The sequence below is a fragment of the Bacillus sp. JJ783 genome, from assembly GCF_036963225.1.
GTDB lineage: Bacteria > Bacillota > Bacilli > Bacillales > Bacillaceae_G > Bacillus_A > Bacillus_A cereus_U.
Map to the genome: position 1 here is coordinate 1 of NZ_JBALMG010000107.1, position 41,289 is coordinate 41,289.

Sequence of the window (41,289 nt, forward strand, 5' to 3'; positions counted from 1 at the left end):
ATATGAATTTACCGAAACTACAACAGTTCCTATCAAAAACCCAGTTTATAAACAATACAAAAACGGTACAGGTACACATAATTTCCCAATAACAAAACATTACAAAGAAAAAGTTCTATATACTGAAAAAATTAATAATAACAAAAATAAATAATTCTATAGAGCATCATTGTGACCATGCACAGTTACGTTTTAAGTAGTGTCTAAATCTTGATTTTTCAGCTCACACACCCTTTAAAAAGGAGAGTTTACTAGAAAACTTTCCTTTTTAAAAGTGCTGATATAGCACGCTTTTTTCATTCTTAGTAGGATTTGATAACAGGATAAAGTAACCATAGCCAAGAAATTAATTCCTTCAAAAATGAATAAATACTAAAAACAAAATACCTTTATAACCTCTTAAATACTCTTTCCAATTCTTATTTCAAAACTAAACTGCTTCACACTCATTGAACAATAACAAATCTACATAAAAAAGAGAGCAACTAATTACTGTTGCTCCCTTTGCAATCTAACTTTATCTTTATTAAATCCAAAACATTTTAGAAGAAAACAACTTCCCCTACATAACCCTCTTAAACATCTTCTCCAATTCATAAGTAGAATGATGCACCAGAATCGGTCTTCCATGCGGACATGTATACGGGTTTGTCGTCGTACGAAGTTCTTCAAGTAAAGCAAATATTTGATCGTTCGTTAAATATTGATTTGCTTTTATGGAAGCTTTACAGCTCATCATGATGGCTGCTTCTTCTCGTAGTTTTTTAATATCTACTTTTTTTAGTTTGACAACTTGCTCCATCATTTCATCGATGATTTCTGTTTCTTGTCCTTTCGGGAACCACGTTGGGTGCGAACGGACGATAAAGGATTGATGGCCGAATTGCTCCAAAAATAGTCCAACTTTTTTTAGTTCTTCTAACTGCTCTTCGACACGTAAAAATTCGGTAAGAGATAAATCAATACGGTACGGTACAAGTAATTCTTGTACTTCTTGCGTAACTCGTCCCACTTTATCACGGAAATATTCATAATTGATGCGTTCCTGCGCTGCGTGCTGGTCGATCATGTATAACCCTTTATCATTTTGAGCAAAAATATATGTTCCGTGCATTTGTCCAATTGGATAAAGCGGTGGTAAGTCATTACCGTTCATTTCAATCTCTTTTATTTCTCCAACTTCTTCTTCCAATTCCTCTAATTCAAAATCCTCTTCATTACTGTTCCATGATTTTCCTTCTCGAATCGGTTCTTCGATTATCGATTTAGTAGTAGTTGGTTGCCAGCCTTCTTCTTCTCTTACGAGCGACTGTGGTGGCTGCCATTCCTGCTTCGGTGGTTGCCAAAGTTGCGCTGGCTGTTTCACAGCCGTCGTTGTTTCTTCTTGTTTCTCATCCATTCCAGTCGGTAAAACAATATTATGCATAGATGGTTCTTTCGGTTTTGTATGCTCAAACTGGAACTGCCCTTGCACACTTTCATCTTTTTCTTTTTTCTTCATTGTCACACCGGCATCTGGAATGAGTTGTATTTTTTTGAATGCAGCTTGCAATGTTTCTTCGATAAGTTTTAGCAATTCTTGTTCTTTACTAAAGCGAACTTCTAATTTTGCTGGATGTACGTTGACATCAACAAGCATTGGATCCATTTCAATTGATAAGAAGCCGATTGGGTATCGTCCGATTGGCAGTAACGTATGATATCCTTGCTGAATTGCTTTCATTAATACGAAATTTCGAACGTAACGGCCATTTACAATCGTTGACATATAGTTACGAGACGCTCTCGTTACTTCGGGCAATGTTACATAACCTTTAATGGTAAAGTCTAGAGACTCAGCTTCAATCGGAATCAGCTTCTTCGCAACTTGAATGCTGTAAATCGATGCAAGTACTTGTCTTACATCACCGTTTCCTGATGTATGAAGCAATTTCTTTTCATTATGAAACAGTTTTAACGATACTTCTGGATGAGACATTGCAATCCGATACACGATATCTGTAATGTTCCCAAGCTCTGTATGAATAGTTTTCATATATTTAAGGCGCGCTGGTGTATTAAAGAATAAGTTTTGTACTGTAATATCTGTTCCTTTTCGGCTCGCCGTTTTCTCTTGTTTTATAATGTCTCCACCTTTAATAATAAGGTGTGTACCAGGCGCATCACCTGTGCTTGTGATTAATTCTAATTCACTTACAGAAGCAATACTCGGCAGGGCCTCTCCGCGGAAACCGAGCGTTCTTATACGAAATAAATCATTTTCATCTTTAATTTTGCTCGTTGCGTGGCGTTCAAATGCAACGATACAATCTTCTTCTGCAATGCCATCTCCATTATCAATGATGCGAATTTTCGATAACCCAGCTTCTTCTAAGTGGATTTCAATAGATGTACTATTCGCATCGATGGAATTTTCCACGAGTTCTTTTACAACTGAGGCAGGGCGCTCTACTACTTCCCCTGCCGCAATTAAATTAGAGAGTTGATCATCGAGTTTGCGAATTTTCCCCATCTACTTACTCATCCTTTCTTTAACTTTTTCTGTAAACGATACAGTTCGTTCATCGCTTCTAAAGGCGTCATATCGAGTAAATCAATCTTTTTAATTTGTACAAGTACTGCCGTTTCTTTTTGATCGAGCACAGGCTTGTCTTGTTTTTTCGAAGACTGTTCTCCTCCAAAGAAAGATAGTTGTGATTCTTCGTCTGTCTCTTCTTGTATTTTTGCCGGTTCTTCTTTTACAACAACTGGTTCTGGAGCAACTTCTTGTGCTTTCACTTCTACTCGTTTCGGAATAATAATTTCTTCCTGTCCTTCTAGTTGTGCTAACACTTCTTTCGCGCGAGCGATTAAGCTATCTGGAAGCTCAGCAAGTTGAGCAACGTGAATTCCGTAACTTTTATCAGCCGCTCCATCTTGAATTTTATGAAGGAAAACTACTTTTCCATTCTCTTCAATTGCTGAAACATGTACATTCTTTAGTTGGTCTAAATTTTCTTCTAACACTGTTAATTCATGATAATGTGTAGAGAATAATGTTTTCGCACCAATTTGGTCATGAATATGTTCAATGATTGCTTGTGCAAGTGCCATACCATCATACGTAGATGTACCGCGTCCAATTTCATCGAATAAAATTAAACTTCTTTCTGATGCATTTGCAATTGCATTTTTCGCTTCTAACATTTCAACCATAAATGTACTTTGACCTGAGATTAAATCATCCGCTGCACCAATTCTCGTAAAGATTTGATCGAAGACAGGTAATACTGCTTCTGTCGCTGGTACGAAGCAACCAATTTGTGACATAACAGTAACAAGTGCTAATTGTCTCATATACGTACTTTTACCAGACATGTTCGGTCCTGTAATTAAAAAGACATCCATCTTCTCCGGCATAATACAATCATTCGGTACATACAATTTCCCGTTCAATACTTTTTCAACGACAGGATGACGACCATCTTTAATAAAGATTTCGCGTTTAGTTGTTAAAACAGGTTTTACAAATTGCTCTTCTTCACTAACTGTCGCAAAACTTTGCAGTACGTCTAGTTCACTAATTACTTTCGCTAAGTGTTGCAATTTCGGTATGAATACTTTTACTTCTTCGCGAAGTGCTGTAAATAAATCGTATTCTAATTGTACAATTTTCTCTTCTGCTTCTAAGATTAATGTTTCTTTTTCTTTTAGTTCATCTGTTATGAAACGCTCTGCATTTGCAAGTGTTTGTTTACGCTCATAGCGCCCTTCTGGAAGTGCTGCAAGATTCGCCTTTGTCACTTCAATGTAGTAGCCAAAAATACGGTTGTACCCAATTTTTAATGATTTAATCCCTGTAATATCACGCTCTCGTTTTTCAAGCTCAGCGATCCACGTTTTTCCGTTTTTACTAACATAACGATATTGATCAAGCTTGTCATTATAACCATCTTTAATAATATCTCCATCTTTAATAGAAAGCGGTGGGTTCTCTTGAATACTTCTTCCTAGTAATTCAGTTAAGCTCTCACATGGATCCGCACCTTGAATTAACCTTGCTGCATAAGCATTATCTAAAAGACTAATCGCTTCTAAAATAGCTGGTACTTGCAGTAAAGAACGTCTTAACTGTAATAAGTCCCGTGCATTTACATTACCAAATGCAACTTTCCCTGCTAAACGCTCTAAATCATATACTTCTTTTAGCTTTTCTTTTAAATCTTCACGTAAGAAGTAATCATTTACAAACGTTTCAACCATTTCTAAACGCTCTTCAACTTTTTCTTTCTGGATAAGTGGACGTTCCATCCACTGTTTTAACATACGCCCACCCATAGCCGTTTTTGTTTTGTCTAATAGCCATAATAATGAGCCTGTCTTTTCCTTCGTGCGAAGAGTCTCTGTTAACTCTAAATTGCGTTTTGAATGCACATCAATTTTCATAAATTGATTCGTGTAATAAATTTCTACTGGTTGCAAGTGATCTAACGAACGTTTTTGTGTTCTTATCACATAGTTAAATAAGCGTCCAATTGCTTTAATTAATTTTGCTTGGGAAACATTTTTCACAAGATGTTCTAATCCTTCTGGAATAGTTGTTGCATCTTCATACGAAATCGTCATTTTTAATGTTTCAGTTAATTTATTTAACTCATCTTTTGAAAATGTAGAATCTACAACAATTTCTTTTGAACCAGTTGCATACACTTCTAATAAAATATCTTCTACTGAACCTGTTAACAACGTCACTGTATTTTGTCCAGTCGTTAAGTCATTGCAAGCTAGCGCATAAGATCCATCTTCAAAATGTGTTAATGCTGCTAAGAAGTTATTCTCTTTCTCGTCTATTGTACGCCCTTCCATCATCGTTCCTGGCGTAATTAGTTGTACTACTTCACGGCGCACTACACCTTTAGCTGTTTTTGGATCTTCCACTTGCTCACAAACAGCTACTTTATATCCTTTTTCAACAAGTTGTTCAATATAATTTTTAGCTGCATGATGCGGTACACCGCACATCGGTATACGTTCACTACTACCACCATCTCGGCTCGTTAATGTAATTTCAAGTTCATGAGCTGCTTTAACCGCATCTTCAAAGAACATTTCATAAAAATCACCTAATCGGAAAAATAAAAAGGCATCTTGATAGTCTGCCTTAACCTTTAAGTATTGCTGTATCATAGGCGTATATTGCGTCATGTCTTTCCTCCATAATTCTTACATAATAATCTATATTCATCCCGCATTAACGGGCAGTAAGATTCCCACCTCAAAAATCGGCTGGAACAAAGAAGTTAGGTGGGAGATCCACTGCCCGTAAAAGCCCGATTGGTTCAACTAATAATCAGTGGGGATGATCCCCCACTGATTAAAGTTTCACTTTATATATGTCACACTTCACGGACACCCTATCTCCTATTCCAGGAGTCTTTCCTCATTATAGCACATTTCATAAGGAATCATGGTCATTCAGCACCACTTATGTACTGTAAAAAGCTAGGAAGAACTTCTCCCTAGCTTTCTCTTACTCTTCTTCTGCGTCAACGATAAAGTTCGGATCTAATTCTTCAAACTCATCATCATCGACTTGGAAATCCTCGTCTGATTCTACGCAACCTTCAGGATTTACACTTACACAAATTTTCGTTTCTCCAACTACTTCTGTTACAAATTCACGTTCTACCGTCACAACAATTTTATTACCATTTGGCGATACAAGAGCTTCTAAACAATTTGGCGGCTGAATTACACGAGCGATAATTTCTAAATCGTCACCAGAGAAGTTTTTATCACGATACCCAATGCTTACTTCATCAGTGTAGTTAACACGTTCTGTTACAACTTCAGTCTTTGTGTTTCCATCAAATGAATACCAAGTGTTTACATCATAGAAACCTTCAATTTCCACATGTTTCCCATTCTTTCTCGCTTCGTACGAATGGTTAATTACCCAGCACCCTAAAATACTTGTTGGCTCATTATTCGATTCACATGTATGCGTTGACTTTGTATACTTACGTCCTTTTCCAACCACTGCTTTTGTAATAATCTCTCTAAATTCGGACATTTGTAACCCTCCTCAATCACTATTCACTTAATCATATGCGTGACAATAGCGGAATGTGTCATTCTTTTTTTTGAGAAGAATTTACGATATAACCCACTAAAAAAAGAGATGTCAATAAGACACCTCTTTAACAACCACAATTTCCTTTTTTACTTTCTACCGCCGCACCAGTTTCACCCTTCAACACATCGCCACCAGTTGAAACTAATATTTCATCTGTTACATTGTTAGAAATGGTACTAGCAACTAGCTGTAGTAAGTCATTTACATATGTTTGTGAAGATTTAAACTCCTGTACAACTGGGATATTATCTAACTTATCTTGAAGCGCATCAATTTCAGCTTCTACTTTTTTCAAAGCTTCCCATTTCCCATAATGTTGCAAGTTTACTGCTTGTTTTTGCAAAGCTTTTATTTCTTCAATTGCTCGCTTTACATTTTCATTTTTATGAATTTGTGCTTCTGCTCGCTTAAAGAAATCGACTTCTTCTGTTTCAGAGATCATTTTTGCTAATTCTTTCGCTTGCTCAACAATTTCATCTTTCGTATATACTTTCATCTATTATTTCACCTCAATCGGTTCCTTAACCAATTCCCCGTTAAGAGACCAAGTTTTTGCTTCCGTTACTTTTACTTTCACAAGCTGACCAATTAAAGATTTTGAAGCAACAAAGTTTACAAGTTTATTCGTACGTGTGTATCCTGCAAGTACTTCAGGGTTATTCTTACTTTCTCCATCAACTAATACTTCTACAATTTGTCCTATATAGCGCTTATTCTTATTAACTGCATATTCATTCACTAGTGTATTTAAGCGTTGTAATCGCTCTTTCTTCACTTCCATCGGCACATTATCCTGCATTTTTGCAGCTGGTGTACCTTCACGCGGAGAATAAATAAATGTAAATGCCGTATCAAATCCTACTTCACGATATAACGACATCGTCTCTTCAAACTGCTCATCCGTTTCATTTGGGAAACCAACGATAATATCAGTCGTTAGTACTGCATTCGGAATGGTTTCTTTAATTTTTCGTACAAGCTCTAAATAGTGTTCTCGTGAATATTTACGCGCCATAATTTTAAGCATATCTGTACTACCAGATTGAACTGGTAAGTGGATATGTTCTACTAGGTTACCACCTTTTCCAAGAACATCAATTAAATGATCATCAAAATCACGTGGATGGCTTGTTGTAAAACGAATACGTGCGATATCGATTTTACGAAGTTCATCCATTAAATCGCCAAGACCATATTGTATATCTTCAAAGTCTTTACCGTATGCGTTTACGTTTTGTCCAAGTAACGTAATTTCTTTATAACCGTTCGCAGCTAAATGGCGAATTTCTTTAATAATATCTTCTGGACGTCTGCTGCGCTCTTTTCCGCGTGTATACGGTACAATACAATATGTACAGAACTTATCACAGCCATACATAATATTTACCCAAGCTTTAATATCACCACGACGTACTTTCGGAAGGTTTTCAATTACATCCCCTTCTTTTGACCAAACTTCAACTACCGTCTCTTTTGAGAACATTGCGTCCTTTAAGATATACGGTAATCTATGAATATTATGTGTACCAAACACCATATCTACATGCTGATTTTTTTGCATAATTTTATTTACAACAGATTCTTCTTGAGACATACAACCACATACACCAATTAAAAGATCCGGATTTCTTCGCTTTAATGATTTTAAATGACCAAGTTCACCGAACACTTTATTTTCAGCATTTTCACGAATTGCACAAGTATTTAATAAAATCACATCTGCCTCTTCAGTTGAAAAAGTTGGCTCATATCCAAGTGTTGTAAAAATCCCAGCCATTACTTCTGTATCATGTTCATTCATTTGACAGCCATATGTACGAATGTAAAACTTTCTTCCTGCGCCAAAATTGCGGAACTCTTCAGGTAAGCCAAAATCTCGTTCAATTTTAACTTCTTCTTTCCCACGCTTTTTCGCCAATTTCAAGGAAGGTGGTTGGTATACACTTTCAAAGTATTTACTATAATCTTTCTCTTCTTTTTTCGTAGAGGAATTTGCTTGTCGACTTGCTAATCGTTGTTGCTCGTTCATCGGTAATCTCCTTTCACCCTTAACTATACACACTCTGTAGTCCATTTTAATGCGCTTAGACCCATCTCAATGATGTTAGATAGCTTGAGAGATAACTTGCCCTTTGAAACTTGAGTAATCGATCTAATCATCCGTAAGAATGAAGTCTTCCCCACACAAATAGACATTCCCTTTTTATTATTTCATCTTGTCCTATTGAAAAGCATATTGCTTTATCCCTATACACATTATCATAGTATAGAGCGTTTAGCCAACTTTAACGAAGAGGAAGCCTTATCCTATATTACATTTCACAGTTAATGAACATGCTATTTTTATACAACGATTTATATATTATTTTATCATTCTGAATTTTCTAAGTAAACAAATCTATTAATTATTTTTATTCACTCAAAAAGAAGGTTGCCAAGTGGCAACCTTCTCTCCGATCATTACATAAATTCAGCAACAAGCTCATCAAACATTTTCTGATCCATATTTAAATCAGCTTGCACTAAAGGCTTTTCACTATAGTCTTTTACAAGCTCTTGGTAAGAAGGCTGCTTTGTATTTTGATAAATTAAACCTGTTACTAACCCGTTCTTTTCCATTAATGTTTGCATAGCCATCATGCGGTTAGATGGATCATATCCTTCTACTGTACTTAGTTTCGTTAAATTCTCTTTAAACCAATCATAAGTATTTACTTTATTGTAAGTAACACATGGACTAAATACATTAATTAATGAAAAGCCTTTATGGTTAATACCAGCTTCAATAATTTGCGTCAATTCTTTTAAATCACTTGAAAAGCTTTGCGCCACAAATGTCGCACCAGCTGTTAAAGCCATTTCCATAACATTTAGTGATGGTTCAATTGAACCTTGTGGTGTACTTTTCGTTTTAAATCCAGCTTCACTACGTGGTGAAGTTTGACCTTTTGTTAATCCGTAAATTTGGTTATCCATTACGATGTACGTAATATCAATGTTACGACGAATAGAATGGATCGTATGTCCCATACCAATCGCAAAACCATCACCGTCACCACCGGATGCAATAACTGTTAAATCACGATTTGCCATTTTCACACCTTGTGCAATCGGAAGAGCACGTCCGTGAATACTATGCAAACCATATGAATTAATATACCCTGAAATACGACCTGAACAGCCGATACCAGAAATAACAGCTAGCTCATCTGGATTTAAACCAACGTTAGCTGCCGCACGCTGAATCGCAGCCTGCACCGAGAAGTCTCCGCAACCTGGGCACCAGTTTGGTTTTACACTGTTACGAAAGTCCTTAAATGTTGCCATTTAATACAACCCCTTTTTTACATTCGTTGTAAATCTCTTTCGGCAAGAATGGATTTCCATCGTATTTTAAAAGACTAGAAATTTTCTCACCATTGCCAAGATTCATTTTCATAATGTTAGCAAGCTGACCAGTTGCATTGTTTTCTACTACTACAACACGCTTCGCTTTTTTCACAAGTGGATCGATTTCAGCTGTTGGGAACGGATGAATTAAACGTACATGGGCATGGTTTACTTTCATTCCTTCTTGTTCCAAACGCTGCATTGCCTCTTCGATCGCACCACGAGTTGAGTTAAAGCCAACTAACAATACGTCTGCGTCATCATGCTTAGCATTTTTGTAAATAGGGGTATTAAACTGCAAGTTCGCCATTTTACGGAAACGTTTGTCCATTTGATCTTTACGATTTAACGCTGATTCAGATGGTTTACCCGTTTCATCATGTTCTACACCTGTAACATGGTGAATACCATTTTTCATACCAGGTAAAACACGTGGTGAAACTCCATCTTCTGTTACTTCATAACGCTTGAAGTATGCTTTATTTTCACGTTCTGGTAATTCTATTTCTAAATCAAGCTTACCGCGACGAATTTCAACTTTATCTAACTTAAGTGGTTCTACTGTTTGCTTTCCTAAAGAAAGCTGTAGATCTGTTAAGAAGATAACAGGCACTTGATATTCTTCTGCTAAGTTAAACGCTTCTACAATATCATAGAAAGCTTCTTCAACTGTACTTGGCGCCATTACGATTTTTGGAATTTCACCATGCGTTCCGTAAATCATAGCCATTAAGTCAGACTGCTCTTGTTTTGTTGGTAAGCCCGTACTTGGACCACCACGTTGTGTATCAATGATAACTAGTGGTGTTTCAGTAATACCTGCTAAACCAATTGCTTCCATCATTAATGAAAGACCAGGACCAGCAGATGCTGTTAATGTACGAACACCAGCGTAGTTTGCACCGATCGCCATTGTACAAGCTGCGATTTCATCCTCAGTTTGGATTACTGTTCCGCCGACTTTCGGTAACTTTTTAATTAAATATTCCATAATTTCAGATGCAGGTGTGATTGGGTATGCGGACATAAAGCGAGCACCACCAGCTACCGCACCAAATGCGATTGCGTCGTTTCCAATCATAAACATGCGTTTCTTACCATCAGCTTTTTCAAGTTGCATCATGTTTACTTTCTCACCAAGCAATTCTTTCATATATTGAGAGCCGCGTTTAATTGCTTCCATATTCTTTTGAACGACTTGCTCCCCTTTACGACCAAAGATTTCTTCAACAACCTCTAAATAAGCTGTTTCGTCTAACCCTAATACCGAACTAGATGCCCCAACAGCAACCATATTTTTCATTAATGATGTGCCTAACTCTGAAGCAATATCTGTAAACGGTATCACATATAGATTTACATCTGTATTATCAGGTATTGTTGGATTAAATTTCGCATCCGCAACTACAATTCCGCCCGGACGTAGTTCGTGGAAGTTAAAATCAATTGTTTCTTGATCAAAAGCAATTAAAATATCTAAATCATCTGAGATCGCGCGTACTTCTGTTGTACTTACACGAATTTTATTATTTGTATGGCCGCCTTTAATACGTGATGAGAAGTGGCGGTAACCGTATAGGTAATATCCTAATCGGTTTAATGCAATACAGAAGATTTCCCCTGTACTTTCAATTCCTTCACCTTGTTGGCCTCCAACTTTCCATGAAAGTTGACTAATCATCTCCTACACCCCTTTTGGCTGCATTCATTGTAGTGTATTTTTTTACAGTATTAGTTTAGCATTTTTTATGCAAATAAACTACAATGGACGCAAATTATGCCTCTTCTGATTTCCCTTAATCTTTAGTATAATGCTATTTCGTTCACCATTCTAGTATTAGGTCTTAAAAAAATCAATAAATTACCGCGAGTAAAATTTATTTTTTTCTGATTTTTTAGAAATTAATAATCAGAAAGTAATACGGTCAATAAAATTTTTATACAAAAAATGCTCTACCATTGATTCACTATACTTTTTACAAAGTTGGTTAATTATATTTTCATAATCCCTATATGCTTCTACACCTACAACAGTTTCTAAAATCCCATCAAAATCAGAACCAAACCCTATATTTTTCTCTCCACCTAATGAACAAATATATTCCACATGCCTTAATATATCTGCTATATTCGCTTGTCTTTCATTCGTTAAAAACTGTGGTACGAAAGTAATACCAATAATGCTATTTTTCTTTATAAGAGCTCTTATTTGTTCATCGGTTAAATTGCGTGGATGCCCACAAAGTTGATAACAGTTTGAGTGAGATGCAATTGGGTTTTCAGCAATTTCTATAACATCCCAAAAGCTTCTTTCATTTAAGTGAGACACATCCGTCCATAAATATAACGTATTAAGTTCTTGTACAACCTGTCTACCAAATGTAGTTAAACCTGCCCCACGTGCCTCTAGCGCTCCATCAGCTAACAGATTGGCATAGTTCCATGTCAATCCAAAGGAACGTACACCTAAGCGATAAAACAAACGTAATTTCATCGCTTCTTTTCCAATTGCTTCGCATCCTTCTAATGTTAATAATGCTCCAATCTCGTCCTGTTTTAGCATGTTAATATCGTTTTTTGTCTGAATAAACTTCATTCCTGGTAGCGATAAAATTTCATTATGAAAAATATCTATCATTTGCAGCGCAACTTCAAAACGATTTTCATACGCTACTGTTTCTGGTACATATATAGCAAAGCATTGTATACTTCCTTTTCTTTTCTTTAATTGTTCAAATGTAATATGTAATTGTGAATCGTTTTGAAAGTCTTTTTTCCCCTTTGCACTCCATAACTGAAAGAGTACATCGCAATGCGCATCAAAAATTTTCATTTTCATTCCTCCATTACAAAAACAACCTGTTTGCATACATGCAAACAGGTTGTTTCAACTTAACGAGGTTCTACAATTAATTTTATTGCTGTACGCTCTTCACCATCAATCATAATATCTGTAAACGCTGGGATACAAATCAAGTCCAAACCGCTAGGCGCTACAAATCCTCTTGCAATTGCTACTGCCTTTACCGCTTGGTTCAATGCACCTGCACCAATAGCTTGAATTTCTGCTGTTCCGCGTTCGCGAATAACACCTGCAAGTGCACCAGCTACAGAATTAGGGACCGACGTTGCTTTAACTTTTAATATTTCCATTCCGCGTTTCCTCCTCGTTTCTATAAAAAGTAATAGCAATTATTTCACTTTAACTTATATTCACGAGGAATGACACGTATTCCTGCTAAATTCCTGTAATTTTTCTAAAAAATTAAAATATAAAAAATTCTCTAACTTTTCATTAAAAATCAATCAAAAAACGGCTGGTCATCATTAATTAAAATACGCTCAATTTTCTTCGCTTTCCCTGTATTAGGATCCACATCAATTAACACTGCACTTAATTGCGTTCTACCATTCGTCACTTCAAAACGTACTGGTAAGTTCGTTAAAAACTTCTTCAATACCGCTTCGCGATCCATACCTAAAATCCCATCATATGGGCCTGTCATACCAACATCTGTAATATAAGCTGTTCCGCTTGGTAAAATACGATTATCAGCTGTAGGAACGTGTGTATGTGTACCTACTACCGCTGTAGCACGACCGTCTACGTACCAACCTAACGCCTGCTTCTCACTTGTTGTTTCAGCATGAAAATCAACAAAGATAATGTTTGTACGTTTTTTTGCAATGCTGATTAACTCATCCACTTTACGGAATGGACAATCGATTGGAGGAAGGAAAGTACGTCCTTGTAAGTTAATAACTGCAACTTCTGTTCCATTACAATTTACAAAGATAAGCCCTTTTCCCGGCGTCCCTTCTGGGAAGTTAGCTGGTCTTGCAAGATATTTTGCATCATCAATAAACTCAAATACTTCACGGTTATCCCAAGCATGGTTTCCAAGCGTAACCGCTTGTGCCCCGCACTCTAAAAAGTTTCGATATATTTTTTCCGTAATTCCACGTCCACCCGCAGCATTTTCTCCATTAATAATTGTTACTGTAGGTGTATATTTTTTCTTTAAAGCCGGTACGTACTGTTGAATCATGTCTCTACCAGGAGATCCTACTACATCCCCAACAAATAATATTCTCATATGTCTTACCCTTTCTATGTACTACATTTTTTATTACCATACTATAACTTGAAGCTATTTCCTTACAACAGTTACAATTTATCTATTATAAGTTTCTTTCACTTGCATACTGCTCATAAAGTGAAACTATAATCAGTGGGGGGTGTTCATCCCCACTGATTATTAGCCTTCACCAATCGGACGTTAACGCGGGATAAATAGTTTTCTTTATTTTACCCAATTCCAACACAAAAAAATAAAGTGGTGTTTCACCACTTTATTTTGCGTATTCCACTGCACGTGTTTCACGAATAACAGTTACTTTAATATGTCCTGGATAATCCAGTTCATTTTCAATACGTTTTCGAATATCACGAGCTAAACGATGAGCTTCTAAATCATCAATTGTATCTGGTTTTACCAGAATACGAACTTCACGTCCTGCTTGAATTGCGAAAGATTTTTCTACACCTTCATAAGACTCTGAAATCTCTTCCAACTTTTCAAGACGACGAATGTAGTTCTCAAGCGTTTCACTACGAGCTCCCGGTCTTGCAGCTGATAATGCATCTGCTGCAGCAACTAGAACTGCAATGATAGAAGTTGGTTCTGTGTCACCATGGTGAGATGCAATACTGTTTATTACAACAGGATGCTCTTTATATTTCGTTGCGAGTTCAACACCAATTTCAACGTGACTACCTTCTACTTCATGATCGATTGCTTTTCCAATATCATGTAACAGACCAGCACGTCTTGCTAGTTTTTCATCCTCACCAAGCTCCGCTGCCATAAGTCCAGTTAAGTATGCAACTTCCATAGAGTGTTTTAAGACGTTTTGTCCATAACTTGTACGGTATTTTAAACGACCTAAAATTTTAATTAAATCTGGATGTAAGCCATGAACACCCACTTCAAACGTTGTTTGCTCTCCGACTTCACGAATATACTCGTCCACTTCACGTCTTGATTTTTCGACCATCTCTTCAATACGCGCTGGGTGAATACGTCCGTCCTGTACTAGTTTATCAAGAGCGATACGAGCTGTTTCACGACGAATCGGGTCAAATCCAGATAGAATTACCGCTTCTGGTGTATCATCGATAATAAGGTCAATACCTGTTAACGTTTCTAACGTACGAATATTACGACCTTCACGTCCGATAATACGTCCCTTCATTTCGTCATTTGGAAGATTTACAACCGAAACGGTTGTTTCAGCAACATGATCAGCTGCACATCTTTGCATTGCAAGAGATAAAATCTCTTTTGCCTTCTTATCCGCTTCTTCTTTCGCGCGAACTTCACTTTCTTTTACCATAACGGCAATTTCATGAGAAACTTCACTTTCCACTTTACCAAGAATAATTGCTTTCGCTTGTTCGCGGGTCAGATTGGAAATGCGCTCTAATTCTGTTTGTTGCTTTTGAACTAACTCTCCCACTTTGCTTTCCAACTCTTCAATCTGTTGTTGTTTTGCTACAAGAGATTCCTCTTTCTTTTCTAACTGTTGCTCGCGCTTATCGAGCGTTTCGTCTTTACGATCAAGGTTCTCTTCTTTTTGCATTAAACGATTTTCTTGTTTTTGTAATTCGCTTCTACGGTCACGAATTTCTAATTCAGCTTCTGTACGAAGTGTATGAATTTCATCCTTTGCTTCTAAAAGCGCTTCTTTTTTAAGTGCTTCAGCATCACGATTCGCTTCGTCTAGAATACGTTTTGCTTCATTAGCTGCACCATTAATCTTCGCTTCAGCAATAGACTTTCGAACAAAAAAGCCAACAACTGCACCGACTGTTGCAAGCAAAATGGAGATGAGTATCCAAACTGTACTACTCATGATTTCACCTCCCCTTGCTATGAATGAAAAAAGACTGTCGGCATGTACATTGAATTACAACGTACAGCAAAGACCGTCGTCCCGCTTTTTTAAGGGACTTTCTTCATTTCACAATTAAAATGTCATATTATTATTTCGGCAAGATTTAAGTCTTACTCCGAATATTACTTCTCTTCTTGAGAAGAGTGTATCGTATATAAGAAAAAATATACATTCTCATTGTATCTATCGCAATTTTCATTGTCAAGCGTTGTCTACTTTTACTTTCTTTACCTTCAGCCCTGAATCTTATATAGATTAAAAAAACAGACGGCATATTATCCTGGAAAACCTTAGAAAATCCCAATTCATTCACTTAAAATATATAAATATTCCCCTTTACACATAGCCTTTTGGATAGAATAAATATTTTATCTCCAGCTATATACAACGCTTTCATAGTGGATTAAAAAATAAAAGACACGGGACCGTGTCTTTTATTTTTTAATCTTGACGAGTTGAATCTTCCGTGTCTTCAACACCAGAGTTTTCACCAATTCCGTGATGTTCACGAACAAAGAAGGCAATTTCCTCTCTTAAATCCGTATTCTCTTTTAAGAATTGCTTCGAATTTTCACGACCTTGTCCTAAGCGTTCTTCATTATAAGAGTACCAAGCACCGCTCTTTTGAACGATATCAAGTTCAGAAGCCATATCTAAGATTTCACCTTCTCTTGAAATACCTTCTCCGTACATAATATCAACTTCAGCAACACGGAATGGCGGTGCAACTTTATTTTTAACTACTTTTACTTTCGTTTTATTACCAACGATGTCATTACCTTGCTTTAATTGCTCAGCACGACGTACTTCAAGACGGACAGTTGAATAGAATTTCAACGCACGACCACCTGGAGTTGTTTCTGGCACTATCTATAGATTTTCCATTTCTATAGTCCGGACTATCTCTTCATCTCTTTGCAGAGAGCCTTGCACTTCCAGCAGTAGCCTATCATCTGCCGTACCCTACTCAGTTAACTAAAAGTCCTTTTCGGTAGTCTCTACACCTTCCCCATATAACTATGGAGCTTGGCACGGTATTACCCTAATAAAATGGTGGGCTTCACCGTTAGCAACTATATGAATAGTTACACCCTTAGGCAATAAGGTTCACAAGGTTTTTTAACATGCTATCACTAGCAAGGGAAACCCAGAGTAAACTCCTTAATCTTTTGCAAGACTTTTTCTTTATTTGCTAACTCTTCTTCATGTATAACGAGATATTTATAGCAGCTCTCTTGCATAAATAAAAGTTTTCTTTTATCTCGTTCTTTTATTTTTTTGAGTGAGTGTGCCCATTTCCCATGGACATCTAAACAATATTTTCTACCTAAGTAGAAATCAATAGACCACTTATCGATTCTTTTTTGCTTAATGAATGCCAGATCTAAACTTAACAACATCTGTTCAACTTGTTGTTCAAGTAAAGTATCATAGTTTTTCTTCCTGACCCTCATATTAAGTTCTTTTCTTCTTTTAGCAACACACGTATCGGATACGCCATACTTAACAGCAATTTCAACATGTGATAAATATGGATTTCTCAACTCTTGTTCAACTTCTGCGGTTTTAGGCAAGTAAATTTTCCTGTGTCTGGTTCTTTTAATTCCAAGTAACTTTAAAATTTCACCTACTCGCCTTTCATCAAGATTAATTTCTTGACCTATATCTCTCAATTTTCTATCCGCATGTATCACAATAAAATCCACTTGCCATTGTTCTATGTTTCGATAAGTTCTATTTCCAATTGTCACTGCCACTTTAATCTCTCCTTATAAGAAATTCCTTATAAAGACTTAGTCGAAGAAGACAAATAAAGATTCAAGTACATTACTTTGATTAAGCAACTTGTGGTTGATTTCCGAACATAACCCCAACTTTTTCACGAATTTGGTTGATAAAGATTGCGATTGTTTTTGATTTGTTGATTGCACCTGAAAGTTTACGAAGTGCTTGTGACATTAAACGTGCTTGTAAACCAACGTGAGAGTCACCCATGTCCCCTTCGATCTCAGCTTTCGGTACAAGAGCTGCTACAGAGTCAATTACGATAATATCAACCGCGCCACTTCGTACAAGTGCTTCTGCGATTTCTAGTCCTTGCTCCCCTGTATCAGGCTGTGATAATAGTAATTCATCGATGTTAACACCTAATTTTTGTGCATATACAGGATCCATCGCATGCTCCGCATCGATGAACGCCGCTTGTCCACCTTGACGCTGTACTTCCGCGATTGCGTGTAATGAAACTGTTGTTTTACCTGAACTTTCAGGTCCATAAATTTCAATAACACGGCCACGTGGGTATCCGCCTACCCCTAGTGCCACATCAAGTGCTAAAGAACCACTTGAAATTGTAGAAATTCTACGCTCCGCTTGTTCTCCTAATTTCATAATTGAACCTTTACCGAATTGCTTCTCTATTTGTTTTAACGCCATATCTAATGCCGCTTGACGATCGCTCATTCAAAATTCCTCCTTAACTAAATTGCTAATCTTATTATACCTATTTTCAATTCAATTTGCCAACAAAAATCGAACATTTATTCGATTTTTTTATTTTATATTGAATAAAACTAGGTTTTCCAACAAAAAAAGCTAGAAGAAATTTATATCTCTTCTAGCTTTTTAAATAAATGATAAAATCCATATTTTGTAGAGCGTTCTCTAATTTGTTGACGACTTCCACTTAAATTAAGCGAGAAGACTACAGCTGGTTCATCTTTAATCACCAATCCAATAAATACTGTTCCTGGCTCTTTATGTTCTGAAGCATCCGGTCCTGCCACCCCAGTGAAACTAATTCCGATATCTGCTTTTAACAGTTTCTTTACATTTTCAGCAAGATAACGAGCACACTGTTTACTAACCGCGCCGTCAGTGCGCAACACTTCTTCAGGTACATGTAAAATTTGTTGCTTCACATCATTTTGATAACAAATGACACCGCCTTTAAATACAGACGAAACACCAGCATTTTCTGTTACTTGATTTCCAAAAAGACCACCTGTTAAACTTTCTGCACATGCTAAAGTTAACCCTTTTTCCTTCAATAACCTTATTGCCTTGTAATGAAGGAAATCTTGGTCATATCCGTAGAAAAATTCTCCTACTCTTTCTAAAATCAAATCTTCCACATGCTGAATCAGTTTCTCCGCCTCATCAGCATCATGATGTTTAGCAGTTAAACGTAATGTCACTTCTCCATCATTTGCGAGTGGTGCAATGGTTGGATTCGTTTGACCATCAATCAAATCTTGAACTTTCACCTCTAATTGAGATTCCCCAATACCAAAAAAACGAAGAACACGAGAATAAATATTTTCCCCCGTTGTAATCTTACATAAAAAAGGCTCTACGTAACTTATATACATCGGCTTCATTTCTTTTGGTGGTCCTGGTAATAAAATATAAACTTTTCCGTTCTTATTTAACCCCATACCAGGCGCCATACCGTGATCATTCGCAAATACAGTCGATCCATTTAAAACGAGCGCCTGCTTTTTATTATTCTCTGTAAATTCACGGCCTGTACGCTTAAAATAATCGCTTATCGATGTTAATGCCTTTTCATCATACACAAGCTCTTCATCTAAACTAGACGCTATTGTTTCTTTTGTTAAATCATCTTTTGTCGGTCCTAATCCACCTGTAAAAATGAGCATATCAGCTCGTTCTTCAGCCAATTCAATTGCCTTCTGTAATCGCTTGTTATTATCCCCAACAACAGTATGGTAGTACACGTTAATTCCGATTGAAGCTAACTTTTCAGATAAAAACTGGGCGTTTGTATTTGCAATTTGTCCAAGTAATAATTCCGTTCCAACCGCAATAATTTCAGCATTCATCCCAATTCCCCCATAAGCTTCTATTTTGATTTTACAAAAGCATCTTTATTTTTCCAGAAATAATCCCACCCTGAAATAACGGTAAAGAATAATGCAATCCATATGAAAATATCTGCAACTGGAATATGAAGTAAATTTAACGGTACATCATGTAATAAGTATGCTGCAATCGCAATAATTTGTGTCCATGTCTTAATTTTCCCTAGCTGATTTGCTGCAACTACTTCCCCTGTCCCAGCAAGTACAAGGCGTAAACCTGTTACTGCAAACTCACGGCTTATAATTACAATAACGATCCAAGCAGGTACATATTGCATCTCTACCAACGTGATAAGTGCTGCAGAAACAAGTAATTTATCTGCTAACGGGTCTAGAAATTTCCCTAAATTCGTTACAAGATTATATTTTCTTGCATAATATCCATCAATCCAATCTGTAGCTGAAGCAATTATAAAGATTAGTGCTCCTACTAAATGTTGAATTGGTAAATTGACATCACCAATTGTATATGAGCCCCAGTTAAAGGGCGCTAGCATAATTACCATAAAAATTGGAATTAAGCAGATTCTAGATATTGTAATTTTATTTGGTAAATTCACAGCTATTCCTCCATCATGTCAAAAACATTTGTTCATTGAAAAAAGTCATCGAAGCGATGACTGTTATTGCGCAGCTTGCCCTATCCCTAGATTTTTAATCAAGAATTTCTGATGAAAATTCTCTTCAGGATTCAACGGGAATGTAACGACTTGGCCATTCAATTTAAATTCAACATTCGGTGCACTTCCTATATTAAGGTTTACCTCTTTCGCTGTTGATAAATCATATTTTTGGGTCTGGCCTGCCTGTAAAGTACCGCTAAAGATATCATTTCCTGCCTCATTTTTAATACCTATATAACTTGCGTCTTTTGTTGTAATTTCCAATTCTAACGCTTTATTATTATGAATTTCCAAAGTAGATGTTATCTTATCGGTTCCAACTAACTTAATTTCATTCTCACCAGTTGGCTGTCCTTTTTGTTCCTCTTTCTTTGGCTCTTCTTTCTTTGGTTCTTCTTTTTTAGGTTCTTCCGCTTTCACTTCATCTTTCTTCGTATCTAGCGGAGAATCTTTTGCTTTTTGAACTTCAATTTTCTCACCTTGAGCATTCGGAACTTGCCTATCATCTTTTCCAGTTAACGCTTGAATAACAAACCAGACTACCACTCCAAATGCGATTACTAACAACACAATCAAAATTTTCGGCATATGATCTGCAATTGGCCATGACGAAGATTTTTGCATTGTTTCTTGTGTTTTTTGTCCAGTTGATACTTGTGGAACTTCACGATTTTCAGATTGTGGTATCGTACTCTGATATTCTACAAGCAGTTCCTCTCCATTTAATCCAACAGCATCTGCATATTGTTTAATGAATGCACGCGCATAAAAAGCTCCTGGCAACACACCATAATTGCCTTCTTCAATCGCTACTAAATGGCGTTTTTGAATTTTTGTAATCTCATGCAGCTGATCAATAGATAAGCCTTTCGCTTCTCTTGCTTCTGTCAGCTTTTGTCCTAATTCCGTCACTACTAACACCTCAATATTTCTTTAAAAGTCGAACATAGAGAAATTATTTTGCGTACCTTGCTCAATTTCATCTACTAAATTATATTGAATTTCTTCATCATAATCATTACGCAATTCGATAATATAATCAAAATCATCCAATGTGTATTCTGACTGACTCACAAACACATCCGGATGTTCCACAACTTTCGTTGCAGGCAATCTCATGATTTCACGAACGAGTTGCCAGTGTCTTTCATTGGCACGCTTTGTCGACACAATTCCATCTAGTATGAAAATATTATCGTCGCTATACTCATCTTCAATCAATTGGCTACGAACAGTTTGCTTAATGAGAGTAGATGATACGAATAACCATCTCTTATTTGCACAAACACTTGCGGCAACAATAGATTCTGTTTTTCCGACACGAGGCATTCCTCGTATCCCAATTAATTTATGACCTTCTTTTTTCATTATCTCCGCCATAAAGTCTACAAGTAATCCTAGTTCATCACGCACAAATCGAAATGTTTTCTTATCATCTGCATCTCGTTGTATGTACCTACCATGTCTAACTGCTAGCTTATCTCTAAGCTTTGGCGGACGATATTTCGTTACCGTTATATTATCCATCGTATTTAAAATTGATTCAAGTCTAGAGATTTGTTCTTGATTATCACACATAAGCAAAAGTCCGCGTCGTGCATTATCTACACCATTAATTGTGACAATATTGATGCCAAGCATACCGATTAACGAAGAAACGTCACCAAGTAAGCCAGGTCGGTTTTTATGTATTTCATATTCAAAATACCATTCAATCATCCAAGATCACTCCCCCACGCTTACTTTACACCTACGTACTATATTATATGATTTCACCTTAATAGGGAAGCTAAATGTATAATCTATTCCTCCTAATTATTATACAAAAAAAGTAGAGAGGAGCTTCTCCTCTCTACTTTTACTTATGTTGTACAAACTTCACCATTAAATTTGCGATTGTATGTTGCTCTTGTTCATCAGCAACTTTCCAAAGCTCAGACAATAATTTTTCTTGATCGTTGCGCGCTTCTACTTCATTTGCTAAATAATCACCAACACGAAATGCCATATCTGATACGGCACCACCATCAAGCCCTTTTCCCCCCGCTTGTTCTAAACGTTCTCCTAAAAAGCTCTTCCACTGATCAAAATTATCTAACACTGACATGTTTAAGCACCTCACTATTGAGTAATAGAATCATGCTTAATTTGTGCATTTTTTTATTTTTTATGTAAGAAATTTTTAGCAATGCCAACCGCCATTGACTCCAATAATTTGCCCCGTAATATAAGAAGCTCCTGGCGAAACAAGGAAAGAGATTGTTTTTGCTACCTCTTCGGGTAGTCCTATTCTACCTAATGGAATATCTTCAGCAATTTCATTTTTATCATCTTCTGAAAATACATTTAACATTTCTGTTTCAATCGCACCTGGCGCTACCGCATTAACGCGCAATCCACTTAAAGAAACTTCTTTCGCTAAAGCCTTCACATATGAATTTTGTGCACCTTTCACCATTGAGTACAGCACCTCACAAGACGCTCCTATTTGCCCCCAAATAGATGAAATAATGACAACATTACCACTTCTCCGCCCGATCATTGGTGGAAGCGCCATCGATAGAAGTCTATATAAACTCTTTACTTGAAGCTCCACCATATAATCTAATTCTTCATTCGTAACATCTGTTACTAATCCAAAGATACTCTTTCCAGCTGCGTATACAATAACATCAATAGGATGTTCGATTTGTCCCCACAATTTCTCCGCTCCATCGATAGAAGCTAAATTTGCTTGCACAGGAATCACTACATCAAATTCCTTTTGTAACTCCTTTACCTTCTCTTCGCTTTTATTGTAATGAATATAGACTGTGTAACCATCCTCAATTAACTGTTTCGAAATAGCAGAGCCAATCCCTCCGCTTCCTCCAGTTACTAATGCATACTTTTTCATAAATTCCCTCTCTTATCTTTTATGTATAAATAAATAATACCCTCATCTTACCATTTGGCAATAACCAAACGTTAGATGAGGGATATAGATACTGCGTTTTTCATTCACATATTACTTCACTTTTTTGGTAACACTTGGCAGACACTCATTTTCTCTTCAATTAATAATGTTTTTGCTGCTTGTTGTAGGTCTTGAACAGTTAATCCTTCTAACACTGTAAGAGCATCAAATAAACTAGATTCATTAAACGCATATCGTGTAAACTGATTTGCAATATATTCAGGTGAATTCAACGATCGTAAAAATCCGCCAATTTTCTTTTTCTTCACCCGTTCCAGCGCAGTCTCATCTAACTGATCATAATTCGTTTGTAGTAAAATACCTTTTAATTGTTCTGCCAATTCATCAGGTTGCTTCGTATCTCCACCAACCATTGCAAAACCGAAGTTATTTTCTTCTGTATAGTCATACGAGAACGAATCATCAATAAGACCTTCATTATATAAAGATTCGTAATGAACTGACCCTTTTCCAAATAAATAATCTAAAAGTAATGTAAGCGCAATTTCTTGTTTTAAAAGGGCTTGCCCTTTTTCTTTTAAATTCGTTGCCTTAATACCAACTAAACATTTTGGAGTTTGGACAGGCATTGAAATAATCTTTTTCTTTTCATTTACTTCTTCTGGTTCCTCTTCAAAAGAGCGAACGATTTCCGGTTGATTTTCGTAATCTTTTTTCGCTTGATTTTCACGAACTAAATCCATTGTTTTTTCAGGATCAATCGCTCCAACAACAAATAATAACATGTTGCTCGGATGGTAAAAAGTCTCATAACATTCATACAGTAGGTCTTTTGTAATTTTACTAATAGACTCAATCGTCCCTGCAATATCAATTTTAATTGGATGTTTCACAAACAAACTATCGATTAACCCAAAGTATAAACGCCAGTCTGGGTTATCTTGGTACATTTGAATTTCTTGACCGATAATACCTTTTTCTTTTTCAACCGTTTTTTCAGAGAAATACGGTTCTTGTACAAAGTCTAACAACGTATTTAAATTGCTTTCTACATTTGATGTACAGGAAAAGAGATAAGCGGTTCTTGTAAAAGATGTAAAAGCGTTCGCTGAAGCACCTTGTTTACTAAACAATTGAAACGCGTCATGGTCCTCTTTTTCAAACAATTTATGCTCAAGGAAATGAGCAATTCCATCTGGTACACGAGTCATGTCTTCTTTTCCAAGCGGAACAAATGTATTATCAACAGAGCCGTACTTCGTCGTAAATGTTGCAAATGTTTTGTTGAAGCCTTGTTTCGGTAAGATATATACGTCTAATCCATTCGGAAGTTTTTCATAATATAGCGTCTCTTTTAATTGCTCATACACAATTTTCTCCATTTATTCTCCCTCCGTTCCATGTAAAAAGTAAATTGTATCTAGTTCAATATTATTAGCAACTTTCACAATCTCTTCTTTCGTCACGCTTTCTATGCCCGTTAGCCATTCTTCAACTGGACGCGTATGCTCTGAGATTACCCCGTGATAAAGCATTTCAACAAAACCACGTGGTGTATCGATTGCCTCTAAGATTTGATTTTGAATTACACTTTTCGTTTGCTGAATCTCTTCCTCTGAAAAATCACCGCTTTGCATTGCTTTCATCTGTTCTTTAATAATTTCAACAGCTTTTTCAAAGTTCTTCGCTTCAATCCCAGACATAACGAAGAGCAAACCTTTATGACTTTCAAATCTCGATGCTGCATAGTACGCTAAACTATTTTTTTCACGGACATTTACGAATAACTTCGAATGAGAAAACCCTCCAAATAATCCGTTAAACAATTGTAATGCAAAATAATCTTCATCTTTATACGTAATGAATGTGCGATAGCCGATATTTAATTTACTTTGCTTTAGTTCTTGTTTTTCAACAATTTCTTTTTCTTCATTATTTCGTTTATGAAGAAGTACATTTCTTTCTTTCCTAGCGCGAGGTGAAATCGAAAAATACTTATTTACAAGCTCCACAGCATCTTCTGAAATGTCACCAATGATATATAAATCCATTTCATCTTCAGCTAACGCTTTTTGATAATATTGATACAAACTTTCATTTGTAATAGAAGCAACACTCTCTTTTTTCCCATTTGCACTTAAGCGATATGGTTCTACTTTGCACATTTCTTCAATTAAACGCTCGTTTGCATAACGCATTTTATCATCATAAGTAGCTTCAATTCGTTGCAAGAGTGCTCGTTTCTCACTTTCTACAATAGAAGATAGAAAACCGTCCCCTTCTGTTGCTGGATTTAAAACAATATCAGATAACATAGAAAGCGCCTTTTCAAATAACGGTGGTGCATCGCGTAAATATGTTTCATTTGCAATGTCTACATAAATAGAGATGATATGGTCTTCCCCTTTTTTACTTACATCTACCGCTAAAGAAGATCCATATAATTCTTCTAAATATTGACGAAGACGAATTACAGAAGGCAGTTTTTCTGTCGCACTTTGCAATACGTACGGCAATAGAGCACGCTCTGTCACCGTCTCCTCATTTAAAGGTGCTTTAAAACGAAATACAAAGGTATTTGTTTTAAATTTATCAGTCGGAATAATATGTACTCGCAAGCCACCTAATTCATGCAGTTGCTGTTCCATTAGTTTCATTAATAGCCCTCCTTTACGTATGTAGGAATATTCCTCTTCAATATACAGTTTTTAGAAATAAAAAATCAACTTTTCTTCCTTATTATGCTTACATTTGAGTCTTTCTAAAAACTTTAATATGTAAGGAACATAGTAAAATTCCGTATTAAATATATTCTATGTAAAAAAGCCCGCACTAATGTGCGAGCTTTTCTTATACTTTCTAAATACTCATCGTTTTCCTTTTTCATAAGGCGTTCCTAATGCTTTCGGAGCTTCAGATCGTCCTACAAAACCAACAAGTGCTAATATTGTAAATACATACGGTAATATCGTTAAGAATACACTTGGAATTTCTTTTAATACAGGAATGGTACCACCTGTTATCCCAAGTGATTGAGCAAATCCGAAGAACAGCGCTGCTCCAAGAGCACCAAGTGGATTCCATTTACCAAAGATCATAGCTGCTAGCGCCAAGAAACCTTGTCCAGTAATTGTAGCACCTGAGAAGTTACCAGAAATCGACATTGCGAAGACCGCACCACCGACTCCTGCAAACATTCCAGATATACAAACTGCAATATAACGCATTTTATATACATTAATCCCCATCGTATCTGCTGCCATTGGATGTTCACCAACAGCACGAAGACGAAGGCCGAACGGCGTTTTATAAATAATGTACCAAACAACAAAAGCTAAAATAATAGCAATATACGATGTTAACGGTACATTTGAGAAAAAGATTTTCCCGATTACCGGAATATCCGAAAGTCCTGGAACATCGATTTTTTCAATTCGGTATTGAATAAAATCAGTCTGTCCTTTACCAAAGATTTTCTTAATCGCAAATACTGTTAAACCAAGGGCCAAAAAGTTAATCGCTACCCCGCTTACTACTTGATCCGCGCGGAATGTAATGGATGCTACTGCGTGAAGAAGTGCAAATAACCCACTACCAATAGCTGCAAATAATAGTGCAATCCAAGGAGTCATTGCTCCCCACGTATCACCCATTAATAACGTTGTAACGATACCAGTAAATGCACCAAATAACATTAAACCTTCTAATGCTATATTTACAACTCCAGAACGTTCACTGAACACTCCACCTAACGCCGTAAAAATAAGTGGCGCTGCCGTATATAACGTACCAGTCACAAGAATGGCTAAAACATCTAAAAAGCTCATTTATTTTCCCTCCTTGCTCATGCGTGTAAGTGCCCAGCGTAAAACATAACTGCAAGCAACAAAGAAAATAATACATGCGATAATAACATTAATTAACTCAGAAGGTACATCTGCTTCAAAATTCATTTGTGGGGCTGCACTTTTCAAACCACCGAACAGTAAAGCCGATAATAATATACCAAATGGATTATTCCCTCCAAGAAGAGCTACCGCAATCCCATCAAATCCAATACCTGTAAACGAAGACATCGCGGTCATGTTTTGGAATGTACCAAGCCCTTCCATAGCACCACCAATCCCTGCAAACGCACCCGCAATCGTCATAGATAGCACAACATTTCGAGAAACTTTCATCCCCGCATACTGAGAAGCATGTTGATTAAATCCAACAGATTTCAATTCGTATCCCAATGTCGTTCTATCCAATAAGAACCACATAATAATCGCAATTAAAATCGCTACGATAATTCCCCAGTGCAAACGAGAACCATCCGTTAAAGAAGATAACCATTCAGAAGATAAAGAAGCACTAGATTTTATGTCATACGATTTCTCATTCGCCTCATGTAAAAAGCGCTTAATTAAATCATACGTCACATAAAGTGCAATATAATTCATCATGATTGTTACGATTACTTCATTTACTTTAAATTTCCCTTTCAAATATCCCGGGATAAATCCCCACAAACCACCAGCTATCGCCGCTACTAAAATTGACAACGGAATATGTAAAATTGCCGGTAATGATACTGCATATCCAAACCAAACAGCAGCAAGCCAACCAACTAATAATTGCCCCTCTACTCCGATGTTAAAAAGACCTGTACGGAATGCAAATGCCACAGAAAGTCCTGCTAACACAAGCGGAATCATCGTACGTAATGTCTCACCAATTGCTTGCGGATTTCCAACCATTCCTTCCCAAAGCGCTGCATACCCAACAATTGGATCATATCCACTAACTAACATTACAATGGCACCAACAAGTAAACCAAAAATAACGGATAATACAGGAACTAAAATGTTAATTGTTCGCTCCGTTAAAAATTTTTTAGCCATTTGTATTCACCTTCTCTTTCTCCGTTCCGCCAGCCATCAACAAACCAAGCTGTTGTTCATTTGTTTCTTTCGCATCGACAATTGCTACAATTTTCCCTTCATATATAACAGCAACTCGATCACTTACATTCAAAATTTCATCCAGTTCTAGCGATAGAAGTAATACTGCTTTCCCATTATCTCTCTGCTCGATTAATTTTTTATGAATAAATTCAATCGCACCTACATCTAAACCACGTGTTGGCTGTGCCGCAATTAATAAATCCGGATTACGATCCACTTCACGTGCGATAATTGCCTTTTGCTGGTTTCCACCAGATAGTGCGCGAGTTAAGGTTTGTTCACTAGGTGTACGTACATCAAACTGTTCAATAAGCTCTTTTGCTTTTTGTGTGATTTTACTAAAGTTTAAAATCCCTTTCTTTGAGAATGGGTTTTTATAGTACGTTTGCAAAACTATATTATCTCTAACAGAAAAATCAAGCACAAGCCCGTGTTTATGACGGTCTTCTGGAATATGACCAATTCCTTCCTCTGTAATTCTTCGAACAGGCCAATTCGTTATTTCTTTTCCTTTAATTGCAATAGAACCTGACTCAACTTTTCGTAAACCAGTAATTGCCTCTATTAATTCACTTTGTCCATTTCCATCAATCCCTGCAATACCAACGATTTCTCCTGCACGAACAGTTAAGTCAAGGCCTTTTACAGCAGGTAATTGGCGTGCATCATGAACGACAAGATTCGCAACAGACAGAACCTCCTCTTTCGGTTTGGCCCCTATTTTTTCTGTTTTAAAATTCACTTGACGTCCGACCATTAATTCTGCAAGTTTATGTTCATCCATTTTCGCAACGTCAACTGTACCAATTCCTTTACCTTTACGAATAATTGTGCAACGATCGCAAACTTCCATAATTTCTTTTAATTTATGTGTAATAAGAATGATAGATTTTCCTTCTTGCACAAGCTTTTTCATAATTTGAATCAACTCATGAATTTCTTGAGGAGTTAACACTGCAGTCGGTTCATCGAATATTAAAATCTCCGCACCACGATAAAGCGTCTTTAATATTTCAACCCTTTGCTGCATCCCAACCGAAATATCTTCAATCTTTGCATTTGGATCAACAGCTAAACCGTACTGTTCAGATAATTGTTTAATTTCTTTTGCAGCCTCTTCAACAGCTATTTTCCCTTTTCTCTTCGGCTCATTTCCAAGAATGATATTCTCTGTAACTGTAAAATTATGAACAAGCATAAAGTGCTGATGGACCATCCCAATTCCAAGGTCATTTGCTATATTCGGATTTGTAATTTTTACAGGGTTTCCTTTAATTTTAATTTCGCCCTGTTCTGGTTGATACAAACCGAACAGTACATTCATCAACGTTGATTTCCCTGCACCATTTTCTCCAAGTAAAGCGTGTATCTCTCCCTGTTTTACTTGCAGCGTAATATCATCATTCGCTACAATGCCTGGGAATACTTTTGTAATATTGTTCATCTCAATTACGTATTCCATTTTGTTCCTCCTTCTAGCAGGGAACACTCCCTAATTACACTCTATTAAAAGTATTTTTATATATACAAAGGTTAGTTCTAAGAACTAACCTTTGCTATTGCTCTATCATTATTTCTTTAGAGCAGCTTCGTATGCTTTATATTCATCATCAGTCGCAGGTACTTTAATTTCACCAGCAGTGATTTTCTTCTCAAACTCTTCTACTTTTGTTAAAATTTCTGGGTTTACTTTTTTCACATTATCAGTTGATTTCGAGATACCAACACCATCATCTTTTAAACCAAACTCTTCTACTTTACCGCCTTTTAACTTACCATCTTTCGCTTCTTGTGCTACTTTTGCAACTGCAATATCAACACGTTTCACCATAGAAGTTAAAGTTACGTTTTCAGGCATACCTTCTTGATTTTGGTCACGGTCAACACCGATTACCCAAACATTTTCACCTTTTTTCTTACGGTTTTTCGCTTCTGTGAATACACCGTTACCAGTTGCACCTGAAGCATGGTAAATTACGTCAACGCCTCCACCGTACATTGCTGAAGCTAATATAGATCCTTTTTCTGGCTTATCAAATGCATCAGCATATTGTGATACGATTTCGATATTTGGGTTTACTGCTTTTGCACCAGCTTTGAAACCTGATTCAAATTTTGTAATTAATGGACTCTTCACGCCACCAACAAATCCAACTTTATTTGATTTTGTTGTCATTGCTGCTACAGCACCAACTAGGAATGAACCTTCATGGTCTTTAAATGTAATACTTGTTACATTCGGTTCTTTCACAACAGTATCTACAATTGCAAATTGCTCTTTCGGATATTGTTTTGCAACCTTTTCAATCGAGTCTTGCATTAAAAATCCAATACCAAACGTTGTATTATAATGATCTTTCGCAAATTTCGTTAAATTCGGAATGTAATCAGCATCTTTACTTGATTGAAGGTAACGATATCCTTCATTTTTCTTTAAATCGTTGTCTTTACCAAATTTCGTTAAACCTTCCCAAGCTGATTGGTTGAATGATTTATCATCAACGCCCCCAACATCTGTAACCATACCAACCTTAAACTCTTTATCCCCTTTTTTGTCACTATCCGCTTTATCCGAGTTACCACATGCACCTAACACTGTACTTGCTGCTAACGTTAACGATAATAAAAGACCTGTTTTTTTCTTCATACTAGAAACCCCTCCTGAAATGTTTTGTCTAATGATTCATACGCTGCTGTCCCTTACTTCTTGCTGTCACCTCCCTAAAAAGGAACTTCCCTACATACGTTTTCTTAATACGTGGAAGCTAAACTTATCAGCTCTAAAGTAATTAATAGAATATAAGATTGGCTCATCATTTTGATCATAGTGCATTTGTTTTAAAACTAGCAGTGCCGTTTCAGGTTCACATTCTAAAATCGGTGAAATTTTCGAGTGATAACCAATCGGTTCAATGTGAGCAACTGCGTATGTGATACGCTTGTGCGTATTATTATGTATTACTGTAAGCAGCGATTCCTCATTGTATCCCGATAAATCTGGTAATATCTCTTTTGCTAGTTTATCAATGCAATATACAACTGGTTCCCCATCCGCTGTACGAACACGTTCAATCATTACTGCGCTAAAACCATCTTCACAATTAAATTTCTCTTTTTCTTCTTCTGTTAAAGTTGTTGTAGATGATGATAAAAAGATTGTTCCTGGTGTTTTCCCCACACTAGAAATCATATCTGTAATACTAGAAAGTTGCTCTATTCCAGAAGAAAATAACGGCTTCGCATTTACAAATGTCCCTACACCATGTCTACGAATAACAACATTTTCTTCTTCTAAAATACGTAGTGCTTCCCTTAAAGTTGCCCTACTTACACCAAGTTCTTTCGCTAGATCAAACTCTGAAGGTAACTTTTGTTTTTCTTTGTAAGCCCCATCTTTAATTTTTCCTTTGATGTGATCAATCACCCGCAAATATAGGTGACGACTATCGGATTTTACTGACATAAGACTCCCCCGCATTTCAATTATTCGACCTCTGATGTAAGACTTCTTTTCTCTTTTTTCAACTTACAACATAGTATAATTACTAAATACTAAAAATAAGCGTAATTATCGAATAAATATTAATAATTTTTCAAGATGAAATTTTCACACTTTATTCCATAAAAAAAACTTTGCACCATAAACATTCCTCATATCGAGAAAAAGTTCGGCACAAAGATTCCTTACATCCTTTGTTACACACTTTTCCCCTCATAGTCTAGCAATTCATGGTTGCCAGGTAGAAACTTATGGACCTTATCTCCAAGATTATATGAGGTAGTGGTTCTTTTCGAAGTAATCTTACCACTTGCTCCCATATGTGTCAACAGAATTCAACATTTTTCTACATTAAATATCGAACGTTTAGAAAATCAAAACGATAAGCATTCGTATTCTAAAGAGCCCTCCGTTATGTAAGCACTTTCTTTTCTGTTGACTATAGTATATAACAAAAACAGCATATAAAAAAGCCTAATTGTAAAAACAATTAGGCTTTTTTTAAGAACTTTTTTCTTGCACATCTTTAATGAGTACTCCCCTTGGTTTACTACCTTCATAAGGACCTACTACACCATTCATTTCCATGGCATCAATTAAACGAGCTGCTCGCGTATATCCTACCCTAAATCTACGTTGTAACATAGAAACAGATGCTGTTTGCATTTCTACTACAAGCTGAACCGCTTCATCGTATAATTCATCTTCTACTTCCTGCTTTGTTTCAGGAACATCTTGCGGAATCATATCCTCTTGATATTGCGCTTTTTGCTGCGCAATAACAGATTCTACGACTCTCTCAACTTCATCATCTGATAAAAACGCCCCCTGTACACGAACAGGTTTCGATGCACCAATTGGTATGAACAACATATCTCCACGACCTAGCAACTTCTCTGCACCACCACCATCAAGAATCGTTCGAGAGTCTATTTGGGAAGATACAGCAAATGCAATACGCGATGGAATATTCGCTTTAATAACACCCGTAATAACATCAACTGACGGACGCTGCGTCGCAATAATTAAATGAATACCAGCAGCACGTGCCATTTGTGCTAAACGCATAATCGCATCTTCTACATCCGAAGAAGCAACCATCATTAAATCAGCTAACTCGTCCACAATCACCACAATATATGGTAATTCAGGTTGTTTCGCTTCCGATTGGCTATTATGTTCTTTAATATAATCGTTATACCCTTCAATGTTACGCGTACCGCTATGCGCAAATAATTCATAACGACGCTCCATTTCACTCACAACTTTCTTCAAAGCCTGTGACGCTTTTTTCGGATCAGTTACAACTGGTGTTAATAAGTGCGGAACACCGTTATATACATTTAACTCTACCATTTTCGGATCAATCATCATCAATTTTACTTCATGCGGTTTCGCACGCATTAAAATACTTACAATAATTCCATTAATACATACACTCTTTCCACTACCAGTCGCACCAGCTACTAATAAATGGGGCATTTTATTTAAACGTGCCAATACAGCCTCTCCTGTAACATCACGTCCAAGACCGATTAATAACTTCTCTTCTGGATGGTTATTCGCCTTTGAATCAAGAACTTCTCTCAGCGTTACCATAGAAACTTCTGAATTCGGAACCTCGATCCCTACAGCTGATTTCCCGGGAATAGGTGCTTCAATACGAATGTCTTTCGCTGCTAAAGCAAGCGCCAAATCATCACTTAAACTAACAATTTTACTTACCTTTACTCCCATATCAGGATACACTTCATACTTCGTAACTGCAGGACCTCTATGTACTTTTGTTACTTTCGCTTTCACACCAAAACTTTGGAATGTACGTTCCAATTTACGAGCATTTTCATAAATTTCCGCATTTTCATTTGTAACTTGCTTATTTTGGGGAAACTTTAATATATCAAGCGAAGGAAGCTTATAATCTTTATTTTCCACATTAGAAAATTGCATAGGAGGTGCTTTCGTTTCACCTTCTAGCGATTCAACGATTTTTTCTCCTCGTTTCTTTTGAAGTTGTTCTTCTGGCGCAGGCGGAACTGCCTCTTCAATAAACGGAGGAGTGATTAACTCATTTTCTTCTATCTGCTTTTCCGTCTCTTCACGTACTGGATAATTCTCAGTAAAATTCGAAATAATTGGTGGACCAATTTCTATTTCTTCTACTGGCTCAATAGCTTCTTCTTGTTCAGCAACACGTTCATGCCTCTTGCTTCTTGTTGTTTTTTTCTTTTCAGTTTGCTCGGCGACCCTTTGAGATTTCCAATCTTTATAATCCCCTTGCATTACTTGAAATTGACTTCTAAGAATTCTCCCTACCGGAGCAAGTACTTCTCCAATATGTTTATTTGTTATACAAAGTATTCCAAGAATAACCAAAATAATTCCAATGATATATGCCCCTACTTCGTCAAATAAGAAGTAGCACGTTGCGAACATCAGTGCACCGAACATACCACCACCTAAATGAACACTATCCGGGCCCTTTTTCATTTCAAGGAAGAAGTAATCTTTTGTACTAACAATTACAGAAGTATTTTGCACAGCTCCATCTTTCGTAAGAAGGTTAAATAATGTAATATGACTAAACATTAATATTGCTAGTACAATTAAATAAACACCTATTAACCGTTTATTTAAAAGGTTTGGCCATCCACGCTTTATTACAAATGCAACAGATAAAGCTATTACACCTAACACACCAATTATGTACCACTCACCAAAGAAGAAGCGAAAAAATAACACAAACGATTTACCTACAACACCTAGCTGTAAAATCGTAATAATTGAAAGTGCAAAAAGAGTCAACCCGACGATTTCATAATACAAAGTTGGCTTTATCGTACGTCTTGCCTTTGCCTTCGTCCCTCTTTGCTTTTGTTTTGCCATTTCTTCACCTCGTGTTCTAAAAATTAAGTACAACTTCCTTATAAAAAAGTTCTACTTATATGTCTTTCTCTCTATTTTTCAGGTCTTTATATCTTCTATTTTTACACTTCTTGTAAAATGTTAAATAAACAGAAGAAAGCAGCCTACTCATGGCTGCTCAACCGGCTTGTTTTGTATATTATACCATAGCTCCTAAACAAAATCCTTCTTTTTGCTAAAAGGTAATTTTCTGTCCAGGCTCAAAATCTAGGTAGTGAGACGGATTCGTACTTAATACACGTACAATAGAGTAACATTGATTATCCTCCTCAGAAACCACTAATTCCACGCCATTTATATTCACAACTTTTTGGCTTTCGCATTGTGAATAATCAGCCGGATACACAAGTTGCTCTGGCATAATTGTATATAAAATCATTGTAGCATTGTCCCCTCTGCACTATTATCCGTGCGTTCATCAATTAATTCGTTTAATTTTCGAAGTGCGCTACCAATACCACCGACATTATCTATAAGACCATACTTCACTGCATCCCCACCTATTACATTCGTCCCAATATCTCGCGTCAAATTTCCTTTTGCAAACATAAGCTCTTTAAAACGATCTTCCGTTACTTTCGAATGCTTTGTCACAAATCGAATGACTCTTTCTTGCATTTTATCCAAATACTCAAATGTTTGCGGCACACCTATAACAAGACCTGTTAAACGAATCGGATGAATTGTCATCGTCGCTGTTTCGGCAATAAATGAATAATTAGTCGAGACCGCAATCGGTACACCGATTGAATGCCCTCCTCCTAAAACAAGAGATACAGTTGGTTTTGAAAGCGAAGCCACCATTTCAGAAATCGCTAACCCAGCTTCAACGTCACCTCCAACTGTATTTAATATTAACAGTAAACCTTCAATTTTCGGATTTTGTTCAATCGCGACAATTTGCGGAATGATGTGTTCATATTTTGTTGTTTTATTTTGTGGTGGCAACTGAATATGACCTTCCACCTGCCCAACAATTGTTAAGCAATGAATACGCGATTCATTCATTTGTGGTACATTCGTCTGTCCAAGTTGCTGAATTTTCTCCACTATAGAAGCCTCTTTTGGAACTTCTTTCGGCTCAGCTTCTTTTTCTTCATTTGTATAACGATCACGTTCTGTCATATCGCATCCCCTTTCACTCGTATATAACTATTATTTCTTAAGTTATAAATTTCATTCGATAGGGTTAAAAAAGAAAAAGATCACCTGTAAAGGTGACCTTCTTTATACTTCCATAATAATCGGTAAAATCATTGGCTTTCTCTTCGTTTCTTCGTACAAGAACTGCCCTAATAATTCACGAATATTTTGTTTCAACATAGACCATTCAATTGTATACTCTTTAATTGATTGTTCAACAATCATACGTACAATATCTGTGGATCGTTCGATTAATGCTTCTGATTCACGAACATATACAAAGCCGCGTGAAATAATTTCTGGACCAGAGATTATTTTCTTTTCATCCTTACCTAGTGTTACAACAACAACTAAAATTCCATCTTGAGATAACATCTTTCTATCTCGAAGAACGATGTTACCGACGTCACCTACACCTAATCCATCAATTAAAACATTGCCAGCTTGCACTTTACCAACTAATTTTGCTTCATCGTCACCAAAAGCAATTACATCACCTTTTTCTACGATAAAGATATTCTCTCTCGTAATACCTACATCTTCCGCTAAATATGCATGTGCTTTTTGCATACGGAACTCACCATGTACGGGTACAAAATACTTTGGCTTCATTAAATTTATCATCAGCTTTAATTCTTCTTGGCTACCGTGACCTGAAACGTGGACTTTTCTTTCACCGTAATAAATAACCTCAGCCCCAGATCTAAATAACAAGTCAATAATTTTTGATACAGATATTTCATTTCCTGGAATTGGAGAAGCTGCAATAATAACAGTATCACCTTTACGAATTGAAATTTGTTTGTGAGCTTGCTTCGCCATTCTAGAAAGTGCTGCCATCGGTTCCCCTTGACTACCAGTCGTTAAAATAGCTACCTTTTTTTCCGGGAAATTGTCTATTTCTTGTAATGAAATAACCATACCTTCTGGAACATCTAAATAACCAAGACGTCTTGCAATATCTACCACTTTTACCATGCTACGTCCTACTACTGCTACCTTCCTTCCAGTTTCAGCAGCTGCATCAAACACTTGTTGAATACGATGTACATTGGAGGCAAATGAAGCAACAATAATACGTCCTTCTGAACTATAGAATACTTTAGAAATCTCTATACCAACTTCTTTTTCCGAACCTGTATAACCAGGACGTTCAGCGTTTGTACTATCAGATAACAAGCAAAGCACACCTTCATTTCCAATTTGCGCCATTTTCCCAATATCTGCTCCACTATTTCCGATTGGAGTTTGATCAAATTTAAAGTCTCCTGTATATACTACAGCACCTTTTGATGTATGGAAACAAACACCCACAGAATCTGGAATACTATGTGTCGTTCCGAAGAATGACACAGTTGTTGAATTAAACTCTACTGTTGAATTCGAGTCAATTGTTTTTAAGTCTACACGGCCTAACATTCCTGCTTCGCCAAGCTTTTCTTGTATAAGTCCTACCGTTAATTTCGTCGCATATACTGGAATAGATAATTTACGAAGCACATAAACAATTCCACCAATATGATCTTCATGACCATGGGTAATAAATAGTCCTTTTACTCGCTCTTGATTTTCTACTAAATATGTAATGTCAGGAATAACAATATCAATCCCAAACATTTCATCTCCCGGGAACATCAATCCTGCATCTACAATAAAGATTTCAGAATCAATTTCAACACAGTACATGTTTTTTCCGATTTCACCTACTCCGCCAAGCGCAAATACTTTAACAGACTCATTCTCTTTTCTCTTCATGTTGTTGCCTGGTTTAAAAATCTTGCAAACACTGATTTCACTAAAATTGCAGAGACACCAGGGGAAACTCTACAACCACCATATATTCACCGTCCAAGACGAATGTCCTTACCGTTATGCGATATCATGTCCTTGTTAATTTTTTAAACCAGGTTTCACCTCTCTTTCATTATATAAATCAAATATCTTATTCGATATGATATGAAAATTTCATTGAATCGTAATTTTTACCAATTTTGCTAAGCATACCCGTACTAAGCTACTTAGCCATATTATACCTGATACAAGAAATAGAACACAAGTTAAATTATGCGAAAGACAAGAGAAGACGCTAAAGTGAGGCTGTAATTTTCGGGGGGGATTTTCATATCATACTCACTATTTTTCCTACGTAATCGGAGTTTAATGGAAAAATATTCATGTAAGTTCTTTACATAAACATGAAACGATATTCACTAAAAAAGTCTTATCTCTGTAATCCGTTTCTAACTAATCCTACACTCTGCCATCGCCTTCTTATTACAGCCTATTAATTATAGCTAATTTTCACCACTTACATATAGTTAGTCAAAATAAAAATGACCTAGTTTCACACTAGGTCATTTTTATTAACGAGGAATAGATTGCATTACAGATTGTAACGTTACTCTTTCTTCTTCCGTTAATGGAAGAAGTGGTAAACGTACAGAACCTACATCTAATCCAACCATTTGTAATGCTGTTTTTACTGGTGTTGGGCTTGGCGCCATAAATAGTGCATCCGTTACTTTTACTAGTAATTGATGTAATTTCTGCGCTTTTTTGAACTCTCCAGCTTGGAATGCAGCAATCATTTCTTGCATTTCATTCCCGATAACATGAGATGCTACAGAAACAATACCTTTTGCTCCAATTGCCATAGCTGGTAATGTTAAACCATCATCACCGCTGTATACTGCAAAGTCGTCCGCTGTTTTTTCAATGATTTCTGTCATTGTTAATACATCGCCGCCTGCATCTTTAATCGCAACAATGTTTTCTATTTTTGATAAACGAACAACTGTATCAACGGAGATTTGTACAATAGATCGTCCTGGAACATTATATAGCATTACCGGAAGCGGAGTGCTTTCAGCGATTGTTTTAAAGTGCTGGTACATTCCTTCTTGACTCGGTTTGTTATAATACGGTGCCACTAGCATAACTGCATCAACACCAACTTCAGTTGCCTTTTTTGTTAAATCAACAGAAGCGTGCGTATTATTGCTACCTGTTCCAGCGATTACGGGCACCCTTTTATCGACAACAGATACAACATGGCGATATAACGCTACTTTTTCTTCTGATGTTAATGTAGGAGATTCTCCAGTCGTTCCTCCTACCACGATTGCTGTTGTACCGTTATCAATTAAATAATTTACCAATTTCGTTGTCTTTGCAAAATCGATATTACCGTTTTTATCAAACGGTGTTACCATCGCGGTTGCAATTGTCCCAAAATCTATCATGATCTCACTCCTTATTGTTCCAGTTGCTTTTCTTTTGAAAGCTCAAATGCACTATGTAATGCATTCACAGCCTCCACTAAATCGGCTTCTTTTACAAGAACCCAAATTGTCGTATGACTATCTGCTGATTGCAGAATTTGAATACCTTTTTCCGCTAAAGCTGTGACAATTTTCGCTGTAACCCCTGGAATACCTGCCATTCCAGCACCAACGATAGAAACCTTCGCACAATGCTCTGTCACAACTGGATCATATCCAAGTTGCTTTAAAACCTCAACTGCACGCGCTGATACACTATCCTTTACTGTGTAAGCTACACCGGTAGGAGAAATGTTAATTAAGTCCACACTAATCCCTTCATTAGCCATTTCTTTAAACACGTGTTGTTGTAAATCATATGCAGTTTTTTTTGCAAGCACTTTAATTTGCGTTACATTTGACACATGGGCAATCCCTGTAACAGGACGTTCTTCTACATCCTGCCCTTTTGTAGCACCATCATATGCCGCAATAAGCGTACCTTCACTATCAGAATACGTAGAACGTACACGAAGTGGTACTTTTGCATGCATCGCAATTTCAACCGCACGCGGATGAACAACTTTCGCACCTTGATAAGCCATGTTACAAATCTCGTTATATGTTACAGTTTGAAGATGACGCGCATCTTTTACGATACGAGGATCCGCAGTCATAACACCTTCAACATCTGTGAAGATATCGATATATTCAGCATGAAGCGCAACACCTAATGCTGAAGCTGAAGTATCACTACCTCCGCGGCCAAGTGTTGTCGTATCTCCATTTTTCGTTTGACCTTGGAATCCAGTAACGACGATAACATCTACATTTGCTAACTCTTCATGTATACGATCGCAATTCATTTCAATAATCTTAGCATTCGTAAAATCACCATTCGTTACAAAACCAGCCTGTGCACCATTTAATGCTGCTGCTTTTATACCATTCTCATTCAACATGTTAGAGAAAACAATTGCTGAGATTAATTCTCCGCATGATAATAATAAATCTTGCTCACGTTTAGAAATATTAGATTCCTCTTGATTTACAAGACTTAATAACGTATCAGTTGCATACGGTTCACCTTTACGGCCCATTGCTGATACGACAGTAACTACTTTATAACCAGCAGCTAACGATTTTTTTATATGGTGAAGCGCATGCTTACGCCCATTGTCATCACGTACTGATGTTCCACCAAATTTTTGAACAATAATTTTCATATTTTGCACCTTCTCTTAGCCGTTTACACTAATTGTAATTTTACTAAGCGCTCTGCAATTTGAACAGAATTCCATGCAGCGCCTTTTAATAAGTTATCAGATACGACCCAAAGATGGAATCCTTTATCATTATTTAAATCTTTACGGATTCTTCCAACGAATACTTCGTTTTTACCTACTGCAGTAGCTGGCATTGGATATAACTGCTCTGCTGGATTATCTTGCAGTACAATACCTTCTGCATTTGCAAGTAAGTTTTTCATTTCTTCTACTGTTACGCCTTCTTTATCTACTTCAATGTACACAGACTCGGAATGACCCGATACAACTGGTAAACGTACACATGTCGCAGCTACTTCTAATTCAGGCATATGCATAATTTTTTTCGTTTCATTAATCATTTTCATTTCTTCAAATGTAAATCCATTATCTTGGAATTTATCAATCTGTGGAATAGCATTAAAAGCGATTTGGAAATGCTTTTCGTCACCTGATACAGGTAAAACATTCGCCTTTACTTCTTCGCCATTTAAGATTGCTTGTGATTGTTCATGAAGTTCTTCAATAGCTGCCGCACCAGCACCTGATACAGCTTGATATGTGGAAACGATTACTCGTTTTAAACCATATTGCTGGCGAACTGGCTCAAGAGCTACTACCATTTGAATTGTAGAACAGTTTGGATTTGCAATAATACCATTATGTTCTTTTAAATCATTTTCATTTACTTCAGGTACAACAAGTGGCACGTTTTCTGTCATACGGAATGCACTTGTATTATCAACAACAATTGCACCGCGCTTTGCTGCTTCTGGCGCTAATTGTTTCGATACAGATCCACCTGCACTAAATAGTGCAATATCTACTCCTTCAAAACTTTCAGGAGTTGCCTCTTGAACTGTAAATTCTTCGCCTTTAAATACAAGTTTCTTACCTGCAGATCGTTTAGATGAAAGTAACGTTAACTTCCCGATTGGAAATTCTCGTTTCTCTAAAGTATTTAACATTTGTTCACCAACTGCGCCGGTTGCTCCAACTACAGCGACATGAAAAGTTTTTTGCTTTTCCATCACTATGCCCCTTTCTAGATACCAATCCTTCTATAACTTAGAATTAGAAGGAGCTTACAATGCCCCTTCTAATCTTAATAACGTTAATTTTATCATATTCTACAGTAAGAATGATGGTTTCATCAAAAATTGTCCGTTTTTTTTCGTTTTTTAATTCATATATCTGAATTTTTCTACAACAACAGGTTGTAATTGTTTTCCTTGTAGCGCTTCTAATACTGTATCTTCAAGTAACTCCATACGAGCTACCATTGAGTTCGGTTTTTTCTCTGGTGCATCTTGGCCGAATGGTACGAAGTAGATGTCTTTTGTAGCCATTAGGCGCATGAG

Annotated in this window: 33 protein-coding genes, 2 pseudogenes and 1 riboswitch; all 35 genes and pseudogenes read right to left on the reverse strand. The window is 36.6% G+C overall.

Translation table 11 applies throughout. From position 1 onward, the window contains the following. Positions 1 to 562: 562 nt before the first annotated feature. On the reverse strand, positions 563 to 2,512 hold the full coding sequence (gene mutL / locus V7038_RS21305) for a DNA mismatch repair endonuclease MutL (protein WP_335695614.1): 1,950 nt from the start codon (positions 2,510 to 2,512) through the stop codon (positions 563 to 565). 8 nt (positions 2,513 to 2,520) lie between these two features. Then, positions 2,521 to 5,184, reverse strand: a complete 2,664-nt coding sequence (gene mutS, locus V7038_RS21310; RefSeq protein ID WP_335695615.1) for a DNA mismatch repair protein MutS — start codon at positions 5,182 to 5,184, stop codon at positions 2,521 to 2,523. Positions 5,185 to 5,509: 325 nt separating this feature from the next. Continuing rightward, positions 5,510 to 6,052 (reverse strand): outer spore coat protein CotE, encoded by a 543-nt coding sequence (gene cotE / locus V7038_RS21315; RefSeq protein ID WP_001288802.1) that lies wholly within the window; start codon positions 6,050 to 6,052, stop codon positions 5,510 to 5,512. Positions 6,053 to 6,179: 127 nt separating this feature from the next. After that, on the reverse strand, positions 6,180 to 6,611 hold the full coding sequence (locus tag V7038_RS21320; RefSeq protein WP_002199557.1) for a RicAFT regulatory complex protein RicA family protein: 432 nt from the start codon (positions 6,609 to 6,611) through the stop codon (positions 6,180 to 6,182). Positions 6,612 to 6,614: 3 nt separating this feature from the next. Further along, positions 6,615 to 8,144 (reverse strand): tRNA (N6-isopentenyl adenosine(37)-C2)-methylthiotransferase MiaB, encoded by a 1,530-nt coding sequence (gene miaB / locus V7038_RS21325; protein WP_016100344.1) that lies wholly within the window; start codon positions 8,142 to 8,144, stop codon positions 6,615 to 6,617. A gap of 431 nt (positions 8,145 to 8,575) precedes the next feature. Further along, positions 8,576 to 9,442 (reverse strand): 2-oxoacid:ferredoxin oxidoreductase subunit beta, encoded by an 867-nt coding sequence (locus V7038_RS21330; protein WP_002088040.1) that lies wholly within the window; start codon positions 9,440 to 9,442, stop codon positions 8,576 to 8,578. Beyond that, the gene (locus V7038_RS21335; RefSeq protein WP_002111328.1) at positions 9,429 to 11,186 is read right to left on the reverse strand and encodes a 2-oxoacid:acceptor oxidoreductase subunit alpha; all 1,758 of its coding nucleotides are present in this window, start codon (positions 11,184 to 11,186) and stop codon (positions 9,429 to 9,431) included. The genes V7038_RS21330 and V7038_RS21335 overlap by 14 nt, the downstream gene beginning before the upstream one ends. A gap of 228 nt (positions 11,187 to 11,414) precedes the next feature. Next, the gene (locus V7038_RS21340; RefSeq protein WP_002111329.1) at positions 11,415 to 12,338 is read right to left on the reverse strand and encodes a dipeptidase; all 924 of its coding nucleotides are present in this window, start codon (positions 12,336 to 12,338) and stop codon (positions 11,415 to 11,417) included. A gap of 59 nt (positions 12,339 to 12,397) precedes the next feature. Then, the gene (gene spoVS, locus V7038_RS21345) at positions 12,398 to 12,658 is read right to left on the reverse strand and encodes a stage V sporulation protein SpoVS (protein ID WP_000404341.1); all 261 of its coding nucleotides are present in this window, start codon (positions 12,656 to 12,658) and stop codon (positions 12,398 to 12,400) included. A 149-nt stretch (positions 12,659 to 12,807) separates the two neighbouring features. After that, positions 12,808 to 13,602: a TIGR00282 family metallophosphoesterase gene (locus V7038_RS21350; RefSeq protein WP_002014601.1), complete on the reverse strand. Its 795-nt coding sequence runs from the start codon at positions 13,600 to 13,602 to the stop codon at positions 12,808 to 12,810. Between the two features lie 256 nt (positions 13,603 to 13,858). Next, positions 13,859 to 15,421 (reverse strand): ribonuclease Y, encoded by a 1,563-nt coding sequence (rny, locus tag V7038_RS21355; protein ID WP_002111330.1) that lies wholly within the window; start codon positions 15,419 to 15,421, stop codon positions 13,859 to 13,861. A 483-nt stretch (positions 15,422 to 15,904) separates the two neighbouring features. Further along, the gene (locus V7038_RS21360) at positions 15,905 to 16,330 is read right to left on the reverse strand and encodes a recombinase RecA (RefSeq protein ID WP_002111333.1); all 426 of its coding nucleotides are present in this window, start codon (positions 16,328 to 16,330) and stop codon (positions 15,905 to 15,907) included. A gap of 266 nt (positions 16,331 to 16,596) precedes the next feature. Next, positions 16,597 to 17,220 carry a topoisomerase I gene (locus tag V7038_RS21365; protein ID WP_070139860.1) on the reverse strand — a complete coding sequence of 208 codons (624 nt, stop codon included), beginning with the start codon at positions 17,218 to 17,220 and terminating at the stop codon, positions 16,597 to 16,599. A gap of 97 nt (positions 17,221 to 17,317) precedes the next feature. Then, positions 17,318 to 17,926: pseudogene (gene recA, locus V7038_RS21370) on the reverse strand (recombinase RecA); the annotation flags it as partial. 143 nt (positions 17,927 to 18,069) lie between these two features. Continuing rightward, the gene (locus V7038_RS21375) at positions 18,070 to 19,308 is read right to left on the reverse strand and encodes a competence/damage-inducible protein A (protein WP_335695616.1); all 1,239 of its coding nucleotides are present in this window, start codon (positions 19,306 to 19,308) and stop codon (positions 18,070 to 18,072) included. A gap of 20 nt (positions 19,309 to 19,328) precedes the next feature. Beyond that, positions 19,329 to 19,907, reverse strand: coding sequence for a CDP-diacylglycerol--glycerol-3-phosphate 3-phosphatidyltransferase (pgsA, locus tag V7038_RS21380; protein ID WP_002111336.1), 579 nt, complete (start codon positions 19,905 to 19,907; stop codon positions 19,329 to 19,331). Positions 19,908 to 19,970: 63 nt separating this feature from the next. Continuing rightward, positions 19,971 to 20,882, reverse strand: a complete 912-nt coding sequence (locus tag V7038_RS21385; RefSeq protein WP_335695617.1) for a helix-turn-helix domain-containing protein — start codon at positions 20,880 to 20,882, stop codon at positions 19,971 to 19,973. 21 nt (positions 20,883 to 20,903) lie between these two features. Further along, entirely contained in the window at positions 20,904 to 21,689 is a 786-nt protein-coding gene (locus V7038_RS21390) for a DUF3388 domain-containing protein (RefSeq protein ID WP_000574107.1), read from the reverse strand. 139 nt (positions 21,690 to 21,828) lie between these two features. After that, positions 21,829 to 22,077 (reverse strand): DUF3243 domain-containing protein, encoded by a 249-nt coding sequence (locus V7038_RS21395; RefSeq protein WP_000114449.1) that lies wholly within the window; start codon positions 22,075 to 22,077, stop codon positions 21,829 to 21,831. Between the two features lie 75 nt (positions 22,078 to 22,152). Further along, complete coding sequence (ymfI, locus tag V7038_RS21400; RefSeq protein WP_002111338.1) at positions 22,153 to 22,866, reverse strand: elongation factor P 5-aminopentanone reductase; 714 nt, start codon at positions 22,864 to 22,866, stop codon at positions 22,153 to 22,155. 116 nt (positions 22,867 to 22,982) lie between these two features. Next, complete coding sequence (yfmH, locus tag V7038_RS21405) at positions 22,983 to 24,269, reverse strand: EF-P 5-aminopentanol modification-associated protein YfmH (protein WP_002111339.1); 1,287 nt, start codon at positions 24,267 to 24,269, stop codon at positions 22,983 to 22,985. After that, on the reverse strand, positions 24,270 to 25,544 hold the full coding sequence (gene yfmF / locus V7038_RS21410) for an EF-P 5-aminopentanol modification-associated protein YfmF (protein ID WP_070139862.1): 1,275 nt from the start codon (positions 25,542 to 25,544) through the stop codon (positions 24,270 to 24,272). Positions 25,545 to 25,754: 210 nt separating this feature from the next. Then, positions 25,755 to 26,714 carry an ABC transporter permease gene (locus V7038_RS21415; RefSeq protein ID WP_002111342.1) on the reverse strand — a complete coding sequence of 320 codons (960 nt, stop codon included), beginning with the start codon at positions 26,712 to 26,714 and terminating at the stop codon, positions 25,755 to 25,757. Further along, complete coding sequence (locus V7038_RS21420; RefSeq protein WP_002111343.1) at positions 26,715 to 27,773, reverse strand: ABC transporter permease; 1,059 nt, start codon at positions 27,771 to 27,773, stop codon at positions 26,715 to 26,717. It abuts the gene before it with no gap. Beyond that, complete coding sequence (locus V7038_RS21425; RefSeq protein WP_002111344.1) at positions 27,766 to 29,298, reverse strand: ABC transporter ATP-binding protein; 1,533 nt, start codon at positions 29,296 to 29,298, stop codon at positions 27,766 to 27,768. Before V7038_RS21425 ends, V7038_RS21420 begins: the two co-directional genes overlap by 8 nt. Before the next feature lie 108 nt (positions 29,299 to 29,406). Continuing rightward, positions 29,407 to 30,483 carry a BMP family lipoprotein gene (locus V7038_RS21430; protein WP_002111345.1) on the reverse strand — a complete coding sequence of 359 codons (1,077 nt, stop codon included), beginning with the start codon at positions 30,481 to 30,483 and terminating at the stop codon, positions 29,407 to 29,409. Between the two features lie 90 nt (positions 30,484 to 30,573). Then, positions 30,574 to 31,299 carry a GntR family transcriptional regulator gene (locus V7038_RS21435; protein ID WP_002111346.1) on the reverse strand — a complete coding sequence of 242 codons (726 nt, stop codon included), beginning with the start codon at positions 31,297 to 31,299 and terminating at the stop codon, positions 30,574 to 30,576. Positions 31,300 to 31,531: 232 nt separating this feature from the next. Then, positions 31,532 to 31,633: riboswitch (purine riboswitch) on the reverse strand. A gap of 203 nt (positions 31,634 to 31,836) precedes the next feature. Further along, positions 31,837 to 34,221, reverse strand: coding sequence for a DNA translocase FtsK (locus V7038_RS21440; protein WP_002199550.1), 2,385 nt, complete (start codon positions 34,219 to 34,221; stop codon positions 31,837 to 31,839). Between the two features lie 214 nt (positions 34,222 to 34,435). Next, positions 34,436 to 34,639 (reverse strand): YlzJ-like family protein, encoded by a 204-nt coding sequence (locus V7038_RS21445; RefSeq protein ID WP_002111349.1) that lies wholly within the window; start codon positions 34,637 to 34,639, stop codon positions 34,436 to 34,438. Next, positions 34,636 to 35,385 carry a translocation-enhancing protein TepA gene (gene tepA, locus V7038_RS21450; RefSeq protein ID WP_002111350.1) on the reverse strand — a complete coding sequence of 250 codons (750 nt, stop codon included), beginning with the start codon at positions 35,383 to 35,385 and terminating at the stop codon, positions 34,636 to 34,638. Before tepA ends, V7038_RS21445 begins: the two co-directional genes overlap by 4 nt. Positions 35,386 to 35,487: 102 nt before the next feature. Then, a complete protein-coding gene (locus tag V7038_RS21455; RefSeq protein ID WP_002199548.1) occupies positions 35,488 to 37,158 on the reverse strand; it encodes a ribonuclease J in 1,671 nt (556 codons plus the stop codon). Positions 37,159 to 37,766: 608 nt separating this feature from the next. Beyond that, on the reverse strand, positions 37,767 to 38,645 hold the full coding sequence (gene dapA / locus V7038_RS21460; protein ID WP_070128928.1) for a 4-hydroxy-tetrahydrodipicolinate synthase: 879 nt from the start codon (positions 38,643 to 38,645) through the stop codon (positions 37,767 to 37,769). A gap of 11 nt (positions 38,646 to 38,656) precedes the next feature. After that, complete coding sequence (gene dapG, locus V7038_RS21465; protein WP_002111353.1) at positions 38,657 to 39,889, reverse strand: aspartate kinase; 1,233 nt, start codon at positions 39,887 to 39,889, stop codon at positions 38,657 to 38,659. 23 nt (positions 39,890 to 39,912) lie between these two features. Continuing rightward, on the reverse strand, positions 39,913 to 40,959 hold the full coding sequence (gene asd, locus V7038_RS21470) for an aspartate-semialdehyde dehydrogenase (protein WP_002014577.1): 1,047 nt from the start codon (positions 40,957 to 40,959) through the stop codon (positions 39,913 to 39,915). 150 nt (positions 40,960 to 41,109) lie between these two features. Beyond that, a pseudogene (gene spoVFB, locus V7038_RS21475) lies at positions 41,110 to 41,289 on the reverse strand (dipicolinate synthase subunit B); the annotation flags it as partial.

Excerpts from the sequence above, each read along its gene's own strand:
- mutL (WP_335695614.1), bottom strand. The coding sequence starts at position 2,512 with ATGGGGAAAATTCGCAAACTCGATGATCAACTCTCTAATTTAATTGCG.
- mutS (WP_335695615.1), bottom strand. The coding sequence starts at position 5,184 with ATGACGCAATATACGCCTATGATACAGCAATACTTAAAGGTTAAGGCA.
- cotE (WP_001288802.1), bottom strand. The coding sequence starts at position 6,052 with ATGTCCGAATTTAGAGAGATTATTACAAAAGCAGTGGTTGGAAAAGGA.
- V7038_RS21320 (WP_002199557.1), bottom strand. The coding sequence starts at position 6,611 with ATGAAAGTATATACGAAAGATGAAATTGTTGAGCAAGCGAAAGAATTA.
- miaB (WP_016100344.1), bottom strand. The coding sequence starts at position 8,144 with ATGAACGAGCAACAACGATTAGCAAGTCGACAAGCAAATTCCTCTACG.
- V7038_RS21330 (WP_002088040.1), bottom strand. The coding sequence starts at position 9,442 with ATGGCAACATTTAAGGACTTTCGTAACAGTGTAAAACCAAACTGGTGC.
- V7038_RS21335 (WP_002111328.1), bottom strand. The coding sequence starts at position 11,186 with ATGATTAGTCAACTTTCATGGAAAGTTGGAGGCCAACAAGGTGAAGGA.
- V7038_RS21340 (WP_002111329.1), bottom strand. The coding sequence starts at position 12,338 with ATGAAAATTTTTGATGCGCATTGCGATGTACTCTTTCAGTTATGGAGT.
- spoVS (WP_000404341.1), bottom strand. The coding sequence starts at position 12,658 with ATGGAAATATTAAAAGTTAAAGCAACGTCGGTCCCTAATTCTGTAGCT.
- V7038_RS21350 (WP_002014601.1), bottom strand. The coding sequence starts at position 13,602 with ATGAGAATATTATTTGTTGGGGATGTAGTAGGATCTCCTGGTAGAGAC.
- rny (WP_002111330.1), bottom strand. The coding sequence starts at position 15,421 with ATGAGTAGTACAGTTTGGATACTCATCTCCATTTTGCTTGCAACAGTC.
- V7038_RS21375 (WP_335695616.1), bottom strand. The coding sequence starts at position 19,308 with ATGAATGCTGAAATTATTGCGGTTGGAACGGAATTATTACTTGGACAA.
- V7038_RS21390 (WP_000574107.1), bottom strand. The coding sequence starts at position 21,689 with ATGATTGAATGGTATTTTGAATATGAAATACATAAAAACCGACCTGGC.
- V7038_RS21395 (WP_000114449.1), bottom strand. The coding sequence starts at position 22,077 with ATGTCAGTGTTAGATAATTTTGATCAGTGGAAGAGCTTTTTAGGAGAA.
- ymfI (WP_002111338.1), bottom strand. The coding sequence starts at position 22,866 with ATGAAAAAGTATGCATTAGTAACTGGAGGAAGCGGAGGGATTGGCTCT.
- yfmH (WP_002111339.1), bottom strand. The coding sequence starts at position 24,269 with ATGGAGAAAATTGTGTATGAGCAATTAAAAGAGACGCTATATTATGAA.
- yfmF (WP_070139862.1), bottom strand. The coding sequence starts at position 25,544 with ATGAAACTAATGGAACAGCAACTGCATGAATTAGGTGGCTTGCGAGTA.
- V7038_RS21415 (WP_002111342.1), bottom strand. The coding sequence starts at position 26,714 with ATGAGCTTTTTAGATGTTTTAGCCATTCTTGTGACTGGTACGTTATAT.
- V7038_RS21420 (WP_002111343.1), bottom strand. The coding sequence starts at position 27,773 with ATGGCTAAAAAATTTTTAACGGAGCGAACAATTAACATTTTAGTTCCT.
- V7038_RS21425 (WP_002111344.1), bottom strand. The coding sequence starts at position 29,298 with ATGGAATACGTAATTGAGATGAACAATATTACAAAAGTATTCCCAGGC.
- V7038_RS21430 (WP_002111345.1), bottom strand. The coding sequence starts at position 30,483 with ATGAAGAAAAAAACAGGTCTTTTATTATCGTTAACGTTAGCAGCAAGT.
- V7038_RS21435 (WP_002111346.1), bottom strand. The coding sequence starts at position 31,299 with ATGTCAGTAAAATCCGATAGTCGTCACCTATATTTGCGGGTGATTGAT.
- V7038_RS21440 (WP_002199550.1), bottom strand. The coding sequence starts at position 34,221 with ATGGCAAAACAAAAGCAAAGAGGGACGAAGGCAAAGGCAAGACGTACG.
- V7038_RS21445 (WP_002111349.1), bottom strand. The coding sequence starts at position 34,639 with ATGATTTTATATACAATTATGCCAGAGCAACTTGTGTATCCGGCTGAT.
- tepA (WP_002111350.1), bottom strand. The coding sequence starts at position 35,385 with ATGACAGAACGTGATCGTTATACAAATGAAGAAAAAGAAGCTGAGCCG.
- V7038_RS21455 (WP_002199548.1), bottom strand. The coding sequence starts at position 37,158 with ATGAAGAGAAAAGAGAATGAGTCTGTTAAAGTATTTGCGCTTGGCGGA.
- dapA (WP_070128928.1), bottom strand. The coding sequence starts at position 38,645 with ATGATAGATTTTGGGACAATTGCAACCGCGATGGTAACACCGTTTGAT.
- dapG (WP_002111353.1), bottom strand. The coding sequence starts at position 39,889 with ATGAAAATTATTGTTCAAAAATTTGGTGGAACATCAGTACGTGATGAC.
- asd (WP_002014577.1), bottom strand. The coding sequence starts at position 40,959 with ATGGAAAAGCAAAAAACTTTTCATGTCGCTGTAGTTGGAGCAACCGGC.